Raw genomic sequence first — 56556 nt, 5'->3', positions numbered from 1 at the left:
TGGCACTCCAAGAAGCGGATGGCATCGTAGATTCTCAAGACTTCACTGCTAGTCTTGGAGTGCACAAAGTTCAGACTGCCCTCGTCGAAGGCGTGATGCTCCTGGTTCTGCCCACTCCAGTTGACCAAGTCATTCTTGATGAGATCGAAGTACGACAGGTCGTAGTCGATGAAAGGCTTCACCAACGAGAAGGTGTGCTCCAGGCTGACCTGCAGATACATGCTCTTCTTCAGCTGCGACTTTTTGAAGTTGGCCGTGACTGTGACGCCGTTTTCGATGCAAAACTCAAGCACTATGGATTCGAACCAAATACGGCAATAAAGCAACGCCTGACGGACGTCGAAGACCGACAGCGCCACGTAGACTTTCTTCTGGAAACCACCCTCGTGATCAATCACCACGATGCCCTTGTTCGTGTAGCTGAGCACATGGCTGGTATACTGTTCGCACTGAGGGTGACGGTCGGCGACGATGCAGAATCGTTCCCAGAAGAGGCGGTCATGGGTGGTGACAACCATTTGGATCCGGCGCAGGTAAGCATCGCTGAAGAACAGGTCGATAATGTTTGATCGGTGATCGGTGTCGATCGCATTGACGACATCATCAAAGACGATGAGCGGGAAGTTGTTTTTCTCAGCCATCGCCAGGAGGATGGACAGGCCCAACGCCCGCAGATGCCCTTCGCTGAGCACAGCAAACGCATCGAGCAATGATCCGTCCACGTTGGTGATCTTGATCCGGTAGCTATCCGCCAGCCGGTCGAAGCTCAACGACGCGATCTGCTCATGGTCATCGTCGTGGTTGTTGATAGCGCGGTAGTACTCGGCAGCCTTGGCTTCGATCCCGGTGATTCTCGCTTTCTCCAGCTCAAGCTTGTAATCCAGCAGGTCGCGGTACAGCGTTCGGTACTCAGCCTCCAGATCCTTGAGCAGCTGGTTGAAGCGGCTGTTGTCGACTGCATCGTTGAGCAAGGCCGCTTTTTGTCTTACCAAGTCTGCCATTTGGCCGTTGCCGGCTTTGAACTCGCTCTCCGCACGCGTTTTACGGTCGAACAGCTGCTTCAATGAATCATCAATCGCTTTCAGTTGCACCACCCGTGCTTCAAGACGGGCTGCCTGGGCTTCTGCCTGGCCAACCTCCCGGCACTTGCGCTCACAGTTACGCAGGTAAGCCTCGATCTGATCTGCACGCTCGGCGCAGAGTTTCAGGAATGAGTCGAGAACGGACGGAGCCACCTCCGAGCGATCGGTAGCGGCATGAAATTCTGCAAGCACCGCTTCCAACTCGTCCATCTTCAGCTGGCAGGGTACGTCGGCGTACTCATTGCCCTTTACCGCGCTGAGTCCCGTGGCGACTCGTGATGCCCAGAGCGCGATCCGCGCGTCATTTCGCAGCCTGGATTGCTTCAGGGATTCCAATGCACCCAGCGCCTTAATCTGCTCTCGCGCCCTCTCAAATGGGTTCACCGTCACCTTGTCGAGGGGCGTCAGGCACGCAGGGCAAGTTGCCCCCGACTGCAGCTCGATGGCCTCCAAGGCCTCGAAGACGGCGCGATAATTGACCTCACTGGCCCTCTGTAGAAATAGCATCTCGATATCGGCTCTGCGGTGGAGCAAGCGCTGAGCGATAGCACAGATGCGCCTCACCTGCTTCAGCGGGATAGCGAACGGAGCTTTGGCGGCTCGAAGGCGCTCAGCTCCACGGATATGCATTTCTATCGTTTTGCGAAGCCGCAATACCTTGGGGCGAATCTCATAGTCTTGATCTGACCGCAGCCCTAGCAGCTCGCAGATTTGGGAAATTGATACCCGAAGGTCTGCCCTGTGCTGACGCCTCAGCTGGCCTAGGCTGCCGCATGTGCGCTCCAGGGCCTCCAGAGCCTCGGCTTGGTCGGCACGCATGAAGGTCTTGAGCGAGAAGTTTTCAGGCCGGACGAACCGTGCAATGACCTCCTGGAGTTCTTCCAAGCCAAACAGGGTCGCCAGGACATCACTCTCGACACTGCCAGTGTCCTTGGAACCCAGCAGCGAAAACTCCTGAAGGCGGTTACGGTCTATGAAGCAACTCGACCAACTGATGCTTGGTTTGACCGGAAGCTTGTCCGCTCCCATCAGCAAGAGCTGGTGCCGAATATCTCCCCGGGAGATGTACTGCCTAAGCTTGGTCTTGCGCCTAGACGCTTCCTTGATGTCTCCAGTGGTGCCGAACTCCAACGCCTCGCACAAGGACGATTTACCACCGCCATTGGGTGCGTAGAAGATATTTTTCAACTTGCTGAAGCGGATGAAGGAGCCGTTGTCGTCAGGGCCAAACTCTCCGAAGCCTCGGAAGTTTTTCACGCGAAGGTAGTCCAACGCTCCAAGGCCGGAAGGCGGTATCCGATCCAGTTCTGGCTTGTTGTCGAGCACCTTTTTGAAGCGAGTGGCGATGCGCTGGTAGTTGCGGCCCAGCAGATGGTCAGCTGCCGCCGTGATGTGCGTTTTGATGTGGTCGGAATAGCGCCCCTTGCTCTGGTTCGCTTGGTACATGCACCAGAGCAGCACGAGGTATGCGTCAGTGCGCCCTTCAAGATGCTGCCTTGCAAAACTCAAAAGGTACTGGCTCATTGCGCCTCCTCCCTGAGGCGCATGATCGTAGCCGGACTGAAATCAGAAAACCATCACCGCTAGGTCAAGTACCGAGGGCCTTCGCTAATGTTGCGCGCTGCCGATCTGAACCTGGTGCCTCACCTGATAAAACCGACGGATGCCACGGCTAAGCTTTGGAGGAGGCCGCTAATGGCCGCTAGTGTGCGCCCTCTTGCTTGGATGGCATTACGTTCTGGCCCAACGTTACTGTAGCGAATCCGCAGCAGTATCAATCAAAGCTTCCTGTATCCCGCGTGAAGAAAGACGCTACGTTGCGCCCGTTCTTCCACGGCTTCGCTTGCCGCCCCGCTACGGCAGATTCGAAGCATTCATCGAAATGTCATCATTTAGAAGCAGTGCGTTAACAAGGAATTTCTACCCTTTGCATCGCGAACCGCAATTGTGCGGCCAGCAATATTGCGAAAGGTGATCAAATGACGCCCCATCCGATACAGGACGCCGTGCTGCGGGTCGACCGGTTGAGCGTCGTCTACCCAGGCGGCGTGACAGCCCTACGCGATACCTCGATTGCATTTCGGCGTGGTGAGTTCACCGTGCTGCTTGGTCTCTCGGGCGCAGGCAAGTCGACCTTGCTCCGTAGCCTCAATCGACTCGTCACGCCCACTCGCGGCAGTGTCACCAGCGAGCTCGGTGAGCTCGGCAGCGGCTCGGCCTTGCGTCAGCATCGTCGGCGTACCGCCATGATCTTTCAGCACCACCAGCTAATCGAACGTCAAAGCGCACTGGCTAATGTGCTTACCGGTCGGCTGGCCTTTCACAACACGCTCCGCTCGCTGTTTCCTCTGCCGCGTGCCGATCAGGAGATTGCGCTCAGTTGCCTCGCTCGGGTCGGTCTGGCAGACAAGGCGCTAAGCCGGGTGGACAAACTGTCCGGTGGCCAGCAGCAGCGGGTAGGCATCGCGCGTGCGCTAGCGCAACAGCCCGCGATCATTCTTGCCGATGAGCCGGTAGCCAGTCTCGACCCGGCCACTTCGGTCCGTGTTCTCGGACTGCTGCGCGACATCTGCAAGGAAGACGGCATCACCGCCATCGTTTCGCTGCATCAACTCGAATATGCCCGCCGCTTCGCCGATCGCGTCGTCGGGCTGGCCGATTCTCAGATCGTTTTCGATGCCGCGCCCTCGGAACTCACCGATGCGCAGCTTGAGCGCATCTATGCAGGCCGCTCTACGACTCAGCCAGCAACTGCTCCGGCTGAAACCCCTGTCATGCTCGCACCTTCACTGGAGATGTCCCGATGAAACGCTTATCCGCTCTCTTATTGACCTGTTTGCTGTCCGCTGTTTCAAGTCTGTCCGCCGTAGCGGCCGATGCCGATCCGGATGTGCTAAAGGTTGCGCTGCTGCCGGACGAAAACGCCTCGGAGTTGATCAAGCGAAACCAGCCGCTGAAGGATTATCTGGAAGAGCATCTGGACAAGAAGGTGCAGCTGATCGTAACCACCGACTATTCCTCGATGATTGAGGCGATGCGCTTTGGCCGTATCGACCTGGCGTATTTCGGTCCGCTGTCCTACGTCATGGCCAAAAGCAAAAGCGACATCGAGCCCTTCGCTGCCATGGTCATCGACGGCAAGCCGACCTATCGCTCAGTGATTATCGCCAATGTGGCGTCAGGCGTGAATGAGTATGCCGACCTTAAGGGCAAGAAGATGGCCTATGGTGACCGGGCATCGACGTCCAGCCATCTGATTCCCAAAACCGTGCTTCTTGAGACGGCCGAGCTGACGGGTGGGCAGGACTACGAACAACATTTTGTGGGCACGCATGACGCCGTTGCCGTCAACGTGGCGAACGGAAACGCCGATGCGGGTGGGCTGTCGGAGGTAATTTTCAATCAAGTAGCCGAACGTGGCCTAATCGATCCGAGCAAGGTGAAAGTACTTGGTTACAGCGGCGAATATCCCCAATACCCCTGGGCGATGCGCTCGAACCTGAGCCCCGAGCTGAAAACCAAGGTGCGGGATGTATTCGTCGGTATCGACGATCCCGAAGTGCTGCGCAACTTCAAAGCCGAGGCCTTCGCGCCAATCACCGACGCCGACTACGATGTGATTCGCAACATGGGATCGCTGCTCGGCCTCGACTTCGCCACGATGTGAGCACCGATATGTCTACTCATCATGACGTGCAGGCGCTGCCTGCAGAGCAACGCGAGCACATCCTTCGAGGCTTCGGCCTCGGTTGGTGGCGCCAGCTGGGGCAGGTGGCAATTGTACTCGGAGTGGTGCTGTTGGCCTGCTGGTACGTGGGGCTGCTCGATGCCACCACGCTGCTGAACGGGCTGCCCTCCATCGCGACCCTGGCAGGCGAGGCCATGCCGCCAGACTTTTCGGGCTATCGAAGCTGGATTCGCCCGTTGATCGACACGCTGGCGATGAGCATCGCCGGCACGGCCATCGCAGTGGTGTTCTCGCTGGTGGTGGCCTTCGTTGCAGCGCGCAATACGGCGCCGCACCCCCTTGTGTTCGGTGTTGCCCGGGTGCTGCTCAATGCCCTGCGGTCGGTGCCGGAGCTGATCATGGGCATCATCTTCGTTGCAGCCGTAGGGTTCGGCGCCTTGCCGGGCGTGCTTGCCCTGGGTCTGCATTCGATCGGCATGGTCGGCAAGTTCTTCGCCGAGGCCATCGAGCACGTCGACGAAGCGCCGGTGGAAGCCGCTCGGGCGGCGGGGGCTACGCCGATGCAAGTGCTGCTGCACGCGGTTTTGCCACAGGTGACTCCGCAGTTCGCCGACGTGGCGATCTACCGCTGGGAATACAACTTTCGCGCCTCCACCGTGATGGGCATGGTTGGCGCCGGCGGTATCGGCTTCGAACTCATGGGCTCGCTGCGCATCATGCAGTACCAGGAGGTTGCAGCAATCCTGCTGGTCATCCTGGCCATGGTCACGCTAGTAGACGCCTTCAGTGGCGTGCTGCGCAAACGTTTCAAATAGGACAAACCATGCTGCCAAAACTCGTTATAACTCACCGAGTACACGATGAGATCCTGCAACTGCTGGCGCCACATTGCGAGCTGATGACCAACCAGAGCGACAGCACGCTGACGCGCGAGGAAATTCTGCGCCGCTGCCGCGATGCTCAGGCGATGATGGCGTTCATGCCCGATCGGGTCGATGCAGAATTTCTCCAAGCCTGCCCCGAGCTGCGTGTGGTCGGCTGCGCGCTCAAGGGCTTCGACAATTTCGATGTGGACGCCTGTACTGCCCGCGGGGTCTGGTTGACCTTCGTGCCTGATCTGTTGACGGTCCCGACTGCCGAGCTGGCGATCGGACTGGCGGTGGGGCTGGGGCGGCATCTGCGCGCAGCAGATGCGTTCGTCCGCTCTGGCGAGTTCCAGGGCTGGCAACCACAGTTCTACGGCACGGGGCTGGATAACGCGACGGTCGGCATCCTTGGCATGGGCGCCATCGGACAGGCCATGGCTGAGCGCTTGCAGGGATGGGGCGCGACCCTGCAGTACCACGAGGCGAAGGCTCTGGATACACAAACCGAGCAACGGCTCGGCCTGCGCCAGGTGGCGTGCAGCGAACTCTTCGCCAGCTCGGACTTCATCCTGCTGGCGCTTCCCTTGAATGCCGATACTGAGCATCTGGTCAACGCCGAGCTGCTTGCCCTCGTACGGCCGGGCGCTCTGCTTGTAAACCCCTGTCGTGGTTCGGTAGTGGATGAAGCCGCCGTGCTCGCGGCGCTTGAGCGAGGCCAGCTCGGCGGGTATGCGGCGGATGTATTCGAAATGGAAGACTGGGCTCGCGCGGACCGGCCGCGGCTGATCGATCCTGCGCTGCTCGCGCATCCGAATACGCTCTTCACTCCGCACATAGGGTCGGCAGTGCGCGCGGTGCGCCTGGAGATTGAACGTTGTGCAGCGCAGAGCATCATCCAGGCGTTGGCAGGTGCGCGCCCAATCAACGCTGCGAACCGTCTGCCCCAGGCCGAGCCTGCCGCATGTTGAATCCGGTCTGGCTGAAGAGCCTGGTAGCGATCGTTCAAACAGGCAGTTTTCAGAGCGCGGCGAGGGCGTTGGGGCTGGCCCAGCCGACGGTGTCGCAGCACTTGCAGAAGCTTGAAGAGCAGGTCGGCGTAACGCTGGTGCAGCGCAGTCGTAGCGGCTGCCAGCCTACCACACGTGCGCTGGCCTTCATGCCGCATGCGACCGCCTTGCTCGACATGCACGCCCGGGCGCTAGAAGCCCTGCATGGAAATAGTGAGCGCGTCGGGGCCAGCTCCAACATCGGCACCTACCTTCTCCAGCCATTCGTGCGCAGCTATCTGACGACCGCAAATGAGAGGGGCGAGGTGGATCTGCGCATCGCCGCCAACCCGGATGTGGCCGACCAGCTACTGGCGGGCCAGCTCGACGCCGCGATCATGGAATGGTGGCTACCTCACCCCGACTTCGAACACCGCCTCTGGCGGGTCGAGCCGCTGGTACTTATCGTCAGCCCCGACCATCCGCTGGCTGAAGCAGGGTGCATAGAACGCGATCGTCTGGTGGACCTGCCGATGCTGGGAGGTGAACCGGGTAGCGGTACCGGACGGCTTCTGACCGAATACTTTGGCGAGCTGGGCGTGCCTCGCAGCGGTATGCAGCTAGGCAGCACCGAGGCAGTCAAACAAGCAGTCAGGGCGGGACTCGGCGTGTCGTTGGTGATGGCTTCCGCAGTACAAGACGAAGTTCGCAGTGGCGCGCTGGTAGCTCTTCCCATCCCGGGGCTTGAAAAGCGTCTCCAACTGATCTGGCGCAAACCGCCCGGAAATCTGCACCCGCCGGGATTTGTGCGGCACTTATTGGCCGGTTAGCGACGGCCTGACTTTGGCCGTCGCTACACATGGTCACACTTCGGTCTGTTCCGCCATTTCCAAGGCGTCATCGACCTCAATTCCCAGATATCGAACGGTGCTCTCCAGCTTCGTATGGCCGAGCAGCAGTTGAACGGCCCGCAGGTTCTTCGTCCTGCGATAGATCAGTGATGCCTTTGTGCGTCTCATTGTGTGAGTGCCATACATGGCTGGGTCAAGGCCAATGGCTTTCACCCAGCCTTTGACGATACGGGCGTACTGACGAGTGGATAGATGGTCTGAGTTATGCAGTCGACTCGGGAACAGGTAGTCCTCGCCGCGGAGCTGTACTTGATGTATCCAAGCCGCGAGCGCCGCCCGAGTTTGCTCAGTGATCTCGAACTGCACTGGCCGCTGTGTTTTCTGCTGCATCACTATTGCTCGTGATGACACCTGCTCACCATGGGCAACGTCCCGCACACGGAGCTTGGTTAAGTCGCAGGCTCGAAGCTTGCTGTCGATGGCCAGGTCGAAGAGAGCCAGATCCCGAGTTCTTTCTGCAATTTGAAGCCTTACTCGGATGGCCCAGATATCTCTCAGTCGGAGTGGGGTTTTCTGTCCGACCAGTTTTCCTTTGCTCCAGGGCTGGCGGCTGCAGGTAGCGATGATGTTCATAGCAAGTCCTCCACGTGTGGGAGGACAAGAATGGCTAGCCTGAACGGTGGTCGCTAACCGGCCAGGAGCTGCCCTTCATGAACGGCTGCGCCCGCTCCATCACCGTACGTCACAAGCACCTAGGGCAACAGGGGCGATTCAGTTATCCACTACTGATGATGCAATCTACCTTTCACAACTCCTCCAAAGGCATCTCCGGCCAGCGACGCTTCGCATCCGCACTGGACAGGGCAGGTGTTGCACAATAGCGTTCTGCCACGACCACACCACGCAGCACATAAAGAACCATCAGATGTCCTGGGTAAAACCAGTAGCCCCATCGGCTGACTGGCCAGACATTAAAGGAGATGGCGCAGCGCAGTAGAACAAGCCCCAGAATCGCGGCCCCGCTTGCTGTGACGAATATAAGAAGTGTCTCCGGGGTTACCGCCGATTCCACAACCCATCGGTTTCGCCCATTGGCCAATACCGCTAAGGCAGCAGGCAGCCACCACCAGCGCAGCCCCTTGAGACCCAGGACAAAGGCAGCTGGCAGCAACACTCCGATGGCACCGTACATCAGGTGCTGATGCATCAACACAGAGCAGATCAGTGCTGCCGCCGCCAACTGCACGCTGCTGCGATTGCCATGGTGCACATGGCCCTGGTCGATGATGACCGGAATATACTGATTAGACTCAAGGTCTGCGGCGTTTGAGATTTCAGCAGCCAATGCCTTATCCGCGCCACAAAGGGCTGCAACTGCCATTGCACCGTTGCGGATTTCTGCCCTCCCGCTTTCTGTGCTGCTGCTCCTGATTTCATTGAGCTTTTCGATGATCGTCCGGGCTGCGGCTGCACGATCATTGGCGACCCCTTCAAGCCGCAAGGCTTGCAGGTCGTTTACAGCAACCTTGGCCGATATGTTCCCGGCGTTGATCTTGCTATCTGGCTCCAGGGCAAACATTTGCTTGACCTCGGCCCTGACGGCTGCAGCCGGTGGCTTTGTTGAGTCAAATGCTGTGCGGAAATAATCGGGTTGAGGCGTGGTGCCCCGCTCTATCGCGGCGGCGATATTGAGCCGGGTGCGCGCCATAACCACATGCCGCTGCTCTGGACTCAAGCCGTGATCCCGAGCTGTAACCCGCGTTGAGGCGATGGAGGCATAAGCGTCTGCTAGCTCCGGGTGAGCCTTTAAGGCTTCGGCTTGGGGTAGCTGGCGGAAGCTTTCAGCCGCGAGTTTTCGGGTGGCTTTCAGTGGGCGAAGACCAGCTCAACGCGCGTACCGGCAAGAGCATGGGCGGTTTTTTCGAGGCCATCACCACCTTCACCCAGGTGCGCCGCGACGTCTATGGCGAAGTGCACCCGGATGCTGCACGGCTGGAAAACATGCAGCTGGTGGAACTGGCCTCCGCGCCCTTCAGCAAACCGCGCTACCAGGCCGTGGCCAAGGCGCTGGACCTGCAGCCGGAACAGTTGAAAGCCGCCAGCATGGAGGAGGCCTACGAGCGCTACTACGCGCGCAACCTCAATGCCAGCAGCCTGGTCGCCTATGGCGCGATGCTGGAAAAGCTGGTGCGTGGCGAGCTTTTGTCCGCGCAGAGCCGCGCGCTGCTGTATGACGACATGAAGCTCGGCTCCTACGACAACTACCGCCTCGAAGCCGGGCTGCCCGAGGATGTGCCCTTTATCCAGAAGACCGGCACGCAGCTTGAGCGCGCCTGCCACGTCGGCGTCATCGAGCCGCAGGATGCAACCCGCGCGATCGTCGTGGTGGCCTGCGCCGAAGCGCTTGACGAAGGCAGCGAGGCCGGGCGCCTGTTCGAGCAGGTCGGGCAGGCGATCAGCCAGGCGTTGTTGCGTGCCGACGCGGAGGGCAATTGAAGGGTGCGAGGCTCTACTGTAGGCGCTAGCCATGCTCGCGAGCCGTTGTCCGTGCGAGTGGTCAGCTCCGTTCGGCTGATTGCCCCGCCTTTGTATCTCGATAGTATTAGCGCTTGAGCTGAGCAGACTCTACGGGGGCTGGAGCACGTGCCCCCGGCATTGAGTTGCAGCGACGGAATTGCCTTCTGTCGGAGCAACAGCGACTAGCAGGGCAGGGCGGCGCCTCAGTAGTCCACCAGCAGCTTGAGCTGTGCCGTGCGGCCCGGCTCGACCAGCGGGTTGCCGAGCAGGTCGTTGGAGTAGGCCAGATCTTCGGCTGTGGTCGGGTTGCGTCCGACCCGATCGAACAGATTTTCTACGCCGACGCTGACCTTCCAATGTTTCCACTGCGCGCCGAACAGTTGGCTCAAATCGCTACCGGCATACAGGTCGACCATGGCGTAGCTGGCGGTTTTGCGTTCCTGGCTGTCGTCAATGCGGGTTCTGCCCCGATAGCCGCGCACCTTGCCCTCGCTGTACCAGCGATCGGCCTGGTAGCGCAGGGTCAGTTGGCCGCTGAGCGGCGCGATGCCGTCCAGTGGCTGATCTTCGGCCTCATTGGTACCGCGGGTGGCCGCCAGCGCATAGCGCATGCTCCAGGGGCCAAGCAACCGGGCCTTGCCCTCCAGCTCGATGCCTTCGATGATGGCCTTGCTGATGTTCTGCTGCTGCATCACACCGCTGCTGACAGAAACGAGGTCGATCAGGTCGTCGTAGCGGCTCTGGTAGGCGCTCAGACTGGCCTGGCTCTGCTCGCCATACCAGCGCACGCCGAATTCGGCGGTGAGGTTGGTTTCTGGCTCAAGGTCTGGTGCGGGTAGGGTGGTGAGAGTGGCGGCGACACTGGTCCGCGCCATCTGCTGGCCGGAGGGTGCGCGGAATCCGCGGCTCAGGTTGCCCACCAGATGCCAGTCGGGCGTCAGTCGGTACACTGCGCCGAGGCTGCCGCTAAGGGCACTGTGGCGATTGTTGGTGTTGCCCTGGTAGGCGCGCGTGACGGCGCTGTTTTCGCCAGTGATGCCGCTGCCGACCTTGACCTGAACCATGTCGCCGCGCAGGGCCCCGGCCAGCGACCAGCGCTCGTTGAGGTACCAGTCGTCGCTGACGAACAGGCCGAAGCTGGTCTGCTCGGTATCTCGCTCCAAGGTATTCCAGGTACCTTCGGCCTGCAGCGTGCCATCTTTGTTGTAGCGCTGTTGCAGTCTCTTGCGTCCGTCGGCTGCCTCGTTAAAGAAGTCGCCACCAAAGCTCAGTTGGTGATCTTCGATCTGCCGGGTGGCGGTCAGGTGGCCGCCGAACACTGTCGGAGAATGGTTCTTCTGGTGAGTCGCCACATCGCGCGTGGCGTTCTTGCGGTTGACTTGGTAGCTATCGGTCTTGATCTGGCGGACATAGAGGCTGGCATCCAGGGTGTCGAGCCAGTCGTCGAAGGCCAGGTTGGCGTAGCTCAGGCGCAGGTAGCGTTCGACCAGAGGATCTTCGCGAACCTCCAGCAAGTCGGGGCCAGGCGCGGCACCCAGGCCGCCGGCGCGACCGGTGGTGACGTGCTGATAGCGCCCGGACAGTTCCCAGCGCGCCGTAGTGCTGGTTCGGTAGCCGAGGTTGAAGTCCAGCCCCCGACTGTCGTAGTCGCTGTTGTCCACCTTGCCGAGGGGGCTATCGTAGTCGTTGGCGGTACGCTGGTTGAGTCCGATCAGTACGTCGAAACCATTGCCTCCGCCAACCAACTCGCCGCGCACGCCGTACATGTTGCCATTGCTCGACCATTCGGCAGCCCGCAGCTTGGGCGCCAGCGAGAAGTCCTGGCCATCCTCGACATGGGCGCGGCGGGTGATGATGTTGACCACGCCGCTCATCGCATCTGAACCGTACAGCGCCGAGGCTGGGCCGCGAATGATCTCGATGCGCTCGATGGCGTTGGGGTCGAGCAGGTTGAACTCCAGAGTACTGCGACCACGGTGACGATCGCCGTCGATTGCCAGTACCGTGCGACCGCTGTTGCTGTTCTGTCCGCGGATCACCAATTGCCCACCCAGACCGCCACTGCGCGCATACTCGATACCCGGTACCTCGACGAGCAGGCGCTGGATACCGCCAGCATTGAGATACTCGCGAATCTGCTGCGAGTCGATAACCGTGATGGTACGAGGGGACTCCTCGATGCTGACGACCGAGCGGCTGGCGGAAACGATCACCGACTCCTGCAACTCGATAGGCTGTGCGGAGCTGGCGATGGCCGGAGCGGCCAGCAGGAGCAGGGCGCTGAATGAGGGAGCCCGTAGCGGGTGGGCGCATGGTGTGTTGAGCACTTCAAACCTCCTTATCCAATTGATAGGTATTTTCTTGCGCAGATGAGACGTATTCACATTTTGGCGCTGATGACATCTTCGGCTGGGCAGCTTTACGGGCTATGGGCAGGGCCTGCTAACCAGGCAGTTCCAATTCCTGATCGGCCCAGGATGTCGGCGCGTGGCTGGTGTAGATCACCAGCCGATGGCTATCTTTGGCCTGCCTGAGCAGTTCCACGACGTGCTCGTAGCGACTCCGATCCAGCCCGGTGCAGGGTTCGTCCAGTAACAGGATCGGCGCAGGCGAGCAAAAGGCCCGCAACAGGGCAAAGCGCTGCAACTCACCACCGGACAGATCCGATGAGCAGCGCTGCAGCAGACCGGACGCCAGATCGAGTTGCTCAAGCCCCGCCTGTAGTTGCCTAGCAGAGCAAGCGCAAAGCCAGTCGCGCATCCTGATGCGCGGCAGCACGGTGGGACGCTGCTCCACATAGGTCATCAGGCGTGGGCGGACAAACGCCAGCCGGGCGGCTGGCATGCCGGCCAGATCCAGCGTGGTGCCGTCTATCTCTACTCTCAGTTGGCCGCCGCCCATGCTGCGGCTGCCCCAGATACGCGAGAGCAACGTGGATTTACCCGCCCCGGATGCCCCCCAGATATGGACGATCTGGCCGGAACCGGCTACCAGGTGGGTGGCCGGGCCTTTGAGCATGTCGCTGTAAACGCTAAGTTGCACGGTGGGCCGGTTCATCACAGCACCGCCTTGACCAGTGCCTGGGCAGTGGGGTGATCCGGCTCGGTCAACAGTCGGTCGATAACCGCCTCGCTGACGATCCGGCCCTGATCCATGACCAGCGCCCGGTCGGCAATCAGCCGGGCCAGGCGCAGGTCGTGGGTCACGAACAGCATCGAGGTGGCGCGCTCATGCTTGAGCTGCATCAGTATGTCGATGAGCGCGGCCTGGGCCACCGAGTCCAGCCCCGAGGTGGGCTCATCGAGAAACAGCACAGACGGGCCATGCACCATGGCGGCAGCAATCTGGATGCGCTGGCGCATGCCGCCGGAAAACTGGATGACTGGCTCATGTGCGCGCCCGGGCGCCAATCCCAGGCGCTCGATCCAGCTCCTGGCCTGTGTCAGCGCATCGCCGGCATGGTTCAGGCCTAGGTCGAATAGGCGCCGCGCGATATTGGCGGCGGCGCTCAGGTGCAGATCCAGGGCCTGGTGGGCATCCTGCGCGACATACCCGGTCGCGCGGCGGCGCAATTGCAGGACGGTATGGTGCTCACTGGCTCGTACATCCTGCCCCTGCAGTTGGAAAAGCGCGCAGGTGCTGGGTGCTTGTCGGCCCGACAGAACGTTGAGCAAGCTGGATTTGCCCGCCCCCGAAGGGCCGACAATGGCCAGCACCTCGCCGGGGTACAGGCACAGATCACAGTGCTTCAACACGCGCCGGTTACCCAGGTTCAGGCAGGCATCGCGCAGCTCCAGCACCGGTGGTGGCAGTTCAAACACGGGAGCGGCTCCGGCAGGCTTCGGAGTCCGAGCACACCCAGTGGGGGGCTGCGCCGGTCCCGATGTTGTCGAGGTAGTGCTCGGTGCTGCCACAGATCAGGCAGTTGCCGGGCACCTTCGGTGGTATGCAGTCCACGTCTTCGAATGCCAGGCTTTGCACCGGGCAGTAGGCGGGCAGGGCGTAAACTCGGCGTTCGCGGGCCGCGCCGAAAATCTGCGGAGCGGGCATCAGGTGCAGGCGGGCGTTGTCCATGGCCGGTACCGGCGAGGGCGACATGAGCGCGCCGCCTGCGACGACCACCGGATGGTCATAGCCCAGGCTGGCCTCGCCATGGCGCGACCACATCTCGAACAGCGCGGTGCGTACCAGCCCGTAGTCGTGGTGAGCGTGGCGCAGGCGCGCCTCGCGAGCGCTGTCGATAAAGCCGCGCAGTGGGTCAGGGCGCGGCACCTGATAAATCAACACCTGGCCTTCGCACAGCGGCATTTCGGGCACCCGCTGGCGTGTTTGGATCAGGCTGGCGGTCGCCGTTTCTCGGGTGGTTTCAATACCGGCGGTCCTGGCGAAGAAGTCGCGGATGTTAAGGGCATTGACGGTCTCGTCCGAGCCGTGGTCGGCCACCTTCAGGCGGTCGCCCGGATGCAGCAGCGCAGCGGTGATGGCCATGCCGCCGACACCCCAGCCATAGGCTATCGGCAGCTCCGGTGCGCTGAAGGGAATTTGCCGGCCCGGCAGGCACAGTGCCTTGAGGATCTTGCGACGGATTTCGCGCTTGGAGGGCTGGTCGAGATAGGCGTAGTTCATGAGTCGCTCTGGTTCTGTTCGCGGTTCGCGCTTGCCGCTTGCTGGGCGCGTATCCTTCGCAGCCGGGCGATATCGGCATCGAAGTCCGAGTAGTGCGGCAGCTTGAGATGGCTGACATAGCCCGCCGCCGCCACACCATCGCAGTGCATCAGCACATCGGCATGGGCCTGTCCGGCCTTGATGTGCTGGTCCACCACCGCCATCGCTACCGCCTTGCGCTCATTGGCGCCGAAGGCAATGCCAAAGCCGCTTTGCAAGTGTGGTGTGTCGCCAAGATTGGGTTGCAGGCTGGTGCAGATCGTCAGCGGCAAATCACCGATGGACACGCTCAGGCCGATGTCCTCCAGCTCCACCACCACCTCCACGCTGCCCATGGCCAGCTCGGCCACATAAGGATGGGCTGCCCCAGCCTTGCGCAGGCGCTCGTAGGCCAGCCCGGTCAGATAGCCTTCCTCGCCGCGCGCCAGGTGAGCCAGCCGCTCGCTGGGCGTGGCCTTGGCTGACAATGGGGTGCGGGTGATGTCCACAGGGTCTTGTGCGGCCTCCTGGGCAATCAGCTCGGCATGATCGTTCAGCGGAGACTCAAACGCTTGATCCGCGCCAACGACTGACGGCTCAAGCTCCGGACGAGGCTGTGTGGTTTCCAGCCTGAAATCCAGCAGCCGGTGGGTGTAGTCGTAAGTGGCCCCTAGGATCTGCCCGCCGGCCAGCTCTTTCTGGGTAGCCGAGATATGCCGTTGATAGCGCAGTTGCGTCAGGTCGATCGGCGCGGCCAGACCGAAATCGGGCAGACGGGCGCGGTGCGCGCGCAACAGGAAAATCGCTTCGGCCAGATCACCCTGGGCCTGCTTGAAGGCAATGGCGGCCAGGCGCGGGTCGTAGAGCCCTCCTTCGCTCATGACCCGGTCGAGTGCCAGGCCCATCTGCGCGATGATCTGGGCAATCTCGATATCGGCCAGCGATTCGTCGCCGCGCCGCGCCCGCTCCACGGCCAGGCGGGACGCCGCAACGGCCTGCTCGCCACCCTTGATCGGGACGTACATCAACGTAGCTCCAATGTCAGATGGCGGGGCAGGGCCACAACCTGACGCCCCGCGCATAATAGAAGGTCCACCCCGCACGGGTACTCGCCATGCCAGGCCTGGTGGTGTTCGATGACACCGCGCTTGAGACCGCTGACAAACAGCAGTGTGGGCTCTTTCAGGCCCGCGCCCCGGGCACCGATGCACAGCTCGCCGGGGGTGTGCAAGGCGGTTTCGGACAATGCCTCAACGCCGATCACCACTGTGGCACCCTCCTCGGGTACCTCGCGACTGCCGGTCGGAATGCTGTCAAGATCGGCCAGTGCTGGACCGGCGAACACCCACTCGGGCTGTGATGAAAGCATGGCTCCGGTGGCCAGGATTCGTTCGCACCAGGCATGGCTGCCAACACTCAAGGCAACCCGGGTCGCGGTGTCCAGCAGGCAGTCGATGCAGGCCTGCATGGCGCCTACCTCCAGTTGCTGCAGGCGAGCGGGGTAAGCAAAGGCCATCAGTAACGTGCGATAAGCTCTGGCCTGCTGGTGCTGGAACGATAAGGATGCAGATGCCTGCAAGGGGATTCTCATGAGGCACCGGAGGTCTTGGTGGTGTAAAAGTGCACGCGGGTCGCCGCTACCAGGCGCTCGCGTTCAGCCTGTTGTTCGGCGAGGCGTAGGCTTATCGGCTCCAGGCAGGCGGCGCGCTCGGTGGGCGCCATACCCTGGAACAGTGCGTCGAGGCATGCCGAGAGCTGGGCCTTGCGCAGGTCGGAGCCAAGCTGCACCGCGTAACCGCGGTGCAGCCCGATCTCGACCACGCAGCGGCTGCAGGTGGCTTCGCCAAACTGGAAGCCCACCGGCGAGCCGCTGGCCTGGGTGGTCAGGCGCAGCATGCCGGTCTCAGGTCCGGCCAGCATCCGGGGCTGCAGGTGCTGCTCCAGTTGCAGCCAGAGCTGCTCCAGCCAGGCGCAGTCAGCTCGGGACAGAAGCCCCAGCCACTGAGTGCGCTCCTGCTGTGCCATTCCACTCATGCGGCAATAACCTTGGCGTCGTAGAGCTCTTCGCTGGGCATCCTGATCAGTCGGCCACTCATCTCAAGTTTCATCTTGACCAGTGCAGCTTCCTCCTCGGGAGTGCGGTCTTGCTTGCGTGCCAACTGGATGAACTCGGGGCGCACATGACCCGGACGAATGGTGATTTCCACTGCCTTGCCACGGTATTCGAAGCGGAAGTAGTAGCGCCCGCCTGGAGATTCTTCCACGCCTTCACCCAGCGCTTTGTCAACGATATAGCGCCCTTCGGTCAGGCCTCGGGTGACGAACTCAATTGCATCGCGACCGCCGGGGCCGCCAAAGGCGGTCACGCAGCGTACTTCGCGACGTTCAGGCAGGCGGCCCTCGTCGAGCAGTGGCCAGGCGCGTTGCATCACCTTCAGTCCATGCACCACGCCGCCCGGATAGCCCGGTCCGTGGTACTTGAGCAGCTCATCGCAGGTGACGGTGAACTCTTCGCCGTTTTCCAGATAGGAAATAGCATCGTGTTTCATTGGAAGCTCCTTTGGGTTCCAGGGGAAGAAGCAGGGGTAATCCCCCGCCGGGATATCTCGTGAGGGCATTGGCAGTTCTGTTTGCGCAAGCCAAACAGCGGGAACACGGTACTTTGCTGGTACTCGCCTGCTTGCACCTGAAGGCGGCGCAAAGGCATGCCATAGAGCTGGGAGAGCTCGCTTTCGCTCAGCAGCTCGCTGGCCATGCCAAAGCGCACGTTGTCACCTTCGTGCATCAGCAGTGCCTTATCGGCCAGGTAGAGTGCGTGCTGGGGATGGTGGGTGGTGAAAATCACGGTATGGCTGCGTTGGCGACGCAGCTCGAACAGCACCCCCAACAGCAGATCCTGGTTGGCCAGGTCCAGCGCCGCGGCCGGTTCGTCCAGCACCAGCAGCTCTGCGCCGGTTGCCAGGGCTCGTGCCAGCAGTACGATCTGCCTCTCACCGCCGGAGAGGCTGCCAAAACACTGCTGAGCCAGATGCCTCGCGCCGACATGATCTAGCGCGCGCAGCGCTAGATCGTGATCATGCCGTGAGGGTACGGAGAACATCGGCAGCAACGCGGCTCGGGCCATCAGCACCACATCGATGCAGTGGTGATTTTCGCCGCCATGGTGGTGCTGCGGCACATAGCCGATCAGCCGGGGTGCCTCGCGCCGGCCTTGGGTCAGGCGCTGCGAGCCGAGCAAGGCCTTGAGCAGGGTGGTCTTGCCGCGCCCATTGGGGCCAAGAATGGCCATGGTCTCGCCTCTGGGTACGGCAAAGCTGAGATCGCGAAAGATGCAGCGTGGGCCAAAGCGCACTTCGGCCTTGCACATGCGCACGTGGATGCCGTGGTCTGTGGTGTGCATCAGAACCCCCTGCGCTTGCGTGTGCAGAGCAAATAGATGAATACCGGGGCGCCGATCAGCGCGGTCAGCACGGCCAGGGGGATTTCCGAGGCGGTCAGGCTGCGTGCCAGGGTGTCGGTAAAGACCATGAAGGACGCCCCCAGCAGCACGGTGCTCGGGTACAGGCGCATCTGGTCCTCACCCACCAGCAGGCGCGCCATGTGGGGAATGACCAGCCCCACCCAGCCCACTACGCCGGAGGCCGTCACGCAGGCGCCGATGACCAGCGAAATCAGCAGGAAAACCACTATGCGTGACTGCCCAACGCGGATACCAAAGGACCGCGCCTCGTCGTCGCCCATCGCCAGCACGGCAATGCGGAAACGCATACGATGCAGCAGGAAAATGCTCACCAGCAGTACCGGCGCGACCTGCTGGAGCTTGTCCCAGCTGGCCGAGGCAAAACTGCCCATGAGCCAGAAGACGATGGCTGGCAGGCTGCTTTCGGGGTCGGCTGCGTACTGCACCAGCGAAACCCCAGCGGCAAACAAGGCATCGATGACAATGCCTGCCAGCACGATGGCGACCAGCGTACGGCCAGCCACATTGGCAATCAGCACCACTAGAAACAGCGCGCCAAAGGCCGACAGGAAGGTCGCTCCCATCAGCAGCGGACCACTCAGCCCGGCCAGAATGGCCAGAGTGCCGCCCAGCGCCGAGCCCGACGACAGGCCCAGCACCTTGGGCGAAACCAGCGGATTGCGAAACAGGGTCTGCAAGGCTACGCCGCAGATGGCCAGCCCAGCACCGGTCAGGGCTGCCAGAAGAGTGCGCGGTAGGCGCACGTTCAGTACCACCAGCGTATCGACGCTGCCGTCTTCAAGGCCGTGCGCGGCATCCCAGAGCACCTGCAGTATCTGCCCGGTCGTCAGTGAGTAACGACCGGTGGTCAGACCCAGCAACACGGCTGATAGCAAAAGGCCTACCAGTAACGGCCAGTGCAACGTGCGCAGCAGGTTCTGGATCAGCCGTTGCGCGGGTGGGACGAGGAAATCGGTCGATGCACTCATGGCGATGAAAACACCTGGTAGCCGCGCGCTCCGGCATTCACGTCCAGGCGCAGGATGCGGTCGATATCGGCGTCCGACAGCTCAAAATCGTAGAGCAGCCTGAACCCCTGACGCAGCTCCTGACGCAGGTCGAAGGCAAAAAGCTCCGGGTGGGCGAGATTGGCCAGCCACATCCAGGTGAACGGATTTTCCGGGGAGGCGCTGTCCCAGATGTAGCCGCCCTGCGGCGTCTTGTAGATACGCTGGTGTTGCGCCGCCGACAGGTGCGACAAAATGGGGTCGTCGTACACCCTTTGCGGCAGGGCCTCGGGATCGGCTGAAGACAGCAGGATGATGTCTGGCTGCCAGGCCAGGATCTGTTCGCTGGTGACCGAGCTTTCCACCCCCAGCTCGGCGGCCACGTTCTGTGCGCCTACCAGCTCGATAAAACCGTGCTGGTAACTGTTGCGCCCAGTGGCGGTCAGGTGAGTGTTGGCCGCGCGCAGGTGCAGGATGCGCGGCATCTGCACCTCACCGGCCTTGGCCAGGGTACTGCCGATTTGCACCATGACTCGGTCACGCCAGTCGAGCAGTTGCGCCAGTTTGGGTATCTGGCCGGTAATCTCGGCAGCCATGCGCATGTTCTCGCGCGCCAGCTCTTCCGTGCCGCCGTTGCCGCCGCCGACCATCAAGGCAACCGGCAGCCCAGCATTGCGCAGAGGGGCCACGATATCGTCGCCGCGCCGGCCCCATTGGATGACCAGATCCGGCTTCAGGGCGGCGATGGCCTCGACATTGGGCAGCCAGCCGCCATTCTCGGCCAAGATGTCGCTGGTGATGGTGGCGGCTTCGGGGAACATGACATCCATCATCCCGTCTGCGAAGGCGTGTTTGGATGTCTGGTTCATGCCCACGATGCGCCGGGCGCTGCCATCCAAGGCAATCAGGGTTGCCGCAGCCGGGTTGGGCAGCGTCACGATGCGCTGCGGTTGTGCCTTGAGCGCGATTTCATTGCCCACTACATCCCTGAAGACAAGGGGTTGTGCGAGTGCGTCGGAGGCCTGGAGCAGCGCGCTGGCCAGCAAACCGGCCAAACTGAGTGTGAGATATCTGTGCACCATGTGAGCCACTTTTGCTTGATATGAGACCGAAAGTGCAGGTCTCAAATCTTGTTGATTATCATTTGCGTATAATTCTATCCCCGTTAAAAATCAAGAGAAACTTAATGATTGGAACTATTCGTGAAGTAATTTCGTACGCCAACGCGCCCGCTTATTGGTAATGCGGCGCTAGCGCCTGGCGTGGCAGGTTGGACAGACATCTAGATCGGCAGCTCGGCTCGGGTGTGTGCGTGCAGCCAAGGCAAAAAGCCCCGCAGAAAGCGCGTAGTGGCCGGCATGAAGTAGCTGCCGTGGTGGTAGCAGGGATCCAGCGAGGTAACAATCAGGCGCCCGGGCGTGGAGTGGCTGTCTTCGTAAAGCACGGAGCCGCAGCCTTCTTTGTCGATAAGCGAGCGAGCCCCTTCGGGGACGGCAAACGAGCCGTGCTGGTGCCAAGTGGCATCGGTCAAGCTGATGTAGTTGAACAGCGAGTGCTCGGGCCATACCAGGCGCAGGCCGGAGTCCGCTCCGGGGGTGAGCCACCACCAAAAGTTGGTGGGTGGACAGTCGGTCCAGCGAACCTGTGGCAGCCACTGCTGTGGGTTGGTGTTACCCATGGCTACCACGGTCTTGCCTTGCTCCAGAAACAGGGCAATGGCGTTGCGATGGCGGGCGATCAGGTCGCCGCGGGTGTCACAGCAGAACACCAGGGTGTCTGCGGCGGCGAAGTCGTCCGGGGTTAGATCGAGCACATGGCGGTGCATCTGCAAGTAAGGGGCGAACTCGGGTGTGTGCAGGGTACGGTGGTGGAAATAGGTACCCCCCTCGACAAAGCACACGCGTGCGGCGTGTGCTTTGTCGAGGCTCGTTGTGGGGTCCGCCTTCGGGAACAGCTCGGCGAGGTATCGTGCCGCCTTGCTCGTTGCAACCCCTGCACCGGGCACTGGCGTGGCGGCGGCCCATTCGTAAAACGCCTGACGCATGCCGTGCGCGGAAGGTGCGTTGCTGAAGGACAGAAAGTCGTTGCCGGCATGCGCCAGCAATTGGCCGCCGCCAGGGTATGTGTAGAGCCAGTCCAGCGGCAGGCGGGCCTGGCTGCCCAACTCGGTAAGCACCTGTGCGCCGGCTGGCGGTGGATTGAAGCCGCGGCCATAAAAGCCGGCAACCCCCTTGCGATAGGTCAGCTCACTGTTTTCGATGTCGGTGAAGATCGGGTGAGCATTAAGGTTGTATACCTGCAATCCCGCCAGGCCAGTTTCGTGCGTAGCTTTGTAGGGCTGCAGCTCATCCAGGAAGGGGTACACCACGTGCCCGTTGAAGACCAATTTCCCGCCTTGTTGCAGATAGCGCTGCAACTGCACCCTGCAGCGCAGCAGTTCGCGTTGATCGGCGTAGTTGGTGATGACGATGCAGCAAAATGCCGACAGCTCGGTGCTGGCTAGGGCATACATGGGAATGCCGAGTGAGTTGCCGTGGGGGTAGTCGGCAAACACACCGCTACGAGGTTGGTCACTGTTGAGTATCAGGGCAATGTTGCGCATGGTCGCTCGCCGCTAGAGGGGGGCTCGGCTCCAGGCCGGCACTTGGTGTTTGCACAAGCAGCCGACTCGCCTCTTGCCGGGAGCGGTGGTGCGTCTCTTGGTCTTCGGCTTCGTCACTTCTCTGTTAATAATGAGAATGAAAATCGTATTTACTTAGACGAAGTAAATGAATTCTAATGCTCGCCTTTGTCAAGTAAAACTCAATGAGTTAAACGATGCGTGAAGTAATTTCGAACCGCCTGGCATCAATATCTATCCGTGATTTGCTGCTGGTCGAGGCCGTGGCTCAGCAACGCAGCTTTCGTCTGGCAGCCGAAACGATGGAGATTTCCACTTCCGGACTGTCTTACCAGGTCAGGAAGGTCGAGGAGGTTCTAGGCGGGGCTATCTTCGAGCGAGGCAGCAAGACCACGCCCACCGTCTACGGGCAAGTGGTGCTGGATGAAATAGCGGCAATTCTGGAGGGGATTACCCGTCTGGAGGCGCTGCGCGATGACTCGGCAACACCTTTTGGCCAAGCGCTTCGGTTGGGCGTCATCTCCTCCCTGGCCCCGCTGGATTTACTGCAAATCCTGATGCTGTGCCGCGAACACTCGGCACAGACACGGGTGGAGATCGTCTGCGGTATGCATCAAGGGCTGCTACGCCGGCTACTCAACCGCGAGATCGACATTCTGGTCACGGCCGGACAGGATATTCCCGATGGCCTAGGGTACGCCGAGCTCTTTCGCGAAGGTTTTGTGCTACTTACCCGTTCAGATCAAGAGATTCCTCAATTGGAGCCGGTTTTTTCTTCCGGGCTCGGGCTGCTGCCGCTGAATGAGGACGACTTTGTGCCGCCGGGAGTCGCACAAGGCTTGGAGCCTTTGCTGACCTCCGGCCTGGCACGGGCATTTGGCCTAAGTGTTGGGCACCGCATTGCACTCGTCTGTGAGGGCTATGGCCATGCACTGCTGCCGCACGGATGGGTGAAAAGCATGCCGTTGCCGCCAAATCTAACTTTGATCCCGCTGCCCGAGAACCTGTCCGGGGAGAGGGTGCTGGGCTGTATTTGGCGCCAGTCCTTCCCCTTGGGGCCGGAGATCGCGAGCAAGTTGTGCAGTCTCAGATTCGGTGGGTGCGCCTGACGTCGTTCGATGAGCGCTTCGACCTGCCGGGACGGTGTCGTCCGGGGCGCAAGGAGTGATTGTGCAGATGAAAATGAGTTGGGAGTTACTGCAAGCTGTGTTGGCGTTGTGTGGGAGCTGCAAGGATAAATATTTGTTCTTATAGAACAATTGGTTAGTTTATTTTCGGGTCGCCTTAAGGATGACGAACTTCGGCGTCGCCGCGACCTGCTCGACCTGGCCGAACAGCCGCTTGAGCTTGAGGTGGTAGCCCAGGTGGCGGTTGCCGACGATCCACAGTTCGCCACCTTTGCCCTAGCACCGACTTAGGCTGGGGGTGTATTAGCACAAGGGCTTTGAAAAACGCCTTGTCTTCAGGTGTGAAAATAGGCTCAAGCACGCCAGTAGTTCTGTTTCGAAGGGTGAAATGTCCGTCAACGAGCAGGCGCCCTGCACATTTCTCTTGAATCCGGCGCAACTCGTGAATGGACTGTTCACGCACGGCGCGGCGCCGCTCAGGAGCCCAGCCGTCAAGATCATGTACGGATGATGGCGCAATAATCGTTTTAACGATGGATGAGCCCGTTACTTGCGTGTCCCGCATTTCACGCTCCACATGCGCGCGAAGCAGGGTAGTTTTGCCTGCCCCAGGAATACCACCAACACAGATCGCAACTCTCTTGGAAATAACCTCCGCGTATTGGCTCATACGATTCTTGCTTCCGCACTTCGAATCTCTGCATCCAACCAGTCGATAGCCCTCGCTTCTAATCGGGGAATACGATCATCCGGCTGTACTCCGGCTGGAACTAACTCAAGCCCCATCATAGGTGTACAGGTTGCACACGCAGGCAAAAACAGTATCCGGTTCATATACGCACGCACATCATCAAGCGTGGTCCCAGCGGTGATGGCCAGCCCCTCATCGTCCCTTGACAGTTTTGCGATTCGAGAGCAAATGAAAAGCCGGCCGCGCTCGACCGTGGCACAGTGGCGCCGATACCAGCAATCATCAAACATTGCTTGGGCTTGCTCATCTGAGACTTCGCGTTCATCGCTCCAGGGATCCCAGCCCTCGTCATTCATCCGGAAAATAAGTTCCACATGGGGTGCGACAAGGGAAATCCACGTGCGATAACGATCGAGAATCGTGCCGCCCAGGCCATAGACACTGACGCTCAAGCGATCGATATGCTGTAACGAGGTCTTGGTCAGCCCGCGCGGCGTCAGGCCATTGGTGACTACCTCCAAGTGCTCCGCAATGCCAACTGCGGAAAATCTCGCCAATGCACGCTCCAGCAAGCGCCCATCGATAGTCGGTTCTCCCCCTAGGACAGCTAAGCTCTGAACTCTGACGCCCGCCTTGAAAAGGTTTGCAAGTGTCTCGGCGAGTTCAGCTACAGGCTCACCAATGGATGGCAAGGGCTGTTTGGGAACCAGGAACCCACAATGAGCGCAAGCTAGAGTACAACGTGAAGTTATCGATATCTCCAGCTCTCGAATATGAAATGTCTCTTCCATTAGCTCCATCATGGAGACTCCAAACATCCAAATAATACCGTGCCGTCCAGCACGAAATTCAGGCCAGTGCTCATCCGCCCTTTCAGCCGATCATACATCACCGTTAAAAGACGCAGACCTGTTCGCTCGTTCCGTGAGCTGGAAGGAGACAGCCACGAGGGTCTGCTATTGGCCGGAAGCAGTCGTCTAAAACGTACTTGTTCCGTCTGTCATTATTGAGCGGCAGCATTCGATGTAGCTAGTGCTGCCTTCTTCCATGCATCCAGCATGTCAGCCCATTTCTGCATCATTTCTGCCCGATCACTTAGGTACTCAGCATGGTTGTAGGTGCGGCGAACTGCATTGGGTTCGATGTGGGCGAGCTGCCTTTCGATCCAGTCAGCTGAGAAGCCCATTTCATTCAGTCGGGTACTGCCTGTCGTGCGCGTGGCATGCGGGCTGTACTTGCCGGCCCAGCCCAAGACGTTAAGCATCTGGCGAAATGATGCGGAAACCATTGGCCGAGTACGTACGTCTCGGTGCGGAAAGACATGGGTGTATTTTCCGGTAATGGCATGAAGGCCTCGCAGCATTTCTACCGCTTGCTGGGGCAGGGGATTCGTATGCTCCTTGCGCTTTTTCATCCGCTCGGCAGGGATTTTCCAAAGCGCCTTTTCTAGGTCGAATTCCGACCATTGAGCTTCTACTGCTTCGCTTGGGCGGCACAGAGTCAGCCACATAAGGCGGAACGCGCAGAGCGTTTCGTGGCGCCCGCCGTGGGATTCGACATCGTGCAGTAGCTGGCCAATTTCATCTGTGGATAGTGGGCGCTTGTGCTGCGTCTTGTTGGCTGGGAGCGCTTTGCGAACCGGATGCACAGGGTCGCTGGTGGCGCGCAGCGTCGAGATCGCCAATTCGAACACGCCAGTCATGGTTCGCTTTGCCTCAGCGGCAACGGACGGCCCATTGTCCTGGGCTGCTCCTTTGAGCACCTCAAGAATGTGGGCGGGGGTGATGGCCTTGATCGGCTGGCTGCCGATCTTTGGAAAGACAACTCGCTCCAGCATTCTGAGTCGCCTGGATTTTGTGATGTCCTCCCAATCCTTCAGAGCCAACCACTCTTTCGCGACCGCTTCAAAGGTGATGGCCTTTTCGTAGTCGCGTTTGACTCGCTCTTGCTGGCGGTGATGGGCTGGATTGATGCCTTGTACGACCAGTGAGCGTGCTTTGATGCGCTCTTCTCTGGCTTCCGAAAGAGTAAATCGACGCCCTTTGCGGCGGTCCTCCGTCTGCTCAGGCGTTTCGCCCTTTGGAGCGATCACGTAATCCCCGATGGCGAACACGCTTTCTTTCTTGGCACCAGCGTCGCTTAGCTCGAATCTATAGCGCCATGCCTTGACCCCGTTGGGCTTCACCTCAAGGTAGAGCCCATTTCCGTCAGTCATTTTGTAGGGCTTTTCCTTCGGCTTTGCGGTACGGCACGCAGTGTCAGTAAGCGGCATGACTGCTCCTTTCTAGCTGTACCCGGTTAATGGGGTGGGTACGTTTTCGCTGTACCCGGTAGCGTACCCGGTTGTTCAGTAGATCGCATAGAGGTTTGATGGACGCTGCTGGATAAGAAAAACCCCTTGAGGCGGCATTCCTCAAGGGGTTTAGTGTCCATTAAGATCCGAGAGGATCTAAGTTTCTGTTCAGACGTTGAAGCGAAAGTGCATCACGTCGCCGTCCTTGACGATGTATTCCTTGCCTTCCAGGCGCCACTTGCCCGCTTCCTTGGCGCCGGCTTCGCCCTTGTACTGGATGAAGTCGTCATAGGCGATGACTTCGGCGCGGATAAAGCCTTTCTCGAAGTCGGTGTGGATCACGGCGGCGGCCTGCGGAGCGGTGGCGCCGATCCTGACCGTCCAGGCCCGGACTTCCTTCACCCCGGCGGTGAAGTAGGTCTGCAGGTTGAGCAGCTGGTAGCCGGCGCGGATCACGCGGTTGAGGCCCGGCTCGTCCATGCCCATGGTCTCGAGGAACATCTGCATCTCTTCCAGATCGTCCAGTTCGGCTATCTCGGCCTCGATCTTGTTGCACACCGGCACGACGATGGCGCCTTCTTCCTCGGCGATGGAGTTGACCACGTCCAGGTGCGGGTTGTTCTCGAAGCCATCCTCGGCGACGTTGGCGATGTACATCACCGGCTTGGTGGTCAGCAGGTGGAAGGTCTTGGCCAGGCGCTTCTCTTCGTCGCTGAAGTTCTTCAGCAGGCTGCGCGCCGGCTTGCCTTCGGTGAGGTGTGGGATCAGCTTCTCCAGCAGCGCCTTCTGCGCCACCGCTTCCTTGTCGCCGCCCTTGGCGGTACGGGCGACGCGCTGCAGCTGCTTCTCGCAGCTGTCGAGGTCGGCCATGATCAGCTCGAGGTCGATGATCTCGATGTCACGCTTGGGATCGACGCTGTTGGCGACGTGGATGACGTTCTCGTCCTCGAAGCAGCGCACCACATGGGCGATGGCATCGGTCTCGCGGATATTGGCGAGGAACTTGTTGCCCAGGCCTTCACCCTTCGAGGCGCCGGCGACCAGGCCGGCGATGTCGACGAACTCCATGGTGGTCGGAATCACCCGCTCCGGCTTGACGATGGCCGCCAGCGCGTCGAGACGCGGATCGGGCATCGGCACGATGCCGCTGTTCGGCTCGATGGTGCAGAAGGGGAAGTTCTCCGCCGCGATGCCGGATTTGGTCAGGGCGTTGAACAGGGTGGACTTGCCGACGTTGGGCAGACCGACGATGCCGCAGTTGAATCCCATGGTGATCTTGCCTCGGAGTTAGGTTCAGGCCTTCTGGCTGTGCAGGCGCTGCATCGCGCGGGTCCAGTCGCCGGCCAGGATTTCCGGCACGACATCCAGTGCGAAGTCGATGCTGGCATCGAGCTTCTCGCGTTCGGCCTGCGGCGCCCGCCCCAGTACATAGCCACTGACCAGGCTGGCGTGGCCCGGATGGCCGATACCCAGGCGCAGGCGATGAAAGCTGTTCTGGTTGCCGAGCTTGGCGATGATGTCGCGCAGCCCGTTGTGCCCGCCATGACCGCCGCCCTGCTTGAGCTTGGCGACGCCGGGGGGCATGTCGAGTTCATCGTGGGCGACCAGGATGGACTCGGGAGGAATTCGGAAAAAGCCGGCCAGTGCCGCCACCGCCTGACCGCTGCGGTTCATGTAGGTGGTGGGGATGAGCAGGCGGATGTCTTCACCCTGATGGCTGAACTTGCCGACCAGGCCGAAGTACTTGCGATCGTTGCTGAGCGAGACGCCCTCGCGGGCCGCCAGACGCTCAACGAAAAGGGCCCCCGCGTTATGCCGGGTCTGGTCGTATTCAGGGCCTGGATTTCCCAGGCCGACGATCAGTTTTACGGCAGTCACGACGGGGGCCCCTTCTTCGGCTAGACGAGTGGATTACTCGGCAGCGCCTTCTTCTTTCGGAGCGTCTTCCTTGCTCACGCGCGGGGCGTGAACGTTGGCAACCGGCAGGTCGCTGCCGTGGGCCAGGGAAACCAGCTCAACGCCTTTCGGCAGCTTGATGTCGGTCATGTGCAGAACCTGGCCGACTTCGACGTTGGCCATGTCGACTTCGATGAATTCCGGCAGGTCTTGCGGCAGGCAGGAAACTTCGACTTCGTTCAGGTTGTGCAGGATTTCGCCACCTTGCTGCTTCACGCCAACCGAGGTTTCCTGGTTGATGAAGTGCAGGGGTACGGTAGCGGTCAGCTTGTGGCCGGCAACGACGCGAACGAAGTCGGCGTGCAGAACGAAGCTCTTGGCCGGATGACGCTGCAGCGCCTTGATCAGAACGGATTCGTTCTGGCCGTCGACGTTCAGGCTCAGCACGTGGCTGAAGGAGGCTTCGTTTTCCAGCAGCTTGGCCAGATCTTTGGCCAGGATGCTGATGGACTGCGGGGCCTTGTCGCCACCATAGATGACGGCCGGAACCAGGGCAGCGTTACGACGCAGGCGGCGGCTCGCACCTTTCCCCAGGTCGGAACGCACTTGGGCATTCAGGGTGAAATCGGTCATTTCGTTTCTCCAGTAACAACATTACCCGTCGCGCTTGCGACCAGCGCTCGGGCTGTTGGGCAAAAAGCCCCGCGCGAGGCGGGGCACATTACGTTCAGTTCGATTTCCGCAGCTTGCGCTTAGCGGAACATCGCGCTGATCGATTCGGCATTGCTGATGCGGCGTACCGCTTCAGCCACCACTGGCGCGATGTCCAGCTGGCGAATTCGGGTGCACGACTGAGCGGCGGCCGACAGCGGGATGGTGTTGGTCACCACCAGCTCGTCGAGCACGGAGCCTTCGATGTTCTCGATGGCGCGACCGGACAGGATCGGGTGCGTGCAGTAGGCGTAGACCTTAGCAGCGCCATGGTCCTTCAGCGCCTTGGCTGCATGGCAGAGGGTGCCGGCGGTATCGACCATGTCATCGACGAGGATGCAGGTACGGCCTTCGATATCACCGATGATGTGCATCACTTCGGACTGGTTGGCTTTCGGCCGACGCTTGTCGATGATCGCCAGGTCGACGCCGAGGGATTTGGCCACGGCACGGGCGCGGACCACACCACCGATGTCGGGGGAGACGATCATCAGGTTCTCGAAGCGCTGGGCCTGGATGTCGTCGACCAGGACCGGCGAGCCGTAGATGTTGTCTACCGGCATGTCGAAGAAGCCCTGGATCTGATCGGCGTGCAGGTCGACGGTCAGGACGCGGTTGACGCCGACGACGTCGAGCATGTCGGCCACGACCTTGGCGCTGATCGGCACACGGGCCGAGCGCGGACGGCGGTCCTGGCGGGCATAGCCGAAGTAGGGGATCACGGCGGTGATGCGCGAAGCCGAGGAGCGGCGGAAGGCATCGGCCAGCACCACCAGCTCCATCAGGTTATCGTTGGTCGGTGCGCAGGTCGGCTGGATCAGGAAGACGTCCTTGCCGCGAACGTTCTCGTTGATCTCGACACTGATTTCACCGTCGGAGAATTTCCCGACATAGGCGTCACCGAGGGGGATATGCAGCTGACGTACGACACGCCGGGCCAGATCGGGGTTGGCGTTCCCCGTGAAGACCATCATCTTGGACACGCGCAGTACCTGCCTGAGGGTGGGTCCGATGAATAAAAAGCTGTTCAAAAGGCGAGCTCTTGAACAGCTTCAAGTGTATGGCAGGGGCGGCTGGATTCGAACCAACGCATGCCAGGATCAAAACCTGGTGCCTTACCGCTTGGCGACGCCCCTGTAGGGTCAACTTCTAGTGCGCTGATCGTACGAACCTTGGGAGGTTATGGCAGGGGCGGCTGGATTCGAACCAACGCATGCCAGGATCAAAACCTGGTGCCTTACCGCTTGGCGACGCCCCTGTATCGTACAACCCTTGTGCTACGCACTCGCTTCCTGTGCCATCTGTTCCAGGCTTCGGTGCAACATCGAGACGTTACGACCGCGGGCCACGAAACTCGGCAAAGTGGCTGGAAGTTGGCGGCGGACTTTATCAGCCTCGCCCTCGTTTGGGAAGCTCCCAAACACACAAGCTCCAGTGCCGGTCATCCTTGCCTGAACGAATTTGTTCAACAAGCTCAAAGCGTTACGAACTTCCGGATAACGCTTCTCGACCACCGGCTGACAGTCGTTATGACCGCCCCCTGCAAGAAGGCTGCGAACTGTAATGGCCGGGGTATTACGTGTCAACTCCGGGTCGGCAAATATTTCCGCTGTACTAACAGAGACTTGCGGCGCTATGACGAGGAACCAGGGTTCGGCCAGATCGACCGGTTGCAGGCGCTCGCCGACCCCCTCGGCGAAGGCCGCGCGACCGCGAACGAACACCGGTACATCGGCCCCCAGACTCAGGCCCAGCTCGGCCAGGCGGTCCTCGCCAAGCCCGGTATTCCACAGATGGTCGAGGCCGAGCAGGCTGGTGGCGGCATCCGAGCTGCCGCCACCGATCCCGCCGCCCATGGGCAGGCGCTTGGTCAGCTGGATGTCGGCCCCCAGGGTGCAGCCGCTTTCTCGTTGCAGCAGGCGTGCGGCGCGAACGATCAGGTTGCTGTCGTGATCGACGCCCGGCAATTCGGTCAACAGGCGGATCTGCCCATCCTCCCGCAAGCGGAAGCTGAGCTCGTCACCGTAGTCGAGGAACTGGAACAGGGTCTGCAACTCGTGATAGCCATCGGCACGACGCCCGGTGATGTGCAGCATCAGGTTGAGTTTGGCCGGTGCCGGCAGGGTCAGCATCTGCATTCAGCGGCCCAGCTGGCGCGGTTGCCAGTCCTTGACCACCAGGGTGATCTGCAGGTCGTGCCCTTCCAGGCGGATGCGCTCGGGCAGGGTGAAGCCGTTGTGCTCGGCGTAGGCCAGGTAGTTAACCTGCCAGCCGTCCTGCTCCAGACGCGCCAGCCGGCTGTCGCTGTCCAGACTCAGGCGGCTGCGGCTGTCCGGCGCGGGTAGGCCGCGTACCCACCAGAGCAGGTGCGATACCGGCAGTTGCCAGCCGAGCTGGGCCTCGACCAGCGCTTCCGGGGAGTCCGCCTCGAAGCGGCCCTGGCCGGCCACTTCCAGTGACACGGCATCCGGTCGGCCGGTCAGACGGGTGGCGCCGCGGCCAAGCGGGCCGGACAGGCGGATATCGAAGTAGTCCTGGCGTTGCAGCCAGAACAGCGTGCCGCTGCCGGATTCCTGCGGCGCGCGGATGCCGATCTTGCCGCTGATCTGCCAGCCGTCGAGGGTCTCGATCTGGCTGCGGTGCTCCTTCCAGGCCGCCGCGTTGCCGGGGCCTTCGACCGATTCGCGCGGGCCCATGCCGGCACAACCAGCGAGCAGCAGGGCCAGGCAGGGGGCGGCGAGTTTTTGCAGTAGGGACATGGGTCAGGGCTTCTCCGAGCCGGTCAGCCGCTTGAGCGTTTCGCGCAGGATCTGGCTGTCCGGTTGTAGTTTGAGTGCCTTCGACCAGACCGCGCGGGCCTCGCTGCGTTCACCCTTGGCCCAGAGTACCTCGCCCAGGTGCGCCGCCACCTCGTGGTCGGGGAAGCGCTGCAGGGCCTTGCGCAGCAGCGCCTCGGCCTCGCTGAGATTGCCCAGGCGGAAGTTGACCCAGCCGAGGCTGTCGAGAATCGCCGGGTCATCGGGGTTGAGCTGGTAGGCCTGTTCGATCAGCTGCAGTGCTTCCTGATGGCGATCGGTGCGGTCGGTGAGGGTGTAGCCAAGGGCATTGAGCGCCATGGCGTTATCCGGTTCGCGTTCGATGATGAAGCGCAGATCGCGTTCCAGCTGGCCCAGGTCGCCGCGTTTCTCGGCGAGCATGGCGCGGGTGTACAGCAGGTTGAGATCGTCGGGAAACTCCTCGAGCGCCTGTTCGGCCAGCGTCCAGGCCTGCTCGGTGCGGTCGTGCTCGGAGAGGGCTTCGATCTCGATGAGGTACAGCTGAATCGCATAGTCCGGCTGCTGCTGTCGGGCCTCGGCAAGCACCCTGGAGGCGTCATCGTCGCGGTTGCCGGAGAACAGCAGTTGGCTCTGCAGCAGCTTCGCCGGCAGATACTCATTGCCGGGGCCGACCTGGGCCAGTGCCTCCAGCGCCTTGGCGTTCTTGTCCATCGCCTGATAGGCGCGGCCGAGGTTGAAGTAAGCCGCGTCGATATGGCTGCCGCGCTCGATCAACTCCTCGAGATAGACGGTCGCTTCACGCCAGGCCTGCGCTTCCATGCAGACCAGCGCCATGGAGAAACGCAGGTCGTCATCGGTAGGGTGTTGCTGAACCAGCGTCGCGAACTCGCCCATGGCTTCTTCCAGGCGATCCTGTTCGACCAGCAGGCGCGCGTGGGTCAGGCGCAGGCGCTTGTCTTCGGGGTGCTGACGCAGGCTCTTCTCCAGCAGCGGCACGGCTTCATCGCCGCGCTGCAGGCTATGCAGCAGGCGCGCTTCCAGGAGGATGGAGGGGATCTGACGTTGCTTGGCAGGCTGCTTCTGCAGCAGTGCGAGGGCTTCCTCGCTGCGATCGTCCTGCTGTAGCAGAACGGCTTTGCCGAAGGACAGCTGCGGGTTGTCCGGGTGCTTGGCCAGCAGCTTGTCGAAGCTCTGCAGCAGGCCGGCGCGGGTATCGGGGTCGGTTTCTGAAGCAGACAGCGCGAGGAAGTCGAAATGCGTGTCGCCCTGGCCCTGCAGAACTTTCTCCATGAACTCCAGCGATTCTTCGTAGCGCCCGGCACGGGCGAGCTGCACGGCGGCAGCGCGCTGGGCGTCGAGATTCTCCGGCGCATTGCGTGCCCAGATCAGTGCCGTATCCAGTGCGGCCTGGTCGGCGCCGAGGTATTCGGCGATGCGAAAGCCGCGCTCGGCGACACCGGCATCCTGGGTCGCATGCGCCTGCTGTACATAGTTGCCCAGGGCGATGTCGAACCGATTTCGCTGTCCTGCCAGTTCCGCGACCAGCAGTGCATAGAGCGATTCGCGGCTGAACGAGCCCTGCGCCGGCTCGGCGACTGGCGCACTCGATGGCGCTGCATCCTCGACCGGCGGGGCGCTTTCCGGCGCCTGCTGCAGGAAGGTCTGACAGCCGCCGAGTAACAGCAGGGCGGCGAATGCGGCAAGTCTATTCATAGGGGAAATGTACGGCTGGTGTGCGGTCGCGGCATGATGACACAAGCCGCCGGGCAAGCCCATGGCCGCCAGAATGGTGCCAGGTGACGGGCATGGCCATCGAATCGGACAATCAAGGGCAATGGTTGTTCTCCATCAGACGAAGTAGGAGAATTGCGCGCTCCGTTTTCCAATCAGCGGTTCTGCATGGCTTTCCTCGCGCTTGGTATCAATCACAAGACCGCTTCGGTGGACGTCCGCGAGCGCGTAGCCTTCACGCCGGATCAGATGGTCGAGGCCCTGCGCCAGCTGTGTCGCGTCACGCCAACGCGTGAGGCGGCGATTCTCTCGACCTGCAATCGCAGTGAACTGTACCTGCAGCAGGATCAGGTCGAAGCCGATGCCGTGCTGGCCTGGCTGGCCAACTATCACCGCCTCAGCCTCGACGAGCTCAAGGCCTGCGCCTATGTGCACGTCGACGACCAGGCCGTGCGTCATATGATGCGTGTCGCCTCCGGGCTCGATTCGCTGGTGCTGGGCGAGCCGCAGATCCTTGGACAAATGAAGTCGGCCTACGCCGTCGCGCGCGAGGCTGGCAGCGTCGGCCCGCTGCTCGGGCGGCTGTTCCAGGCCACCTTCAGCACGGCCAAGACCGTGCGGACCGACACCGCCATCGGCGAGAACCCGGTGTCGGTGGCCTTCGCCGCGGTCAGCCTGGCGCGGCAGATCTTCAGCAATCTGCAGCGCAGCCAGGCGCTGCTGATCGGCGCTGGCGAAACCATCACTTTGGTGGCGCGTCACCTGCACGAGCAGGGCGTGAAGAAAATCGTCGTCGCCAACCGTACGCTCGAGCGCGCCAGTGCGCTGGCGGCGGAACTGGGGGCGCAGGCAATCCTGCTCGCCGACATCCCGGAAGAGCTGCACAACAGCGACATCGTCATCAGCTCCACCGCCAGTCAGCTGCCGATCCTCGGCAAGGGCGCGGTAGAGCAGGCGCTGAAGCGGCGCAAGCACAAGCCGATGTTTATGGTCGACATCGCCGTGCCGCGGGACATCGAGCCGCAGGTCGGCGAGCTGGACGATGTCTATCTCTACACCGTCGACGACCTGCACGAAGTGGTCGCGGAGAACCTCAAGAGTCGCCAGGGCGCTGCCCAGGCCGCCGAGGAGCTGGTCGCCGCCGGTACCGAGGATTTCATGCAGCGCCTGCGCGAGCTGGCCGCAGTGGATGTGCTCAAGGCCTACCGCCAGCATGCCGAGCGGATTCGCGACGACGAACTGAGCAAGGCCCAGCGTCTGCTGGCCAATGGCGCCAGCGCAGAGGACGTCCTCGCCCAGCTCGCCCGTGGGCTGACCAACAAGCTGCTGCATGCCCCCAGTGTGCAGCTGAAAAAACTCTCTGCCGAGGGCCGCGTCGAGGCGCTGAGCATGGCCCAGGAACTCTTCGCCCTGCACGAGGGCACGGAAAAGACATGAAAGCTTCGCTGCTGAACAAGCTGGACATCCTGCAGGACCGTTTCGAAGAGCTCACCGCACTGCTCGGCGATGCCGAAGTCATCAGCGACCAGAACCGTTTCCGCGCCTATTCGCGCGAATACGCCGAGGTCGAGCCGGTGATCGTCGCCTACCGTCAGCTGTGCAAGGTGCAGCAGGATCTCGAGGGCGCGCAGGCGCTGCTCAAGGACAGCGATCCCGACATGCGCGAGATGGCCGAGGAGGAAGTCGCCGAGGCCAAGGCGCAGCTCGAGACACTCGAAGCCAGCCTGCAACGCATGCTGCTGCCCAAGGACCCCAACGATGGCCGCAACGTGTTCCTCGAGATCCGTGCCGGCACCGGCGGCGACGAGGCAGCGATCTTCGCCGGCGACCTGTTCCGCATGTATTCACGCTACGCCGAGAAGCAGGGCTGGCGCGTCGAGATCCTCTCCGAGAGCGAGGGCGAGCACGGCGGTTACAAGGAAGTGATCTCCCGCGTCGAGGGCGACAACGTCTACGCCAAGCTCAAGTTCGAATCCGGTGCGCATCGTGTGCAGCGTGTGCCGGAGACCGAGTCCCAGGGGCGCATCCATACCTCGGCGTGCACCGTGGCGGTACTGCCGGAGCCGGACGAGCAGGCGGCGGTGGAGATCAATCCTGCCGAGTTGCGTATCGACACCTATCGTTCTTCCGGTGCCGGCGGCCAGCATGTCAACAAGACCGATTCGGCGATTCGCATCACCCACCTGCCGACCGGTATCGTCGTCGAGTGCCAGGAAGAGCGTTCGCAGCACAAGAACCGCGCCAAGGCCATGGCCTGGTTGGCGGCCAAGCTGCAGGACCGCCAGGATGCCGCAGCACACAAGGAAATTTCCGAGACGCGCAAGCTGCTGGTCGGTTCCGGTGATCGCTCCGAGCGCATCCGCACCTACAATTTTCCCCAGGGCCGGGTCACCGATCATCGGGTCAACCTGACGCTGTATTCGCTCAACGAAGTGATCGGCGGCGCAGTGGAGCAGGTCATCGAGCCGCTGTTGCAGGAGTACCAGGCCGACCAGCTGGCCGCACTGGGCGACTGATCCTTTCCGCTGCGCACCGCGCTAAGAGCACCTCATGCCAACCATCGAGTCCCTGCTGCACAGTGCCGATTTGCCGGACTCGCCGAGCGCCAGGCTGGACGCCGAATGGTTGCTCGCCGCTGCGCTGGGCAAGTCCACCAGCTACCTGCGCACCTGGCCCGAGCGAGAGGTGCCGGCTGATCTGGCCGAGCGCTTCGCGGCGGATCTGGCCCGCCGTCGGCGCGGCGAGCCGGTTGCCTATATCCTCGGCCGCCAGGGCTTCTGGAGCCTGGAGCTGGAGGTCGCGCCGGATACCCTGATTCCGCGTCCGGACACCGAGCTGCTGGTGGAAACCGCTCTGCAGCTGCTTCCGGCAACGCCGGCCCGGGTACTCGACCTGGGCACCGGAACCGGTGCGATCGCGCTGGCGCTGGCGGCTGAACGGCCGCAGTGGCAGGTCAGCGGTGTCGACCGCATCGAGGCCGCGGTCGCGCTCGCCGAACGCAATCGCCTGCGCCTCGGGCTGGGCAACGCCCACTTCGCACGCAGCGACTGGTTCGCCGAGGTGACGGGGGAGCGCTTCCAGTTGATCGTCAGCAACCCGCCGTACATCCCTGCCAGCGATCCGCATCTGCAACAGGGCGACGTGCGCTTCGAGCCGCAGAGTGCGCTGGTGGCCGGGGTGGACGGGCTGGACGACATCCGTACGATCATCGCCCAGGCTCCCGCCCATCTGACCGCGGGCGGCTGGTTGCTGCTGGAGCATGGCTTCGATCAGGCGCCGGCGGTGCGTTCACTGATAGCGGCGCACGGCTTCGAGGCGTGCGAAAGCCGCCGCGACCTGGGCGGCCACGAGCGCGTCAGTCTCGGGCGGCTGCCATGACCTTTCTGTTACGCGAGGTGCTCGATGCTGAGTGACGAAGAACTGCTGCGTTACAGCCGGCAGATCCTGCTCAAGCAGGTCGATATCGAGGGGCAGCTGCGCCTCAAGCAGAGCCGGGCGCTGATCGTCGGCCTCGGCGGGCTCGGCTCGCCGGTGGCGCTGTATCTCGCGGCTGCAGGGGTTGGCGAACTGCATCTGGCTGACTTCGACACGCTGGACCTGACCAACCTGCAGCGCCAGATTGCGCATGACAGCCGCTCCCTGGGGCTGCACAAGGTGGATTCGGCCATGGCCCGGCTGGAAGCATTGAACCCGCATGTGCGCCTGGTTCCTCATCGCAGCGGGCTGGATGCCGACTCGCTGGATGCAGTGGTCGCCCAGGTCGATCTGGTGCTCGACTGTACGGACAATTTCGCCATCCGCGAGGCGGTCAATGCAGCCTGCGTGAAGGCCCGAAAGCCCCTGGTCAGCGGTGCGGCGATTCGTCTCGAGGGACAGCTCTCCGTGTTCGATCCGCGGCTGGAAACCAGCCCCTGCTATCACTGCCTGTACGGGCATGGCAGCGAGGCTGAGCTGACCTGCAGCGAGGCGGGCGTGGTCGGTCCGCTGGTGGGCATGGTCGGCACCTTGCAGGCGCTGGAGGCGTTCAAGTTGCTGGCCGGATTCGGCGAGCCGTTGATCGGCCGTCTGCTGTTGATCGATGCGCTGTCCAGTCGTTTTCGCGAGTTGCGCGTCAAGCGCGATCCCCATTGCGCGGTGTGTGGGTCGACCGATGAGTGATTGCAACGCCCCCGTCGGCGTATTCGATTCCGGCGTCGGCGGGCTTTCGGTGCTGCGTGAGATTCGCCGGCGCCTTCCGCACGAATCGCTGCTGTATCTGGCCGACAGCGCTCACGTGCCCTATGGCGAGAAGAGTTCGGAGTACATCCGCGAGCGCTGCCGCATCATCGCGGCATTTTTCGTCGAGCAGGGCGCGAAGGCGCTGGTGCTGGCCTGCAACACCGCGACGGCGGCCGGTGTGACCGAGCTGCGCGAGCTGTACCCGGATTTGCCCATCATCGGCATGGAGCCGGCGGTAAAGCCCGCCGCCGCGGCCACCCGCAGTGGCGTGGTAGGCGTGCTGGCCACCACCGGTACGCTGAAAAGCGCCAGGTTCGCTGCGTTGCTAGATCGCTTCGCCGGCGACGTGCGCGTTATCACTCAGCCCTGCCCGGGGCTTGTCGAGCGTATCGAGTCAGGCGACCTCGCCAGCGCCAACACACGGGCCATGCTCGAAGGGTGGGTCGGGCCATTGCTGGCGCAGGGCTGCGATACCCTGATCCTGGGATGCACCCATTACCCGTTCATTCGACCACTGTTGGCGCAGTTGCTGCCCGGCGACGTCCGTCTGATTGATACCGGGGCGGCCGTCGCGCGACACTTGCAGGAACTGCTGGCCGAACGCCATCTGCTGAGCAGCGGCGAGGCCAGTCAGCGGTTTTATTGCAGCGGCGATCCGCAGCGAATGTCCGGCGTGTTGCCTACACTTTGGGGAGAACATGCAGAGGTCGAGTTGTTCTCCCGGTAGGAACTCCCGCCGCGGCGGAGTTTCTCAATTGATGCTGGCGATAATTAACCAAACAAACGCAGTGTTTTTATAAGGAAGTTCCCATGAAAAAACTGTTTACCCTGGCTGCAGTAGCGGCACTCTCGGTCGGGCAGATGGCGGCTGCTCACGCTGTGGACTTCACCGTTGCGGTCGGCCAGACCGACGAGTCGACCATGACCTATCGCCTGGGTGCGCAATTCGACTTCAATAGGAGCTGGTTCCAGACCAGCGTCGGGCGACTGACCGGCTATTGGGATGCGGGTTACACCTACTGGGAGGGTGACGAGTCCACCAGCAATCACAGCATTTCACTGGCACCGGTCTTCGTCTACGAGTTCGCCGGTCAGTCGGTCAAGCCTTACGTCGAGGCAGGTATCGGTGTGGCGGCGTTCGAAAACACCGAGGTGGAAGGCAACCGTCTGGGGTCGTCGTTCCAGTTCGAGGACCGTATCGGTGCGGGTCTGCGCTTCGCCGGCGGCCATGAGGTCGGCGTACGGGCGATCCATTACTCCAACGCGGGTATCAAGAAGCCGAACGACGGCGTCGAGAGCTACGCTCTGCACTACCGGATGGCGTTCTAAGCGATAGCGTCCAGGCTGCAGGGCTGTCGCCGGCCCTGCAGCGCTCCCTCAGGCGGCCTCAGCCATACGCCGTGGCGCTGCCCTTGCGCTCCTCGCGGCAATCCTGCGAACCCAGTTCGAACTCGCGGCATATCAGCGGGCGATGTGCATAGATAGTGCAGCGCATGCTGTCCCGGTCAAGCGCCGCGCACCAGCCGTCATCCAGCCGCCGCATCACTTCGCCGCCCCAGCTATCCCTGTCGATGAATCGCTGCGGTACACCGGTATCGCCGAACAGCATGACTTCGAGACGGCAGCAGCACGCCGCGCAGGTGGAGCAGCTGACGATGGGGTCTTCGAGTTGCTTGAGCGGGATGGTCGAGTCAGTCATGACGGCAGTCTAGCCGATGTGATCGACTCGGGCAGAGAGGCGGACGGCCCCAGCGGACGCTGGGGCCGCAAGTTTCAGACTTCTTCGTTCAGCTGCTTGTTGCGCCACCCCTCACCACCGGGCAGCACCAGGTTGAGCAGAAGCGCGATGATCGCGCACAGCGAGATGCCGGACAGGGTGAACTCGCCGTAGCCGATCGCCATGCCACCGATGCCGAACACCAGCGTCACCGAGACGATGATCAGGTTGCGTGCTTCGGACAGGTCGACCTGGTGGCGGATCAGGGTGCTCAGGCCAACCACGGCGATCGAGCCGAACAGCAGGCAGAGGATGCCGCCCATGACCGGTACCGGAATGCTCAGCAAGCCGGCGCCGAACTTGCCGATGAAGGCCAGCGCGATGGCGAATATCGCCGCCCAGGTCATGATCTTCGGGTTGTAGTTCTTGGTCAGCATCACCGCGCCCGTCACTTCGGCGTAGGTCGTGTTCGGCGGCCCACCGAACAGGCCGGCCGCGGACGTCGCCACGCCGTCACCGAGCAGCGTGCGATGCAGGCCCGGCTTCTTCACATAGTTGTTGCCGGTCACGCTGCCGATGGCGACCACGCCGCCAATGTGCTCGATCGCCGGGGCCAGGGCGACCGGGACCATGAACAGGATGGCGCCAATGTTGAACTCCGGCGCGATGAAGTTGGGCATCGCCAGCCAGGGTGCTGCGGCGATGCCGCTGGTGTCGACCACGCCGAAGATGAGCGAAAGCCCGTAACCAACGGCGACCCCGGCGAGAATCGGCACCAGGCGGAACAGACCCTTGCCCAGCACCGCCACCAACAGCGTGGTGACCAGCGCTGGCATCGAGATGAGCATTGCCGTGTGGTACGGGATGAGTTGGGCGCTGCCGTCGCCGGCCTTGCCCATGGCCATGTTCACTGCTACCGGCGACAGTGCCAGACCGATGGAAATGATCACCGGTGCGATGACCACGGGCGGCAACAGGCGGTCAATGAAGCCCGGGCCTTTCAGGCGCACGGCGAAGCCGAGCACGATGTACACCAGCCCGGCAGCCATCACGCCGCCCATGACCGCAGGCAGGCCGAACTCGCCCTTGGCAGCGATGATCGGGGCGATGAAGGCGAAGCTCGATGCAAGGAATACTGGCACTTGACGCTTGGTGACCAGCTGGAACAGAAGCGTGCCGAGACCGGCAGTGAACAGAGCGACGTTGGGGTCCATGCCGGTGATCAGTGGCATCAGCACCAGTGCGCCGAAGGCGACGAACAGCATTTGCGCGCCGGCCAGTACCTGCCGGCCTACCGGCTCCTCGGGATGCGACATGCTCAGATGTCCTTCTGCTTGGTGCCGAAGATCTTGTCACCGGCATCGCCCAGGCCCGGAACGATATAGCCGTGCTCATCCAGGCGCTGGTCGATGGAGGCGGTGAATATCAGCACGTCGGGGTGCGCCTTCTCGACGGCGGCGATGCCTTCCGGTGCGGCGACCAGGACCAGAGCGCGAATCTCCTTGCAGCCCGCCTTTTTCAGCATGTCGATGGTGGCGACCATCGAACCGCCGGTAGCGAGCATCGGGTCGATGATGATCGCCAGGCGCTGTTCGATTTCCGGAACCAGCTTTTCCAGGTAGGTCTGCGCCTGCAGCGTCTCTTCATTGCGGGCGATGCCGACCGCGCTGACCTTGGCGCCGGGGATGAGGCTGAGCACGCCATCGAGCATGCCGATGCCGGCACGCAGAATCGGTACTACGGTAATCTTCTTGCCGGAGATCTTTTCCACCTGCACCGGGCCGCACCAGCCGTCGATGCTGTAGTGTTCCAGCGGGAGATCCGAAGTCGCTTCATAAGTGAGGATCGAGCCCACTTCCTGCGCCAGTTCACGGAAGTTCTTGGTGCTGATGTCTGCACGGCGCATCAGGCCGAGCTTGTGGCGGATCAGCGGGTGGCGGATCTCTCGAATGGGCATTGTGGGCTCCGGCGGGCAAATAAACCGGCTTAGATTAAAGCATCGTCGGGTCAGCGGCTATTCGCGTGTCATCCGGCCAGCAGACTTGCTGCGCACGGCGAGGGTGGGTATCTTCCCCGCCCTTTCGCGGACGGCCGAAAACCGGCTGTTCGGTCAGGTTTTTCGCTGTCCGGGTTCGCCGGGCAATACGGCGATTCAACCGCACGAGCTGCCAGCCCCGGCTGGTGCTCCCAACTAAACTCTCTGGGGGAATCGCTTCATGTCCGTCGATCTCGCACATATTCGCCAAGTCATGGCCGAGGCAGACTGCCTGTACACCGAGGAGCAAGTCGAAGCGGCGATCGCCAAGGTTGCCGAAACCATCAACGCCGAGCTGGCCGAGCGCAATCCGGTGGTGTTCTGTGTCATGAATGGCGGGCTGATCTTCTCCGGCAAACTGGTGCCGAAGCTGAACTTCCCCCTCGAGCTGTCCTACCTGCATGCGACCCGTTACCGCAACGAGACCAGCGGCGGCGAGCTGTTCTGGAAGGCCAAGCCGGAGATTTCCTTCATCGATCGCGATGTGCTGATCATCGATGACATCCTGGATGAGGGGCACACGCTGGGCGCAATCATCGATTTCTGCCGTCATGCCGGGGCTGCTGCCGTGCATACCGCCGTGCTGATTGACAAGGACCACCAGCGCAAGGCGCGCCCGGATCTGAAAGCGGACTACGTTGGGCTCAGCTGCATCGACCGCTATATCTTTGGCTATGGGATGGACTACAAGGGCTACTGGCGCAACGCCCCGGGTATCTACGCCGTAAAAGGCATGTAAGCGTCTCGGCGGGGCTCATTGTCGTGCGCGCCCGCAATGGGTGCGCAGCCACGTGGCCGCGACGATTCGTCGTCCTGGCGACAGCCATGCGCGCTTCGATCTGGGAGCTACAGCGGTTACGTTTCGATTGGCCCCATTGCGCTTCCTAAAGTAACGCAGCGGCGGCGTGCTCACGCCTGATCCGCTCGTTGTTGGGCTGGCTGCCTTTCGCGGTTCACAATGCCGGCTGCCTTAATCCAGGCGGATTGGGCTGCCTTATCGGCGTGATGAATACTACTTTCGGATAACCAGCCGACATTTCTCCATTCCAACCGCACGAAAGGCTCTGCGGCGGGCTTTGCGCTGCTAGCGTTCGCGGCTAAGCTCAGAACGTCCTTAATACGCATGGCCGAACGAAATCACGCTGAAAGCCACTGCTGGAAAGGCTATTCATACTAAAGGATTACAAGCTAAATCAAACCTTAGTGCGCTTAACCCTCCTTCTACGTCTGGGTAGGGTTGACGCACTTCGAACCAACCAGGAGCGCCTCATGACAAAAACAACAAGGCAAGGAATCTTCCAGCCGAAGTCTCTAGCTCTCGCCGTTGCGCTGGGCACTGCCGCCCCGGCCTACGCCGTGAACTTCAATATCGGAGAGATCGAAGGGCAACTCGACTCGTCCATGTCCATCGGCGCTAGCTGGGCCATGGATGAGGCGGATATGGATCTAGTGGGCAAATCCAATGGAGGTACTGGATATACTCAGACTGGTGACGATGGTCGTCTGAATTTCAAGAAGGGCGAGACCTTCTCGAAGATTTTCAAGGGTGTGCACGATCTCGAACTTCGTTATCGCGATAGCGGCGCTTTTGTCCGTGGCAAATACTGGTACGACTTCGAACTGAAGGATGAGAGTCGACTGTTCAAGGACATCAGCGACAGCAATCGGAAAGAAGCGGCCCAATCTTCGGGTGCGCAGATTCTTGATGCGTTCGTTTATCACAACTATTCCGTCGGCGATTTGCCAGGTACCGTTCGTCTTGGCAAGCAAGTGGTGAGTTGGGGTGAAAGTACGTTTATCGGCAATAGCATCAATTCGATCAACCCACTGGATGCTGCTGCGTTCCGCAGGCCTGGTGCCGAGATTAAGGAAGGCCTGATTCCGGTAAACATGTTCTACGTATCTCAAAGTTTGAGTGATCGTTTGAGCATGGAGGCTTTCTATCAGCTTGAGTGGGATCAGACTATCGCTGATAACTGCGGTACTTTCTTTGCCAGTAACGATGTGGCTGCAGATGGGTGCGATAACAATTACTACATCCTCGACGGGCTCACCGCGATGGATCGTGCGCTACTGGGGGCCTTCGGTGTAACGACTTCCGGTGAGGGTTTGCTGGTGCCTCGTGGGGGCGATCGCGACGCGCGTGATTCGGGGCAGTTCGGTATTGCGCTGCGTTGGCTTGGTGATTCCACCGAGTACGGTGCGTACTTCATGAACTATCACAGCCGAACTCCGAACCTGAGTATGCAGAACACTGATCAGGCCGGCATCCTTGCTGCGCTCGACGCTGCTGGCGCTGCTGGTGCGTTGGGCCCTGCACAAGCCCGTGCCGCGCTGCTTGGCACCTTGCTTGGTCGTGGTCAGTATTACCTCGAATATCCTGAAGATATTCGGCTCTATGGCCTGAGCTTCTCTACTACGCTGCCGACCGGGACTGCCTGGGCTGGTGAAATCAGCTACCGCCCAAATGCACCCTTGCAGATCAATACCACGGATACGACGTTTACGCTTGCTTCTGGTATCGGTGGCTCGCTTGAGGTTGGCGATGTCCCTGGCGCATTTGCCCAGGCTGGGCGGGATAATCGGGGTTACAACCGCAAGGAAATCACCCAGATCCAGACCACCTTCACCCATTTCTTTGATCAAGTTCTGGGAGCGGGTCGTGTGACTGTCGTGGGCGAGATTGGCTATGCCCATGTCGGTGGGCTGGAAAGCAAGCGGGATGTTCGTTATGGGCGTGATGCGATCTACGGCACGCCAGTAGGTGTTGAGCCTAACAACATTGAATCTGCGGCTCGTTACGGCTGGGACGGCTTCGTTACCGCCAACTCCTGGGGCTACCGTCTGCGTGCTTTGGCCGACTACAACAACGTGTTCGCCGGCGTGAACCTGACGCCGAATGTCTCCTTCTCCCACGACGTTGACGGCTACGGCCCCAACGGTCTGTTCAACGAAGGCGCCAAGGCAGTCAGCGTCGGTGTGGATGCCGTATACCAAAACATGTACACCGCCAGCCTGTCCTATACCGACTTCTTCGGCGGCGACTACAACACGCTGGTTGATCGCGACTTCCTCGCGTTCAGCGTGGGCGTGAACTTCTAAGGAGACCAGCGCTGTGTCCGGCCGATGAGGAAGGTCGGCCGGACAACGACGATAAGCAAGGCCTCCGGTAAACAAGATCAAGAGGAACTGGAATCGTATGAAAACAACAAGAAAGCTATTCAGTGTCTTGGCCTTCTCTCTGCTCGCCAGCAGTGTGATGGCCGCGGTTTCCCCCGAAGAAGCCGCCAAACTCGGAACGTCCCTCACGCCGCTGGGTGCTGAGAAGGCTGGTAACGCAGACGGCACCATTCCGGAGTGGACCGGTGGCCTGAAAACCGATGCCGCGCCGCTCAAGAATGGTCATCTGACCAACCCGTTCAAGGACGAACAACCCAAGTTCGTGATCACCGCGCAGAACGCCGAGCAGTACAAGGACAAGCTGACCGCAGGTCAGATGGCCATGTTCAAACGCTACCCGGAAACCTACAAAATTCGTGTCTTTCCGACTCACCGCTCCGTAGCGGTCCCGGACGAGATCTATGAGGCCGCCAAGAAAAGCGCGCTGAATACCGAGCTCGTCGAAGGTGGCAATGGTCTCGCCAACTTCACCGACAGCCGCTATTACGCCTTCCCGATTCCGAAGAACGGCTTGGAGGTGATTTGGAACCACATCACCCGCTATCGCGGCGGCAATGTGCGACGCAACATCGTTCAGGCGACTCCGCAAACCAACGGCAGCTACACAATGGTCCACTTCGAGGACGAGGTTGCCTTCCCGCTGGGCATGACGGACCTGGATCCGGAACGCGCCAAGAACGCTTTGCTGTTCTTCAAACAGCGCGTGACAGCACCGTCGCGACTGGCTGGTAACGTGCTGCTGGTGCATGACTCGCTGGATCAGGTGAAGGAGCCGCGTCAGGCCTGGATCTACAACGCTGGTCAGCGTCGTGTTCGCCGCGCGCCGCAGGTTGCTTACGACGGACCGGGTACCGCTTCCGATGGTATGCGTACCACTGACAACTTCGACATGTTCAGTGGCGCCCCGGATCGCTACGACTGGAAACTGATCGGCAAGAAAGAGCTGTACATCCCTTACAACAGCTATGAGATCGCCTCCAGCGACCTGAAGTACGACCAGATCATCAAGGCTGGTCACGTCAATCAGGATCTGGCGCGCTATGAGCTGCACCGCGTCTGGGAGATCGAGGCCACGCTCAAGAGCGGCGAGCGGAACATCTATGCCAAGCGTCGTTTCTTCGTTGACGAAGACAGCTGGACCATCGTCCAGTCGGAGCTGTACGACGGTCGTGGTCAACTGTGGCGGGTAGGCGAAGCCCATTCGCTTCAGTACTACCAGCACAAGGTGCCCGCTTATGCGTTCGAAGCGCTGTACGACATCATCTCCGGTCGCTACATCGCCATCGGCATGAGCAATGAGGAAAAGCCCCACGAGTACGGTTACCGTGCGTCCGCCCGGGACTTCACGCCAGCAGCTCTGCGTAACGCCGGAGTTCGCTGATCGGGTTCCATCCAGCTGATGAATAAGGCGGCCGACTGGCCGCCTTTTTTTTTGTTTCGAACCAGCGGATGATAATTTCAGCTTACTGGTTCGTTTCCCGGCTCGTTCGCAACCGAAAAGAGTCGTTCCAGCGTCTGCGTTCGCCGCCGGGCGCGGATGCCTCGCTGACGATGGGCATGCCATTGATGGTAGCGTCGGGCGAGGCCGCGCTGTGTTTCAATGGACTGATTCGAATAAGAGAACCGTCGCCATGTCCGTACGCTTCATTCCTGATGCGCTCAGTGCAGAGGCAGGAGCCGCAGACCAACTCGCGTCTATTCCGAGACTTCCGCCGGCGCACATAGGGCGGCCGAGACTCGTTCAGTCTTTGCTCGCCGCCGATTGTCGCTTGCGTCTGATCTGTGCTCCGGCAGGATTCGGCAAAACCGTGCTGATGAGCGAGTGCGCTCGGCTCGTGCCGGAGGGCACGCACATGGTGTGGCTGGACCTGGGCGGACGGGCCTGTAGTGTGGGCGCTCTGTACAGCCAGCTCAGCGGAGCCCTGGGTCAGCAAGATGAGCTGGTCGGGAGCGCCGACACTGCAATTCTCACGCTGCTGCGCCGGTTGCGGCAGCCTCTGTGGATCATGCTCGACGATTACCCGCGCGACTGCGATGCGGCGCTGGACGCCTGCCTCGATATGCTGCTGGACATTGGTCCTACATCGGTCAGCTGGTGGGTCTCCAGTCGTCGTCAGCCTGCATGGAAGCTGCCACGGCTTTTGTTGCAGGGACATCTGTGCGAACTCGATGCCGAGGCTCTCGCCTTCACCGAGGATGAGCTCGAGCGAATGCTCGCTGCTCAGCGAATGGCGCTTTCGCCGGAAAGTTTTCAACAGCTCCACCGCGGTATGGAAGGGTGGCCGGCGGGCGTCTGCCTGATGCTGCTCGGCGCCGATGAGCAGGCGCTGCGCGAGCGGCTTGTGGCCGGCACGCCGTTATTGCGTGACTACGTGCAACGCGAGGTTCTGGCCGGGCTGGGCGACGAAGTGCGTCGCGCGCTGCTGGCCCTGGCGCGTATGCCGCGTTTTTCTGCCGAGCTCTGTGACCATGTGCTGGACGGCGTCGGCAGTGAAATTCTCGATGTGCTCAAGACGCGCCAGCTATTCATCAGGCAGATCGACAATTGCGGCGAGTGGTTTCGCTTGTGGAAGCCGCTGGCGTTGATGCTCCAACGCCTTGATGCGGCTGCGCCGACCCAGGTGCATCTGCGGGCCTGTCAATGGTTCGCCAGCCGCGGCGAAATGCGCGAGGCGGTGGAGCATGCCCTGTGGGCAGGCCAGCCGGAAGTGGCGGCCAATTACCTGCAGCGTTACGGGCAGGAACAGTTGCTGATCGGCGACAACGTTTCGCGATTCCTCAAATGGCGAAGCGAGCTGCCGCAGGATCTGTTTGCCAGTACCACGCGGTTGATCGTGCTTCAGGGATGGGCATTGATCATCTCGGCGCGTCTGGATGAAGTGGAAGACTGTCTGGCCGAACTGGCCAAATTCTTTCCTCAGCCCGATGCCCGACGGCAGGCGCAACTGCTGGCGCAATGGCAGGCGTTGCGAGGCTTTCTCGCGCGCTTGCGTGGAGAGCCTGGGGCTCGGGAAAATTGCCTGCAGGCGCTTGAGGTGCTGTCCGATCATGCTTGGGCGCAACGCGTGCTCTGCTATCAGGTGCTGACCCAGCAGGCGATGTCCGAGGGCAAGCTGGAGCTGGCGCAACAGTACAACAGCGAAGGTATGAAGCTGGCTCGGCTCAAGGGCAGCGTGCTTTACGAGATGATGCTCAGCGTGGACCGTATCCAGCTGTTGGAGCTCACCGGTGAGTTCGAGCGCGCGGTTGGTGTGCTGAATGAGGCATTGCAGGCCCTCCGCGAAACGGTTCGGCACAGTCCATTGATCGGCCGCTTGCAACTTCTGCAGGGTCATCTGCTGGCCTATCAGGGGCTTGATGAGCCTGCTCAGGAAGCCTATCAGCTCGGCAAGGAGGAGACCGAGACCTGTGGCGATTCCTACTGCTTCTTCGGCTATGTCGGGCTGGCCGAGCTGGCCGCGCGAAGCCAGGAATTCGCCTGTGCCTATCATTGGTTGCGCGACGCCGAGCGGCTTTCACAGTGGCGTCATGTTCCGGAGGCGCGTTTTCGAGGAATTCTGCCGCTCATCAACGGTGTCGCGTGGCTCCACCAGGGAGAGTTGCGCAAGGCCCGAAGTGCGCTCTGTCAGGTATTGGATCTCTACGAGGGGCACGGCTACCTGTCGCCTTCCGGATTCTACGAGCTGCTACCCCGGCTGCGGCGCTATCTTGCGGTCATCGATGTGCTGGAGGGGCAGCCACAGCGAGCGATCACCGAGCTGCGCGCACAGGTCGAGCAGAACCTGCGGACCCAGCGGCTGGGGCTGGCATGTGAATGCCGCTTTAGCCTGGCCGAGGCGCTTCAGGCCGCGGGCCAGACAGCCGAAGCCGAAACGGAGCTGCGTTCGGCGCTGGCCGAGGCGGCTCGTCAGCATCTGGTGAAGCCGCTTTACGAGCTTCACCACCGCCAACCCCAGTGGCTGGCTCGCGTTCTGCCTGCTACGGCGAAAGGCGAGTCGCTTCGCCAGCGCCTACTCCACTACGAGCGTGAGCCGGAGACGGTACAGGCGATAACGGATGAAACCGTGCTCAGCAACCGTGAGCTGACCGTGTTGCGGCTGATCGCGCAGGGTTGTTCCAACCAGGAAATCGCCGAGCAGCTATTCATCTCTCTGCATACGGTCAAGACGCATGCCCGCCGAATAAATACCAAGCTGGGCGTAGCGCGTCGAACGCAGGCGGTGGCAAAGGCCAAGGCGTTGGCCTGGCTCTGAGGTATCTGGATAGGCTTCACCGTTGCGCCAGGGCGGCAAAGCCCAGGCACAACGGTGCGCTGCGAGTCAGGGACTGACAGTCGACGGGTAAGATCTTTGTTGTTGTTGTTTTGAGGCGGGGTAAGGTGAAGCGGGCAACCTGCAGGCAATCAGGTTGGTGTTCCTACAGCGAGACGGGTTGGAGCATCGAGGCGCCTCGAGGCGGTAACTGTTCGCCGCGTTCGATGGCCAGACTAACCTGCAGGCTGGTGATCAAGCGCTGCAACTGCTGCTGATCGCGCCACTGTTGCGCACTGATGAAACGCTTGACCGCGACACCCTCAGCACTGGTCAGCGTAAGCAGAATGCTGCCGTCCGGCTTCTCGATGCTGAAGTTGACGTTATAGCGGGGACGAAACACATCACTGATCTTCTGGAATGGACTCGTCATGCCTGGATACCTGTATGGGGTGGCTGCCAGCAATGGACCCGGCGGGTAGCGACAAGTTTCCCCCGCAGATCGGCGCGTGTGCAGCGAAAGGCCGCATGCCCTGCGCGCTGAGCTCAGGCGCCGCTTATCAACTCTGACAGTGCTTCCGGGCTGCTCTTGAACGCCTTGGCGAATAGCTCTCGATGCTTGGCCATATAGATGCCGATGTCCTCGGCCTGCTGCTCGCTGAGCGATGGCGAAGCCTGCTGCAGAACCGTGGCTAGCGTCTCGGCCAGCTCCAGCATTTTGTCATGACGATCGGCTTCGGCTTTATCCATGAACAAACGCTCCAGGTCCCGACTGCTGCGGTACACCACTTCGACGGCCATTTACCACCTCGGTTATTGGCAGATTGATACTGTTTATTTGTACAGTATAAGCGGGTGCGGCGAAGATTGGTAGTGTGCCGTTGCTTCAGCGAATGAAATGTCCTTGCAGCCGCTCGGCATGAAACTCCAAGGTCGCGGCGCGATATCCGCTGCGCAGCAGCGGCAGGGGCAGGCAGGATTCCCAACGGGCGCCAGGTTGCAGATCGCCGGGCCCCTGGTAGGTGGGAGCATCGTAGGCACGGCGTGCAAGGTTTGTGCGTGAGCCCGGAAAATAGGCGGCCACTTCCCATTGCAGGCTCTGCAGTTTCCTGTCCGTGTGGTTGACCAGTTGCACGTGCAGCGGCTGAGCGCCCGGACAGCGCTGCGGGTCGTGGCTCAGCCGAATCTCGAGACGCGCCAGCAGTTGTTCCTCACGATGTTCCTGCCAGAGCACCCAGCCGGCGACGAGTGCGAGGCCGAGCACGGCCCCCAGCGAGATCGGCACGGCCCTCAGCGGGTAGCGGATCAGCAGTACCAGCCAGGTGAGGATGAGCAGGGCGCCGATCAGCATGAGCGCGCTCCTGCGAACAAACGGCTTAGCGACATGGAACACCTCCGCATTGACGGGCTCATGCTAACCCGTGCCGGCCGAGGCTGCGCAAGGACGCGGCGCGCATTTGTAGCAGGATGTCAGTCGCTGGTTTTGCCGCGGCTGGCCAGGCGCTCGAGTGCGGCCCTCAGTCCCGGATCACGAATGCCCTGAGCGGCGGCCTGAATGCTGTCTGCCGCGTTGCTCGACAGTGGGGGCGTAGCGGCGGGCTTGTGTCTCGGTGGTGGCGGTGGCTGCACCTTGAACTGGATGCGGAGCAGTCCGGCAAACTCATCCATGGCTTCCAGCTGGCGCTGTAGGCGGCGCTGCTGGTAACGCAAGCGCGTGGCCCAATGGCCATCGGTGACGATCAGCAGCAGACAGCCTTCACGCCAGGATGCCACCCGACAATGTTCGCGCGCAGCCGGCTGCAATTGGCTTTCCAGCAACTTCTGAAGGCGCTCGAGTCGCAGCGCCTCACCGAACAAGGCTCTGAGCGGCTTTGCTTCGCGTAGCAGTGAGGCTGGGGCGCGGGCCGGTGATGGGCGAAAAGCCATGATGGTCGGAAGATCCGTGATAACGGTGCTCATGGTAGCAGATGCGCGCAAGGCCGAAGCCGGCCGCTGGAGGGTGGCGTCTGGTTGAAATGTGGCTTGGCGAGCCCCATGTTGAGCGCCGAACGGTCGCCTGCCAGCGCCATCGGCGGGTCGCCGCACTGCGCAGTCAGGCACCTTTCCTCAGTGCCGTTTCCGAGTAGAATGGCCGCTTTGCACGCAGCCGTGACCTCGCGGACGTGCCTCCATCCCCAGCATGGAAGTCTTTGTCGATATGTTTGCGCCTTTATTGAAGAAACTCTTTGGAAGCAAGAATGAGCGTGAAGTCAAACGCATGCTCAAGGCGGTGCAAGCCGTCAATGCACTCGAAGAGCAGATGCTGTCGCTCTCCGACGAGCAACTGCGCAGCAAGACCGAAGAGTTCAAGGCCCGTCTCGAGAAAGGCGAAACCCTCGATCAGATCCTCCCCGAAGCGTTCGCCGTCTGCCGCGAGGCTGGCAAGCGCGTGATGGGCATGCGCCACTTCGACGTGCAGCTGATCGGCGGCATGACCCTGCATGAGGGGCGCATCGCCGAGATGCGTACCGGTGAAGGCAAGACCCTGGTGGCGACCCTGGCCGTGTACCTCAATGCGCTGGCCGGCAAGGGTGTGCACGTAGTCACGGTCAATGACTACCTGGCCCGCCGCGACGCCAACTGGATGCGCCCGCTGTACGAATTTCTCGGCCTCTCCGTCGGTATCGTCACACCGTTCCAGCCGCCGGAAGAAAAGCGTGCTGCCTATGCCGCTGACATTACTTACGGCACCAACAACGAATTCGGCTTCGACTACCTGCGCGACAACATGGCGTTCAGCCTGGAAGAGAAGAACCAGCGTGAGCTCAACTTCGCCGTCATCGACGAAGTCGACTCCATTCTCATCGACGAAGCGCGTACTCCGCTGATCATCTCCGGTCAGGCCGAGGACAGCTCCAAGCTGTACCAGCAGATCAATCAACTGATTCCGCGGCTTACGCAGCATATCGAGGAAGAAGAGGGCGTCGTTACTCAGGAAGGGCACTTCAGCATCGATGAAAAAACGCGCCAGGTCGAACTGAACGAGCAGGGCCACCAGTACATCGAGGAGATGCTGACCCAGGCCGGGCTGCTGGCAGAGGGTGAAAGCCTGTACTCGGCACACAACCTGGGCTTGCTGACCCACGTCTATGCCGGTCTGCGTGCGCATAAATTGTTTCACCGCAACGTCGAATACATCGTGCAGAACAATCAGGTGCTGCTGATCGACGAGCACACCGGCCGGACCATGCCGGGCCGCCGGCTTTCCGAAGGCCTGCACCAGGCCATCGAGGCGAAGGAAGGGCTGCAGATCCAGCCGGAAAGCCAGACCCTCGCCTCGACCACCTTCCAGAACTACTTCCGCCTCTACAAGAAGCTATCCGGCATGACCGGTACCGCCGATACCGAGGCATTCGAATTCCAACAGATCTACAACCTGCCGGTGGTGGTCATTCCGACCAACAAGCCGCTGGCGCGCAAGGACTTCAACGACCTGGTCTATCTGACCCAGGAGGAGAAGTTTGCCGCGATCATCGCCGACATCAAGGAATGCCGCGAGCAGGGGCGTCCGGTGCTGGTCGGCACGGCCACCATCGAGACGTCCGAATACGTTTCGCGCCTGCTGGAAAAGGAAGGCTTCGAGCACAAGGTGCTCAACGCCAAGCACCACGACAAGGAAGCCGAGATCATTGCCCAGGCTGGTCGTCCCGGCGCGGTGACCATCGCCACCAACATGGCGGGCCGCGGTACCGACATCCTCCTCGGCGGCAACTGGGAAGTTGAGGTGGCGGCGCTGGAGAATCCGAGCGAAGAGCAGGTCGCGCAGATCAAGGCCGATTGGCAGAAGCGTCACCAGCAGGTGCTGGAAGCGGGCGGTCTGCACGTGATCGCCTCCGAGCGTCACGAATCGCGGCGTATCGACAACCAGCTGCGTGGTCGTGCGGGTCGCCAGGGCGACCCGGGCTCGAGCCGTTTCTACCTGTCGCTGGAAGACAGCCTGATGCGCATCTTTGCCTCCGACAGGGTGAAGAATTTCATGAAGGCGCTGGGCATGGAATCCGGCGAGGCCATCGAACACCGCATGGTCACCAACGCCATCGAGAAGGCGCAGCGCAAGGTCGAAGGGCGCAACTTCGATATGCGCAAGCAGCTGCTTGAGTACGACGATGTGGCCAACGAGCAGCGCAAGGTGATCTACCACATGCGCAACAGCCTGCTGGCCGCCGATGAAATCGGTCAGACCATCGCCGAGTTCCGCCAGGAAGCGCTGGATGCGGCCATCAGCGCGCACATTCCGCCGCAGTCGCTGCCGGAGCAGTGGGACATCCCGGGCCTGGAAGCGGTGCTCTACAGCGACTTCGGTACGCGCCTGCCGGTCCAGCAATGGCTCGACGAGGACGAGAAACTCTACGAAGAAACCCTGCGTGAGCGCATTCTCGACGCGCTGCTGGCCGCCTACAACGAGAAGGAAGAGCTGGCTGGCGCCGAAGCGCTACGTTCCTTCGAGAAGCAGATCGTGCTGCGTGTGCTCGACGACCTGTGGAAAGAACACCTGTCGACCATGGACCATCTGCGCCACGGCATTCACCTGCGTGGCTATGCGCAGAAGAACCCGAAGCAGGAATACAAGCGCGAGTCCTTCGCGCTGTTCCAGGACCTGCTCGAATCGATCAAGCGCGACAGCATCCGCGTGCTCTCCCATGTTCAGGTTCGCCGCGAGGATCCGGCCGAAGAAGAAGCCCGTCTGCGCCGCGAAGCCGAGGAGCTGGCCAAGCGCATGCAGTTCCAGCACGCCGAGGTGTCGGCTCTGGACCAGCCGGAGGAGGACGCGGAAGTCGAAGGGCAACCCGACGTCGCTGCCGTTCCGGTACGTACCGAGCCGAAGATCGGACGCAACGAGCCCTGCCCGTGCGGCTCGGGCAAGAAGTACAAGCATTGCCACGGTCAGGTCCAGTAAGCGCGACCTCGTCCCGTTGATCCGCGCCGCGACCGGCCTGTGCCGCTCGCGGCGTTTTTCTCCCTGTTACCTGGCCTGTTGGCCACCACTGTCTGAAGGAGCGTCCCATGGCTGTCGGTCTTGGTCCTTTACCTACGCTGCACCCGGTTCCCGGCTTCGAGCTGGGCATCGCCTCCGCCGGCATCAAGCGCCCCGGCCGCAAGGACGTGGTGGTGATGCGCTGTGCCGAAGGCTCGCGAGTGGCTGGAGTGACCACCACCAACGCCTTCTGTGCCGCGCCGGTACTGATCACCCGCGAACGCATGCACGGTCCGGTGCGCTACCTGCTGACCAACACCGGTAACGCCAACGCCGGCACCGGGCCGCAGGGCCTGGCCGATGCCCGTCACACCTGCGCCGCGCTGGCGGCAATGACCGGTGTCGACGAGACTGCCGTGCTGCCGTTTTCCACCGGCGTGATCGGCGAACCGCTGCCGGTGCAGAAAATCGAGTCGGCACTGCAGGCCGCGCTCGACGACCTCTCGCCCGATCATTGGGCCGAGGCCGCGACCGGCATCATGACCACCGACACCTTGCCCAAGGGCGCCAGCCGACAGTTCCAGCACGACGGTGTGACCGTCACTGTCACCGGTATCAGCAAGGGCGCCGGGATGATCCGGCCGAACATGGCGACCATGCTCGGTTACATCGCCACCGACGCCAAGGTCGCCGGCAACGTGCTGCAGGATCTGGTGCGCGATGCGGCGAACAAGTCCTTCAACCGCATCACTATCGACGGCGACACGTCCACCAACGACTGCTGCATGCTGATTGCCACCGGCCAGGCGGCGCTGCCGGAGATCGCCTCCGCCTCCGGCGAGCTGTTCGGCAAGCTCAAGCAGGCGGTGCTCGAAGTGTTCATGGAAGTGGCTCAGGCCATCGTCCGCGACGGTGAGGGCGCAACCAAGTTCGTCACCGTGCAGGTCAACGGGGGTGGCAATCATCAGGAATGCCTGGATGTCGCCTACGCCGTGGCCCATTCGCCACTGATCAAGACCGCACTGTTCGCCTCCGACCCGAACTGGGGTCGCATCCTCGCCGCCGTCGGCTACGCCGGTGTGCCGGAACTGGATGTGAGCAAGATCGACGTGTTCCTCGGCGAGGTCTGCATCGCCAGCCAAGGCGGACGCTCGCCCAGCTATACCGAAGAGCAGGGCGCCGCGGTGATGGCGCGAGAAGAGATCACCATCCGTATCGAACTGGGCCGCGGCAGCTGCAGCGAGACCATCTGGACCACCGACCTGTCCCACGAGTACGTGCAGATCAACGCCGAGTACCGCACCTGACGGCGACTGGTAGCCTCCGTTGCGCGAGCGTCTCGCAGCGGATGGCCGGTGATTGGCCAAAGTGCGACGACAGGATGAGCCAGGTGTGGCCGGCTCTCCCGGCCCAGGGCGCAAGCTAGCCGACAGGAGATGCGGGAATGAAGCGGGTTCATGTCGCTGCAGCGGTCATTCGCGGCGTTGAAGGCGCGGTGCTGATCGCCAAGCGACCACTCGACAAGCATCAGGGTGGCCTCTGGGAATTCCCGGGCGGCAAGGTCGAGGCAGGTGAGCAGGTCGAAGCGGCGCTGGCGCGCGAGCTGCTGGAGGAGCTGGCGATTCAGGTCACGGCGGCTCGCCCGCTGATCCAGGTGCGTCATGACTACCCGGACAAGCATGTCCTCCTGGACGTCTGGGAGGTTACTGCATTCATTGGCGAACCGCATGGCGTCGAAGGGCAGCCGTTGAAGTGGGTGCCGGCCGATGAACTCGCTGCTTATCGCTTTCCTGCGGCCAATCGGCCGATTGTCGCTGCCGCCCGCCTGCCCCAGCGTTATCTGATCACACCGGATGGCCTGTCCGCCGAGCGGCTGCTCGACGGGCTAGCACAGGCGCTCGACGCAGGTTTCGAGCTGATTCAGCTACGTGCACCTTCGCTCTCATCGCTCGACTATCGATCGCTCGCCGAGCGGGTGCTTGCCCTATGCGCAGGTCGTGCGCGGGTCATGCTCAAGGGACCGCTGGACTGGGCGAGCGACTTTCCGGATGCCGGTTGGCACCTGACGGCGGAGCAGCTCCGACTGTTCGATGGCGCTGCTCGCCCTGTAGCGGGTGAGCGCTGGCTTGCAGCCTCGTGCCATGATGCAAGGGAGCTGGAATTGGCCACGGCATTGGGAGTAGATTTCGTCACGTTGTCGCCGGTGCGAGCCACTGCCAGCCATCCGGATAGCTCACCGTTAGGTTGGACGCGTGTCGCGCCGCTGTTGGCAGGGTTCAATCAGCCGGTTTATCTGCTTGGGGGACTGGGCGAAGCGGACCTCGCTCACGCGGTGCGTATTGGGGCTCAGGGTGTCGCTGCAATCCGATCCTTCTGGCCAGATTGAACCGTGGCCGGCGTGGCTGGTCACTGGCGTAGCTGTCGCCGCATACACGCGCGATCGGATGTTTCACTGATAGATATATGTAATCGGTGCTATTCCCTTAATCAATAACGTTATGCGTCTGGTTGCGCTATCGTAGGCCCCGTCAAATTCTTAACCCGCTAAGGAGTTAGTAGATGTCCTTGATCAACACTCAGGTCCAGCCTTTCAAAGTCAATGCCTTCCACAACGGCAAATTCATCGAAGTCACCGAAGAGTCCCTCAAGGGCAAGTGGTCCGTGCTGATCTTCATGCCGGCTGCCTTCACCTTCAACTGCCCGACCGAGATCGAAGACGCTGCCAACAGCTACGCCGAGTTCCAGAAGGCCGGTACCGAGGTGTACATCGTCACCACCGATACCCACTTCTCGCACAAGGTCTGGCACGAAACTTCGCCGGCCGTTGGCAAGGCTCAGTTCCCGCTGATCGGTGACCCGACTCACCAGCTGACCCGCGCTTTCGGTGTGCACATCGAAGAGGAAGGTCTGGCGCTGCGCGGCACCTTCCTGATCAACCCGGAAGGCGTGATCAAGACCGTCGAGATCCACTCCAACGAGATCGCTCGTGACGTGTCCGAGACCCTGCGCAAGCTGAAAGCCGCTCAGTATACCGCCGCTCACCCGGGCGAAGTCTGCCCGGCCAAGTGGAAAGAAGGCGAGAAGACCCTGGCTCCGTCGCTGGACCTGGTCGGCAAGATCTAAGGCTTCGCCTATCTGCCCTGCGTGCTGGGGGGGGCTGGTCAAAGCCCTCTGGCAACCCAACGCCTGGACGCGAACCGTCCGGGCGTTTTATTTCCTGAATTCCGTACGGGGTACCGCTGCTCATGTTGGACA

The 56556-nt window shown here is 61.5% G+C and carries 51 protein-coding genes, 2 tRNA genes and 3 pseudogenes (1 of these 56 only partly in view); 21 read left to right on the top strand and 35 right to left on the bottom strand.

Annotated elements, in window-relative coordinates:
- On the bottom strand, window positions 1-2606 hold the 5' portion of the coding sequence (locus NAO55_RS19350; protein ID WP_102839735.1) for an AAA family ATPase. It extends 244 nt beyond the left edge of the window; only the first 2606 of its 2850 coding nucleotides appear in the window; its start codon is at window positions 2604-2606; its stop codon lies off the left edge, out of view.
- Window positions 2607-3061: 455 nt separating this feature from the next.
- On the opposite strand from NAO55_RS19350, the gene phnC reads away from it, so the two are divergent.
- From phnC to NAO55_RS19325, 5 genes are read left to right on the top strand one after another with little or no spacing between them, the layout of a single operon-like run.
- Window positions 3062-3889, top strand: a complete 828-nt coding sequence (gene phnC / locus NAO55_RS19345; RefSeq protein ID WP_003117867.1) for a phosphonate ABC transporter ATP-binding protein — start codon at window positions 3062-3064, stop codon at window positions 3887-3889.
- Window positions 3886-4749, top strand: a complete 864-nt coding sequence (phnD, locus tag NAO55_RS19340; protein WP_003117866.1) for a phosphate/phosphite/phosphonate ABC transporter substrate-binding protein — start codon at window positions 3886-3888, stop codon at window positions 4747-4749. The genes phnC and phnD overlap by 4 nt, the downstream gene beginning before the upstream one ends.
- An 8-nt stretch (window positions 4750-4757) precedes the next feature.
- Window positions 4758-5585: a phosphonate ABC transporter, permease protein PhnE gene (gene phnE, locus NAO55_RS19335; RefSeq protein WP_003298907.1), complete on the top strand. Its 828-nt coding sequence runs from the start codon at window positions 4758-4760 to the stop codon at window positions 5583-5585.
- Between the two features lie 8 nt (window positions 5586-5593).
- The gene (ptxD, locus tag NAO55_RS19330; protein ID WP_003152798.1) at window positions 5594-6604 is read left to right on the top strand and encodes a phosphonate dehydrogenase PtxD; all 1011 of its coding nucleotides are present in this window, start codon (window positions 5594-5596) and stop codon (window positions 6602-6604) included.
- Window positions 6598-7452, top strand: a complete 855-nt coding sequence (locus NAO55_RS19325; RefSeq protein WP_003118389.1) for a LysR family transcriptional regulator — start codon at window positions 6598-6600, stop codon at window positions 7450-7452. The genes ptxD and NAO55_RS19325 overlap by 7 nt, the downstream gene beginning before the upstream one ends.
- A gap of 33 nt (window positions 7453-7485) precedes the next feature.
- On the opposite strand, the gene NAO55_RS19320 is transcribed toward NAO55_RS19325, so the two are convergent.
- Window positions 7486-8106, bottom strand: a complete 621-nt coding sequence (locus tag NAO55_RS19320; RefSeq protein ID WP_102839736.1) for a tyrosine-type recombinase/integrase — start codon at window positions 8104-8106, stop codon at window positions 7486-7488.
- 172 nt (window positions 8107-8278) lie between these two features.
- Window positions 8279-9208 carry a TraX family protein gene (locus NAO55_RS19315; RefSeq protein ID WP_232244568.1) on the bottom strand — a complete coding sequence of 310 codons (930 nt, stop codon included), beginning with the start codon at window positions 9206-9208 and terminating at the stop codon, window positions 8279-8281.
- A gap of 134 nt (window positions 9209-9342) precedes the next feature.
- Between NAO55_RS19315 and NAO55_RS19310 the strand changes: the two are divergent.
- Window positions 9343-9969, top strand: a pseudogene (locus NAO55_RS19310) (serine hydrolase); the annotation flags it as partial.
- A 224-nt stretch (window positions 9970-10193) separates the two neighbouring features.
- Here the strand turns inward: NAO55_RS19310 and NAO55_RS19305 are convergent.
- The 12 genes from NAO55_RS19305 to NAO55_RS19250 all read right to left on the bottom strand — a co-directional run bounded on the left by NAO55_RS19305 (window position 10194) and on the right by NAO55_RS19250 (window position 21703).
- A complete protein-coding gene (locus NAO55_RS19305; RefSeq protein WP_102839737.1) occupies window positions 10194-12317 on the bottom strand; it encodes a TonB-dependent receptor in 2124 nt (707 codons plus the stop codon).
- Window positions 12318-12432: 115 nt separating this feature from the next.
- Window positions 12433-13047 (bottom strand): ABC transporter ATP-binding protein, encoded by a 615-nt coding sequence (locus tag NAO55_RS19300; RefSeq protein ID WP_058063313.1) that lies wholly within the window; start codon window positions 13045-13047, stop codon window positions 12433-12435.
- Window positions 13047-13811, bottom strand: a complete 765-nt coding sequence (locus NAO55_RS19295) for an ATP-binding cassette domain-containing protein (RefSeq protein WP_017679329.1) — start codon at window positions 13809-13811, stop codon at window positions 13047-13049. Before NAO55_RS19295 ends, NAO55_RS19300 begins: the two co-directional genes overlap by 1 nt.
- Window positions 13804-14616 carry an alpha-D-ribose 1-methylphosphonate 5-phosphate C-P-lyase PhnJ gene (locus tag NAO55_RS19290; protein WP_047234949.1) on the bottom strand — a complete coding sequence of 271 codons (813 nt, stop codon included), beginning with the start codon at window positions 14614-14616 and terminating at the stop codon, window positions 13804-13806. The genes NAO55_RS19295 and NAO55_RS19290 overlap by 8 nt, the downstream gene beginning before the upstream one ends.
- Window positions 14613-15659: a carbon-phosphorus lyase complex subunit PhnI gene (locus NAO55_RS19285; protein WP_058063314.1), complete on the bottom strand. Its 1047-nt coding sequence runs from the start codon at window positions 15657-15659 to the stop codon at window positions 14613-14615. The genes NAO55_RS19290 and NAO55_RS19285 overlap by 4 nt, the downstream gene beginning before the upstream one ends.
- On the bottom strand, window positions 15659-16213 hold the full coding sequence (locus NAO55_RS19280) for a phosphonate C-P lyase system protein PhnH (RefSeq protein WP_227513163.1): 555 nt from the start codon (window positions 16211-16213) through the stop codon (window positions 15659-15661). The genes NAO55_RS19285 and NAO55_RS19280 overlap by 1 nt, the downstream gene beginning before the upstream one ends.
- A gap of 8 nt (window positions 16214-16221) precedes the next feature.
- Window positions 16222-16668 carry a phosphonate C-P lyase system protein PhnG gene (gene phnG / locus NAO55_RS19275; protein ID WP_197687382.1) on the bottom strand — a complete coding sequence of 149 codons (447 nt, stop codon included), beginning with the start codon at window positions 16666-16668 and terminating at the stop codon, window positions 16222-16224.
- The gene (locus NAO55_RS19270; RefSeq protein ID WP_017679334.1) at window positions 16665-17183 is read right to left on the bottom strand and encodes a hypothetical protein; all 519 of its coding nucleotides are present in this window, start codon (window positions 17181-17183) and stop codon (window positions 16665-16667) included. The genes phnG and NAO55_RS19270 overlap by 4 nt, the downstream gene beginning before the upstream one ends.
- Complete coding sequence (locus NAO55_RS19265) at window positions 17180-18034, bottom strand: ABC transporter ATP-binding protein (RefSeq protein ID WP_017679335.1); 855 nt, start codon at window positions 18032-18034, stop codon at window positions 17180-17182. The genes NAO55_RS19270 and NAO55_RS19265 overlap by 4 nt, the downstream gene beginning before the upstream one ends.
- Entirely contained in the window at window positions 18034-19083 is a 1050-nt protein-coding gene (locus NAO55_RS19260; protein ID WP_082643946.1) for a FecCD family ABC transporter permease, read from the bottom strand. Before NAO55_RS19260 ends, NAO55_RS19265 begins: the two co-directional genes overlap by 1 nt.
- Window positions 19080-20147: an ABC transporter substrate-binding protein gene (locus NAO55_RS19255; protein ID WP_232244567.1), complete on the bottom strand. Its 1068-nt coding sequence runs from the start codon at window positions 20145-20147 to the stop codon at window positions 19080-19082. The genes NAO55_RS19260 and NAO55_RS19255 overlap by 4 nt, the downstream gene beginning before the upstream one ends.
- A 236-nt stretch (window positions 20148-20383) precedes the next feature.
- Window positions 20384-21703 (bottom strand): hypothetical protein, encoded by a 1320-nt coding sequence (locus NAO55_RS19250; protein ID WP_197932484.1) that lies wholly within the window; start codon window positions 21701-21703, stop codon window positions 20384-20386.
- A 215-nt stretch (window positions 21704-21918) separates the two neighbouring features.
- Here NAO55_RS19250 and NAO55_RS19245 point away from each other — a divergent pair, with 215 nt between their 5' ends.
- Entirely contained in the window at window positions 21919-22830 is a 912-nt protein-coding gene (locus NAO55_RS19245) for a LysR family transcriptional regulator (RefSeq protein ID WP_102839739.1), read from the top strand.
- Between the two features lie 159 nt (window positions 22831-22989).
- Here NAO55_RS19245 and NAO55_RS19240 read toward each other — a convergent pair.
- The 13 genes and pseudogenes from NAO55_RS19240 to NAO55_RS19185 form a co-directional block, all read right to left on the bottom strand.
- Window positions 22990-23121, bottom strand: a pseudogene (locus NAO55_RS19240) (methyltransferase); the annotation flags it as partial.
- 40 nt (window positions 23122-23161) lie between these two features.
- A pseudogene (locus NAO55_RS21000) lies at window positions 23162-23413 on the bottom strand (hypothetical protein); the annotation flags it as partial.
- Window positions 23414-23514: 101 nt separating this feature from the next.
- A complete protein-coding gene (locus tag NAO55_RS19235) occupies window positions 23515-24342 on the bottom strand; it encodes a radical SAM family protein (protein WP_058063318.1) in 828 nt (275 codons plus the stop codon).
- A 200-nt stretch (window positions 24343-24542) separates the two neighbouring features.
- Window positions 24543-25811, bottom strand: coding sequence for a tyrosine-type recombinase/integrase (locus tag NAO55_RS19230; RefSeq protein ID WP_093472349.1), 1269 nt, complete (start codon window positions 25809-25811; stop codon window positions 24543-24545).
- Between the two features lie 189 nt (window positions 25812-26000).
- On the bottom strand, window positions 26001-27101 hold the full coding sequence (gene ychF, locus NAO55_RS19225; RefSeq protein WP_102839740.1) for a redox-regulated ATPase YchF: 1101 nt from the start codon (window positions 27099-27101) through the stop codon (window positions 26001-26003).
- A 24-nt stretch (window positions 27102-27125) separates the two neighbouring features.
- The gene (pth, locus tag NAO55_RS19220) at window positions 27126-27710 is read right to left on the bottom strand and encodes an aminoacyl-tRNA hydrolase (protein ID WP_014597511.1); all 585 of its coding nucleotides are present in this window, start codon (window positions 27708-27710) and stop codon (window positions 27126-27128) included.
- A gap of 33 nt (window positions 27711-27743) precedes the next feature.
- Window positions 27744-28361, bottom strand: coding sequence for a 50S ribosomal protein L25/general stress protein Ctc (locus NAO55_RS19215; RefSeq protein WP_013983773.1), 618 nt, complete (start codon window positions 28359-28361; stop codon window positions 27744-27746).
- A 119-nt stretch (window positions 28362-28480) separates the two neighbouring features.
- The gene (locus NAO55_RS19210; protein WP_003294564.1) at window positions 28481-29422 is read right to left on the bottom strand and encodes a ribose-phosphate pyrophosphokinase; all 942 of its coding nucleotides are present in this window, start codon (window positions 29420-29422) and stop codon (window positions 28481-28483) included.
- Between the two features lie 78 nt (window positions 29423-29500).
- A tRNA-Gln gene (locus NAO55_RS19205) sits at window positions 29501-29575 on the bottom strand.
- A gap of 47 nt (window positions 29576-29622) precedes the next feature.
- Window positions 29623-29697 (bottom strand) — tRNA-Gln (locus NAO55_RS19200).
- Between the two features lie 19 nt (window positions 29698-29716).
- Window positions 29717-30577, bottom strand: coding sequence for a 4-(cytidine 5'-diphospho)-2-C-methyl-D-erythritol kinase (gene ispE / locus NAO55_RS19195; protein WP_102839741.1), 861 nt, complete (start codon window positions 30575-30577; stop codon window positions 29717-29719).
- Complete coding sequence (gene lolB, locus NAO55_RS19190) at window positions 30578-31198, bottom strand: lipoprotein insertase outer membrane protein LolB (RefSeq protein ID WP_102839742.1); 621 nt, start codon at window positions 31196-31198, stop codon at window positions 30578-30580.
- Between the two features lie 3 nt (window positions 31199-31201).
- Entirely contained in the window at window positions 31202-32929 is a 1728-nt protein-coding gene (locus tag NAO55_RS19185; protein ID WP_102839743.1) for a tetratricopeptide repeat protein, read from the bottom strand.
- Between the two features lie 186 nt (window positions 32930-33115).
- Between NAO55_RS19185 and hemA the strand changes: the two genes are divergently transcribed.
- From hemA to NAO55_RS19155, 6 genes are all read left to right on the top strand, one after another.
- Window positions 33116-34384, top strand: a complete 1269-nt coding sequence (gene hemA / locus NAO55_RS19180; protein ID WP_063540098.1) for a glutamyl-tRNA reductase — start codon at window positions 33116-33118, stop codon at window positions 34382-34384.
- Complete coding sequence (gene prfA / locus NAO55_RS19175; protein WP_102839744.1) at window positions 34381-35463, top strand: peptide chain release factor 1; 1083 nt, start codon at window positions 34381-34383, stop codon at window positions 35461-35463. Before hemA ends, prfA begins: the two co-directional genes overlap by 4 nt.
- A 34-nt stretch (window positions 35464-35497) precedes the next feature.
- Complete coding sequence (gene prmC, locus NAO55_RS19170; RefSeq protein ID WP_102839745.1) at window positions 35498-36325, top strand: peptide chain release factor N(5)-glutamine methyltransferase; 828 nt, start codon at window positions 35498-35500, stop codon at window positions 36323-36325.
- 24 nt (window positions 36326-36349) lie between these two features.
- The gene (locus tag NAO55_RS19165) at window positions 36350-37105 is read left to right on the top strand and encodes a molybdopterin-synthase adenylyltransferase MoeB (protein ID WP_102839746.1); all 756 of its coding nucleotides are present in this window, start codon (window positions 36350-36352) and stop codon (window positions 37103-37105) included.
- A complete protein-coding gene (murI, locus tag NAO55_RS19160; protein WP_102839747.1) occupies window positions 37098-37892 on the top strand; it encodes a glutamate racemase in 795 nt (264 codons plus the stop codon). The genes NAO55_RS19165 and murI overlap by 8 nt, the downstream gene beginning before the upstream one ends.
- Before the next feature lie 83 nt (window positions 37893-37975).
- Window positions 37976-38494 carry an acyloxyacyl hydrolase gene (locus tag NAO55_RS19155; RefSeq protein WP_079329204.1) on the top strand — a complete coding sequence of 173 codons (519 nt, stop codon included), beginning with the start codon at window positions 37976-37978 and terminating at the stop codon, window positions 38492-38494.
- A gap of 58 nt (window positions 38495-38552) precedes the next feature.
- Here the strand turns inward: NAO55_RS19155 and NAO55_RS19150 are convergent, their stop codons facing one another.
- The 3 genes from NAO55_RS19150 to upp all read right to left on the bottom strand — a co-directional run bounded on the left by NAO55_RS19150 (window position 38553) and on the right by upp (window position 40839).
- Window positions 38553-38864 carry a YkgJ family cysteine cluster protein gene (locus NAO55_RS19150; RefSeq protein WP_063540093.1) on the bottom strand — a complete coding sequence of 104 codons (312 nt, stop codon included), beginning with the start codon at window positions 38862-38864 and terminating at the stop codon, window positions 38553-38555.
- A gap of 74 nt (window positions 38865-38938) precedes the next feature.
- On the bottom strand, window positions 38939-40198 hold the full coding sequence (locus NAO55_RS19145) for a uracil-xanthine permease family protein (RefSeq protein ID WP_063540092.1): 1260 nt from the start codon (window positions 40196-40198) through the stop codon (window positions 38939-38941).
- 2 nt (window positions 40199-40200) lie between these two features.
- Window positions 40201-40839 carry a uracil phosphoribosyltransferase gene (upp, locus tag NAO55_RS19140; RefSeq protein WP_013983760.1) on the bottom strand — a complete coding sequence of 213 codons (639 nt, stop codon included), beginning with the start codon at window positions 40837-40839 and terminating at the stop codon, window positions 40201-40203.
- Between the two features lie 259 nt (window positions 40840-41098).
- On the opposite strand from upp, the gene NAO55_RS19135 reads away from it, so the two are divergent.
- The 4 genes from NAO55_RS19135 to NAO55_RS19120 all read left to right on the top strand — a co-directional run bounded on the left by NAO55_RS19135 (window position 41099) and on the right by NAO55_RS19120 (window position 48350).
- Window positions 41099-41656 carry a hypoxanthine-guanine phosphoribosyltransferase gene (locus tag NAO55_RS19135; protein WP_102839748.1) on the top strand — a complete coding sequence of 186 codons (558 nt, stop codon included), beginning with the start codon at window positions 41099-41101 and terminating at the stop codon, window positions 41654-41656.
- 530 nt (window positions 41657-42186) lie between these two features.
- Window positions 42187-44019, top strand: a complete 1833-nt coding sequence (locus NAO55_RS19130) for a DUF1302 domain-containing protein (RefSeq protein ID WP_102839749.1) — start codon at window positions 42187-42189, stop codon at window positions 44017-44019.
- A gap of 97 nt (window positions 44020-44116) precedes the next feature.
- A complete protein-coding gene (locus tag NAO55_RS19125) occupies window positions 44117-45478 on the top strand; it encodes a DUF1329 domain-containing protein (RefSeq protein ID WP_102839750.1) in 1362 nt (453 codons plus the stop codon).
- A gap of 250 nt (window positions 45479-45728) precedes the next feature.
- Window positions 45729-48350, top strand: coding sequence for a LuxR C-terminal-related transcriptional regulator (locus tag NAO55_RS19120; protein ID WP_102839751.1), 2622 nt, complete (start codon window positions 45729-45731; stop codon window positions 48348-48350).
- 163 nt (window positions 48351-48513) lie between these two features.
- Here the strand turns inward: NAO55_RS19120 and NAO55_RS19115 are convergent, their stop codons facing one another.
- From NAO55_RS19115 to NAO55_RS19100, 4 genes are all read right to left on the bottom strand, one after another.
- Window positions 48514-48780 (bottom strand): DUF3509 domain-containing protein, encoded by a 267-nt coding sequence (locus NAO55_RS19115; protein ID WP_102839752.1) that lies wholly within the window; start codon window positions 48778-48780, stop codon window positions 48514-48516.
- A 113-nt stretch (window positions 48781-48893) separates the two neighbouring features.
- Complete coding sequence (locus NAO55_RS19110) at window positions 48894-49148, bottom strand: YebG family protein (RefSeq protein ID WP_063540087.1); 255 nt, start codon at window positions 49146-49148, stop codon at window positions 48894-48896.
- An 85-nt stretch (window positions 49149-49233) separates the two neighbouring features.
- The gene (locus tag NAO55_RS19105) at window positions 49234-49698 is read right to left on the bottom strand and encodes a multidrug transporter (protein WP_102839753.1); all 465 of its coding nucleotides are present in this window, start codon (window positions 49696-49698) and stop codon (window positions 49234-49236) included.
- A 119-nt stretch (window positions 49699-49817) separates the two neighbouring features.
- The gene (locus NAO55_RS19100) at window positions 49818-50273 is read right to left on the bottom strand and encodes a DciA family protein (RefSeq protein ID WP_102839754.1); all 456 of its coding nucleotides are present in this window, start codon (window positions 50271-50273) and stop codon (window positions 49818-49820) included.
- Between the two features lie 271 nt (window positions 50274-50544).
- Here NAO55_RS19100 and secA point away from each other — a divergent pair, with 271 nt between their 5' ends.
- From secA to ahpC, 4 genes are all read left to right on the top strand, one after another.
- Entirely contained in the window at window positions 50545-53283 is a 2739-nt protein-coding gene (gene secA / locus NAO55_RS19095; protein WP_102839755.1) for a preprotein translocase subunit SecA, read from the top strand.
- A 107-nt stretch (window positions 53284-53390) separates the two neighbouring features.
- On the top strand, window positions 53391-54608 hold the full coding sequence (gene argJ / locus NAO55_RS19090; protein WP_102839756.1) for a bifunctional glutamate N-acetyltransferase/amino-acid acetyltransferase ArgJ: 1218 nt from the start codon (window positions 53391-53393) through the stop codon (window positions 54606-54608).
- 137 nt (window positions 54609-54745) lie between these two features.
- Entirely contained in the window at window positions 54746-55687 is a 942-nt protein-coding gene (locus NAO55_RS19085) for a Nudix family hydrolase (RefSeq protein WP_102839757.1), read from the top strand.
- A gap of 173 nt (window positions 55688-55860) precedes the next feature.
- Window positions 55861-56424 (top strand): alkyl hydroperoxide reductase subunit C, encoded by a 564-nt coding sequence (ahpC, locus tag NAO55_RS19080; protein WP_003284760.1) that lies wholly within the window; start codon window positions 55861-55863, stop codon window positions 56422-56424.
- Window positions 56425-56556 lie beyond the last annotated feature (132 nt).

Source organism: Stutzerimonas frequens (assembly GCF_024448335.1).
Classification (GTDB): domain Bacteria; phylum Pseudomonadota; class Gammaproteobacteria; order Pseudomonadales; family Pseudomonadaceae; genus Stutzerimonas; species Stutzerimonas frequens.
This window is presented reverse-complemented; position numbering and strand designations above follow the sequence as displayed.

Bases quoted from the DNA above. Each gene is read 5' to 3' on its own strand.
- phnC (WP_003117867.1), top strand. From the start codon at position 3,062: ATGACGCCCCATCCGATACAGGACGCCGTGCTGCGGGTCGACCGGTTG.
- phnD (WP_003117866.1), top strand. From the start codon at position 3,886: ATGAAACGCTTATCCGCTCTCTTATTGACCTGTTTGCTGTCCGCTGTT.
- phnE (WP_003298907.1), top strand. From the start codon at position 4,758: ATGTCTACTCATCATGACGTGCAGGCGCTGCCTGCAGAGCAACGCGAG.
- ptxD (WP_003152798.1), top strand. From the start codon at position 5,594: ATGCTGCCAAAACTCGTTATAACTCACCGAGTACACGATGAGATCCTG.
- NAO55_RS19325 (WP_003118389.1), top strand. From the start codon at position 6,598: ATGTTGAATCCGGTCTGGCTGAAGAGCCTGGTAGCGATCGTTCAAACA.
- NAO55_RS19320 (WP_102839736.1), bottom strand. From the start codon at position 8,106: ATGAACATCATCGCTACCTGCAGCCGCCAGCCCTGGAGCAAAGGAAAA.
- NAO55_RS19300 (WP_058063313.1), bottom strand. From the start codon at position 13,047: ATGAACCGGCCCACCGTGCAACTTAGCGTTTACAGCGACATGCTCAAA.
- NAO55_RS19290 (WP_047234949.1), bottom strand. From the start codon at position 14,616: ATGAACTACGCCTATCTCGACCAGCCCTCCAAGCGCGAAATCCGTCGC.
- NAO55_RS19285 (WP_058063314.1), bottom strand. From the start codon at position 15,659: ATGTACGTCCCGATCAAGGGTGGCGAGCAGGCCGTTGCGGCGTCCCGC.
- phnG (WP_197687382.1), bottom strand. From the start codon at position 16,668: ATGAGTGGAATGGCACAGCAGGAGCGCACTCAGTGGCTGGGGCTTCTG.
- NAO55_RS19270 (WP_017679334.1), bottom strand. From the start codon at position 17,183: ATGAAACACGATGCTATTTCCTATCTGGAAAACGGCGAAGAGTTCACC.
- NAO55_RS19265 (WP_017679335.1), bottom strand. From the start codon at position 18,034: ATGCACACCACAGACCACGGCATCCACGTGCGCATGTGCAAGGCCGAA.
- NAO55_RS19260 (WP_082643946.1), bottom strand. From the start codon at position 19,083: ATGAGTGCATCGACCGATTTCCTCGTCCCACCCGCGCAACGGCTGATC.
- NAO55_RS19250 (WP_197932484.1), bottom strand. From the start codon at position 21,703: ATGCGCAACATTGCCCTGATACTCAACAGTGACCAACCTCGTAGCGGT.
- NAO55_RS19245 (WP_102839739.1), top strand. From the start codon at position 21,919: ATGCGTGAAGTAATTTCGAACCGCCTGGCATCAATATCTATCCGTGAT.
- NAO55_RS19235 (WP_058063318.1), bottom strand. From the start codon at position 24,342: ATGATGGAGCTAATGGAAGAGACATTTCATATTCGAGAGCTGGAGATA.
- NAO55_RS19230 (WP_093472349.1), bottom strand. From the start codon at position 25,811: ATGCCGCTTACTGACACTGCGTGCCGTACCGCAAAGCCGAAGGAAAAG.
- ychF (WP_102839740.1), bottom strand. From the start codon at position 27,101: ATGGGATTCAACTGCGGCATCGTCGGTCTGCCCAACGTCGGCAAGTCC.
- NAO55_RS19215 (WP_013983773.1), bottom strand. From the start codon at position 28,361: ATGACCGATTTCACCCTGAATGCCCAAGTGCGTTCCGACCTGGGGAAA.
- ispE (WP_102839741.1), bottom strand. From the start codon at position 30,577: ATGCAGATGCTGACCCTGCCGGCACCGGCCAAACTCAACCTGATGCTG.
- lolB (WP_102839742.1), bottom strand. From the start codon at position 31,198: ATGTCCCTACTGCAAAAACTCGCCGCCCCCTGCCTGGCCCTGCTGCTC.
- NAO55_RS19185 (WP_102839743.1), bottom strand. From the start codon at position 32,929: ATGAATAGACTTGCCGCATTCGCCGCCCTGCTGTTACTCGGCGGCTGT.
- hemA (WP_063540098.1), top strand. From the start codon at position 33,116: ATGGCTTTCCTCGCGCTTGGTATCAATCACAAGACCGCTTCGGTGGAC.
- prfA (WP_102839744.1), top strand. From the start codon at position 34,381: ATGAAAGCTTCGCTGCTGAACAAGCTGGACATCCTGCAGGACCGTTTC.
- prmC (WP_102839745.1), top strand. From the start codon at position 35,498: ATGCCAACCATCGAGTCCCTGCTGCACAGTGCCGATTTGCCGGACTCG.
- NAO55_RS19165 (WP_102839746.1), top strand. From the start codon at position 36,350: ATGCTGAGTGACGAAGAACTGCTGCGTTACAGCCGGCAGATCCTGCTC.
- murI (WP_102839747.1), top strand. From the start codon at position 37,098: ATGAGTGATTGCAACGCCCCCGTCGGCGTATTCGATTCCGGCGTCGGC.
- NAO55_RS19155 (WP_079329204.1), top strand. From the start codon at position 37,976: ATGAAAAAACTGTTTACCCTGGCTGCAGTAGCGGCACTCTCGGTCGGG.
- NAO55_RS19150 (WP_063540093.1), bottom strand. From the start codon at position 38,864: ATGACTGACTCGACCATCCCGCTCAAGCAACTCGAAGACCCCATCGTC.
- NAO55_RS19145 (WP_063540092.1), bottom strand. From the start codon at position 40,198: ATGTCGCATCCCGAGGAGCCGGTAGGCCGGCAGGTACTGGCCGGCGCG.
- upp (WP_013983760.1), bottom strand. From the start codon at position 40,839: ATGCCCATTCGAGAGATCCGCCACCCGCTGATCCGCCACAAGCTCGGC.
- NAO55_RS19135 (WP_102839748.1), top strand. From the start codon at position 41,099: ATGTCCGTCGATCTCGCACATATTCGCCAAGTCATGGCCGAGGCAGAC.
- NAO55_RS19130 (WP_102839749.1), top strand. From the start codon at position 42,187: ATGACAAAAACAACAAGGCAAGGAATCTTCCAGCCGAAGTCTCTAGCT.
- NAO55_RS19125 (WP_102839750.1), top strand. From the start codon at position 44,117: ATGAAAACAACAAGAAAGCTATTCAGTGTCTTGGCCTTCTCTCTGCTC.
- NAO55_RS19120 (WP_102839751.1), top strand. From the start codon at position 45,729: ATGTCCGTACGCTTCATTCCTGATGCGCTCAGTGCAGAGGCAGGAGCC.
- NAO55_RS19115 (WP_102839752.1), bottom strand. From the start codon at position 48,780: ATGACGAGTCCATTCCAGAAGATCAGTGATGTGTTTCGTCCCCGCTAT.
- NAO55_RS19110 (WP_063540087.1), bottom strand. From the start codon at position 49,148: ATGGCCGTCGAAGTGGTGTACCGCAGCAGTCGGGACCTGGAGCGTTTG.
- NAO55_RS19105 (WP_102839753.1), bottom strand. From the start codon at position 49,698: ATGCTGATCGGCGCCCTGCTCATCCTCACCTGGCTGGTACTGCTGATC.
- NAO55_RS19100 (WP_102839754.1), bottom strand. From the start codon at position 50,273: ATGGCTTTTCGCCCATCACCGGCCCGCGCCCCAGCCTCACTGCTACGC.
- secA (WP_102839755.1), top strand. From the start codon at position 50,545: ATGTTTGCGCCTTTATTGAAGAAACTCTTTGGAAGCAAGAATGAGCGT.
- argJ (WP_102839756.1), top strand. From the start codon at position 53,391: ATGGCTGTCGGTCTTGGTCCTTTACCTACGCTGCACCCGGTTCCCGGC.
- NAO55_RS19085 (WP_102839757.1), top strand. From the start codon at position 54,746: ATGAAGCGGGTTCATGTCGCTGCAGCGGTCATTCGCGGCGTTGAAGGC.
- ahpC (WP_003284760.1), top strand. From the start codon at position 55,861: ATGTCCTTGATCAACACTCAGGTCCAGCCTTTCAAAGTCAATGCCTTC.